Here is a 55038-nt window from a genome sequence, read left to right on the forward strand (position 1 = left end):
GGGCAAGCCCCCGGGCCCCCGAAACCGCGCTTCGCGCGGTTGTCCTCAATCGCCGGACGGGCTGAAATTCAGCCCGTCCGGCGATTGAGGACGAGCGGCGGAGCCGCGACAAGGGGGTCTGGGGCGGAGCCCCAGGAGACGGGGAGAGGGCGGGACCGGGGCACCTACAGCTTCCGCAGCGACAACCGCTGGACCTTGTGGTCCGGGCCCTTGCGGAGGATCAGGTTGGAGCGGCCCCGCGTGGGGGCCACATTTTCGAGCAGGTTCGGCTTGTTGATCGTGCGCCAGTTTCGGCGTGCGAACGCCAGCGCTTCTTCTTCGGACACGTCCGTGTAGCGGCGGAAGAAGGAGTCCGGGTCCTTGAAGGCCGTCGCACGCAGCTTCTTGAAGCGCTCGTAGTACCAGCGCTCGATGTCATCGGCCCGCGCATCCACGTAGATGCTGAAGTCGAAGAAGTCCGCGAGCCCCACCCGCGTACGGCCGTCCTCGCCCGGCAGCGCCGGCTGGAGGACGTTGAGGCCCTCGATGATCAGGATGTCCGGGCGGTGCACGGTGAGCCGTTCGCCCGGCACGATGTCGTAGATCAAGTGGGAGTAGACGGGCGCGGACACCTCCTCCTTGCCCGCCTTCACGTCGGCGACGAAGCGCGTCAGGGCCCGCCGGTCGTAGGACTCGGGGAACCCCTTCCGGGACATCAGGCCGCGCCGGTGCAGCTCGGCGTTGGGCAGCAGGAAGCCGTCCGTCGTGACGAGCTCCACGCGAGGGTGCTCGGGCCAGCGGGCCAGCAGCGCCCGCAGCAGCCGGGCCGTGGTCGACTTGCCGACCGCGACGCTGCCCGCGACGCCTATGACGAAGGGCGTGCCGCGCTGCGTCCCCTTCTCGCCGAGGAAGGTGTTGAGCGCGCCCCGCAGCTGCCCGGTGGCGCCGACGTAGAGGTTCAGCAGCCGGGAGAGCGGCAGATAGACGTCCCGGACCTCGTCCAGGTCGATGACGTCGCCGAGCCCGCGCAGCCTCTCGACCTCCTCGGCGGTCAGCGGCAGCGGGGTGTTCTCGCGCAGGGCGCTCCACTCCGTGCGGGTGAGGTCCACGAAGGGGGACGAGTCGCCCGGGCGGCGTCGCTGCTGCGGCTGCTGCGGCTGCTCTCTGGTCGTCGGCACGCGCCCCATTGTGCGTGGGTGACGCATGGAGGTCACTGTGGGGTGTGGGGTTCGGGTGTTACCCGGGGTTTCAGGGGGTGGCGGGCGGGGGCACGTACGGGGGAATGCCGGGGTGAAGTTCTCGCGCGGAGCCTGTACCTACTCGCGGGTCAGGAATACGGTCCGAGCCCCGGCCCGGCCCGCACCATGCGAGGGACCCCGTGTTCGTACTCCTTCTCGTCCTCCGGCTCGCCCGGAAGTCCGTCCGGCGCCTCTTCCGCCGCCGCGGTGCGCGCGCGGTGCCCGTCGCGGACGAGGCGTTCGCCGACCGGGTGCGCGTCGAGCTCGGCGACGAGCTGCCGGACGAGGACCTGGGGCAGGATCTCGGCGACTGCCTCGACCAGTACCACCTGGGCAGCAAGCCGCGCTGCGAGGAGGTCGAGTACCTCGAGCTCGTCCAGGACGCGATCGACCGGATCGAGCGCGGGCACTGATGATCCACCCGTACGCTGCACTGCATGTGCGGAATCGTTGGGTACGTGGGAGGGCAGTCCGCCCTCGAAGTCGTGTTGGCGGGGCTGCGGCGGCTGGAGTACCGCGGCTATGACTCGGCCGGCGTAGCGGTGCTGGCCGACGGCGGGCTGGCGGCCGCCAAGAAGGCGGGCAAGCTCGCCAACCTCGAGAAGGAGCTCGCGAGCCGGCCGCTGCCGTCCGGCCAGACCGGTATCGGCCACACCCGCTGGGCCACCCACGGCGGCCCCACCGACGTCAACGCCCATCCGCACCTGGACAACGCGGGGCGCGTGGCCGTCGTCCACAACGGGATCATCGAGAACTTCGCCGCGCTGCGGGCCGAGCTCGCCGAGCGCGGCCACGACCTCGGCTCCGAGACCGACACCGAGGTCGTCTCGCACCTCCTCGCCGAGACCTTCTCCTCCTGCGGCGACCTGGCCGAGGCCATGCGCCAGGTCTGCCGCCGTCTCGAGGGCGCCTTCACCCTGGTCGCGGTGCACGCGGACGACCCGGACGTGGTCGTCGGCGCCCGCCGCAACTCCCCGCTCGTGGTGGGCGTCGGCGTGGGCGAGTCCTTCCTCGCCTCCGACGTCGCCGCCTTCATCGACCACACCCGCGAGGCCGTCGAGCTCGGCCAGGACCAGGTCGTCGAGCTGCGCCGGGACGGCGTGACCGTCACGGACTTCGACGGCGCCCCCGCGGAGGTACGGGCGTACCACGTGGACTGGGACGCCTCCGCCGCCGAGAAGGGCGGCTACGACTACTTCATGCTCAAGGAGATCGCCGAGCAGCCGAGGGCCGTGGCCGACACCCTGCTGGGCCGCATCGACGGCGCGGGCGACCTGTCGCTGGACGAGGTCCGCATCCCCGCGTCCGTGCTGCGGGAGGTCGACAAGGTGGTGATCGTGGCGTGCGGGACGGCGTACCACGCCGGGATGATCGCCAAGCTGGCGATCGAGCACTGGACCCGCATCCCGTGCGAGACGGAGCTCGCGAGCGAGTTCCGTTACCGCGATCCGATCCTGGATCCGCGCACGCTGGTGATCGCCATCTCGCAGTCCGGCGAGACCATGGACACGCTGATGGCGCTGCGGCACGCGCGCGAGCAGGGTGCGAAGGTGCTGGCCATCTGCAACACCAACGGCTCGACCATCCCGCGGGAGTCGGACGCCGTGCTCTACACCCACGCCGGGCCCGAGGTCGCGGTCGCCTCGACGAAGGCGTTCCTGACCCAGCTGGTGGCCTGCTACCTGGTGGCCCTCTACCTGGGCCAGGTGCGCGGCACCAAGTGGGGCGACGAGATCCGGTCCGTGATCCGCGAACTGTCCGAGATCGCCACGCAGGTCGACGAGGTCCTCGAGACCATGGAGCCGGTGCGCGAGCTCGCCCGTTCCCTGGCGGACAAGAACACGGTCCTCTTCCTCGGCCGCCACGTCGGCTATCCCGTCGCCCTGGAGGGCGCGCTCAAGCTCAAGGAGCTCGCCTATATGCACGCCGAGGGCTTCGCCGCCGGCGAGCTCAAGCACGGCCCGATCGCGTTGATCGACAAGGACCTGCCGGTCGTCGTGGTCGTCCCGTCGCCGCGCGGGCGGTCGGTGCTCCACGACAAGATCGTCTCCAATATCCAGGAGATCAGGGCCCGCGGTGCGCGCACGATCGTGATCGCGGAGCGCGGTGACGAGGCGGTGCGCCCGTACGCCGACCACCTGGTCGAGATCCCCGTGACCCCGGTGCTGCTGCAGCCGCTGGTCGCGACCGTCCCGCTCCAGGTCTTCGCCTGTGAGCTGGCGACGGCCCGGGGCAACGAGGTCGACCAGCCGCGCAACCTGGCGAAGTCGGTGACGGTCGAATGATCGTGGGCGTGGGCATCGACGTCGCCGAGATCGACCGCTTCGAGGCGGCGCTCAAGCGCACCCCGGGGATGGCCGAACGGCTCTTCCTGGAGCGGGAGTTGTACCTGCCGAGCGGTGAGCGCCGGGGCATCGCCTCGCTCGCGGCCCGCTTCGCGGCGAAGGAGGCCCTGGCCAAGGCGCTGGGCGCCCCGCCGGGCCTGCTGTGGACGGACGCCGAGGTGAGCACGCTGGACAGTGGCCAGCCCCAGCTCACGGTGACGGGCACGGTCGCCGCCCGGGCCGAGGCGCTGGGCGTACGGTCGTGGCACGTCTCGCTGAGCCATGACGCCGGTGTGGCCTCGGCGGTGGTGGTCGCCGAGGCGTGACGCCTATCAAGCGTCGAGGGATATCGCGTGCTTGGCGCGCTCGACCGATTCCTCGGACGCGGGGCCGCCGGGGTTCTCGGTGGCGAGCGCCTGGTTGAGTTCGGCGAACGGGCGCAGCCGCGCTTCGTACGCGGCGAGCGCCGCCTCGTGGTCGCCTCCGGCCCGGCCGAGGGCGTCCGCGAGGACGTACGCACCCACGAGCGCCATGCTCGTGCCCTGCCCCGACAGCGGCGAGCCGCAGTAGCCCGCGTCCCCGAGCAGGGTGACCCTGCCGTGCGACCAACGCTCCATGCGGGTCTGGGCCATGACGTCGAAGTGGAAGTCGGGTGCCTCCCGCAGGGCCTTGACGAGCGGCCCGGCCTGCCAGCCGAAGGCCTCGATGCGCTCGGCGATGAGCTGCCTGTGCTGCTCGGTGTCGCGGTGGTCGTACGCGAGCGGGCCCGACGCGAAGCCGAACGAGACCCTCAACTCGGTGTTGTCACGTGCCGTGTAGATGCCGTAGCCCGCGTCTGCCTCGTGGATCCACACCTGCCACTCGTCCAGCCCGAGGAAGTTGTCCGCGGTGAAGACCGCCAGCTGGATGCCCATGTGGTGGACGAACCGTTCCTCCGGCCCGAACGCCAGCCCGCGCACGGCCGAGTGCAGGCCGTCGGCGCCCACGACCAGGTCGAAGGTGCGGGGCGCGGCGTGTGTGAAGCGGACGTGTGCGCCGTGCTCGTCCTGCTCGATCCCGGTGATGCTGTCGCCGAAGAGGTACTCGACGTCGTCGCGGGTGTGCGTGTACAGCAGGTGTACGAGGTCCTCGCGCAGGATCTCCACGTCCTCGCTGTCGAGCCGGCCGCTGCTGAGCGCGTACTCGGTGCTGCGGCTGATCTCCTTGCCGTCGCGGTCGAGCATCGACATGCCCCGCATCCGGGTGCGCCGTGCGCGTACCTCCTCCAACAGCCCCATCCGCGCCATGACTTCGAGCGCGACGCCACGGATGTCGACCGCGTGCCCGCCGGGGCGCAGGGCGCGGGAGCGCTCGACCACGGTGGGCGCGAAGCCGCGCTCGTGCAACAGGCGGGCCAGGGCGGGGCCGGCGATGCCGGCGCCGGAGACGAGAACGGTCTTCCGCGCCATGGGGTCCATGGGGGGCTCCTTGTCTGTACGGTGTACGCGCTGTTCGAGCACTGAATGTACGGCGTACGGAACACCCCGCCAACTGCCCTTTCTTTGTTCCTGTACTAGGTCAGACGACCCCTGGACAGCGTTCGCCCTGCTGGCTAATGTCCTAGTACAGCCAGCGCGAGGAGACGACTGTGACCCCTCTCACCGATCCGCCCTACCTCCGGATCGCCGCGGACCTGCGGCGGCGCATCGCGGCCGGTGAACTCGCCGTCGGCGAACGGGTTCCCTCGACACGGCAGCTCGCCCGGGAGTGGCGCGTCGCCCTCGCCACGGCCGCGAAGGCCCTGACCGCGCTGCAACAGGAGGGGCTCGTCCGGGCCCGGCCGCGGGTGGGCAACGTGGTCGCCGAGCCGGAGCCGCCCCGGCGCCGGACGCCCGTCGCCGCGGCGCCCGAACGGGAGCTGACCCGGGAGCGCGTCGTACGGGCCGCGATCGAGATCGCCGACGCGGAAGGCCTCGCGGCCCTGTCCATGCGCGGTGTGGCGACCAGGCTCGGGGTCGCCACGATGTCCCCGTACCGCCATGTGAACGGCAAGGACGAGCTCGTCCTGCTCATGGCCGACACGGTGTACGGCGAGGTGTCGTACCCCACGGCGAACCCCCCGGCCGGCTGGCGCCCCCGCGTCGAACTGTGCCTGCGCACCCTTTGGTCTCTCTACCGCAGGCACCCGTGGCTGGCCCATGTCGGCTCGCTCACCCGGCCGTTGATGCTGCCGAACCTGATGGACCACGCCGAGTGGCTGCTGGACGCCTTCGACGAGGCGGGCCTCGACCCCATCACCGCGCTCACCCTGCACGCGCTGCTCTACTGTCACGTCCAGGGCATAGCGGTCCACCTGGAGCGCGAGACCCAGGCCGAGGCATCCACCGGCCTGACGGAGGACCAGTGGATGGACAAGCAGGCGGCGGCCTTCGAGGCGATGACGGTCTCGAAGCGGTATCCGGCGTTCGCGAAGGTCATGGCAGCCGTGGACGTGGTCGGCGGCTACGACATGCGCCTCGACGAGCTCTTCGAGTTCGGCCTGAGCCCGCTGCTGGACGGCATCGGGAACTTGATCGACCGGCATGCGGCCCGTGCGTGAAGATGCCCTCATGACAACACAGCACACGCACATCTCTGCCCCTGAGGGCGTCGCCCCCGGCAACGGCTACGCCCACGTGGTCTCCGGCACGGGCCGCATGGTGGCGATATCCGGCCAGGTCGCGCTCGACGAGCACGGCAACGTCGTCGGCGAGGGCGACCCGGCGGCGCAGGCCCGCCAGGTCTTCGAGAACCTGCGGCGCTGCCTCGCGGCGGCCGGTGCGGGCTTCGGCGACGTCATCAAGCTGACCTACTTCGTGACGGACGTCGCCCACCTGCCCGCGATCCGCGCGGCGCGCGACGAGCATGTCGACACGGAGCGCCCGCCCGCGAGCTCGGCGGTTCAGGTGTCGGCCCTCTTCCGGCCCGAACTGCTGCTGGAGGTCGAGGCGTTCGCGCTGGTCTAGGGCTCTGTGCGGTACGTGATGTGCTGAACGCCCTTGCCCTGCACGGGGCCGTTGAACGTGTTGTTCCGGAAGGTGACGTGGTCACCGGCTCCGTTCTCCCCGAGGATGTCCCGGAGGGCTTCCGCCGCCTCGGGATGTGCCGCCAGCAGCCGACGGAAGCGCGAACGCCACTCCGCTTCCACGTCGGCCGCGAAGTCGCCGTCCGGGGCGAGGAGTTCGGCCCGGGATTCCTCCAGCTCGCCGGCGACCTCTTCCGCCCGCTTGCCGAATGCCCCGGCGACCTTCTTGCTGATCCGCTTCCAGCCGTCGGTGACCAGTACGGACACCAGCGTGGTGGCCGCCGTCGCGGCGAGCGTCGTGAGTTCCGCGTCCATGATTCCTCGATTCCTCAGTCTCGTGTCGCCAAGTACCGCTGCATCTCCGCGTGCCGGAACTGGTAGACGGCCCCGACCCGTCGTAGCACTCCCCGCTTCTCGTGCGCGTCGGCGAGGAAGGCGATGATCCCGAACGGCACGCCGCGGCGTACGCGCAGATAGCCGCGGGTGATCAGGAACGGCAGCCAGGTGGACTCGTAGCACCAGATGAGGGCGCCCAGGCCGATCCCCGTCGTCAGCGCGCTGGTGAGTGCCCTGGAGATGATTTTCGCGAGCGTCATCTTCTCGCCCAGCGGTCCCGCGCCCAGCACGGTCACCGCCCCGACGACGAGCCCGGTGACGAGTACGACCACCGCAAGGGTCTTCAGGCCGACGCCGCGCTGCCGTTCGAGCAGAGTCCCCGCCTTGGTCTCCGCCTCCACATCGGCCTTCCGGCTGATGATCCCGGACCAGGCGAGGGATGAACACCCCGCTATCAGGCCGAAGGCGATCCCTATCCGGAGGCCTCGGACGGCTTCTGCCCCGACCCCTGCGGCCAGGGCCCGGGGCAGTGCTTTTCCAAGGCCCTCCCGGGTCACACGGATCCCGGCGATGGGGGCCAGCCGGCTGCGCAGGTCGTCTCCGGCCATCATGGCCCCGATACTGCCGCCGATCAGCGCTCCCAGAGCGAAGCCGGCGAGAAAGCCGAGCCACAGCGGAAAGTGGAAGACCAAGGCCACGAATACCGAGTTGACACCCATCACGGCTCCGGAAACGGCTCCCTGCGCCGTGCCGAGCAGGGCGCGAAGCGGCCTTTCCGGCATGGTGAGTTGCCACCAGACGATGTCGGAGCTGCCGCCGAAGTGGGTCTCCTGGTTCTGCGCGAGATAGACGAGGGCCTTCTCCGCCCGGACCCGGTTCCTCTCCTGGCCGCGATAGACGGCGGGGAGGAAGGCTTTGAAGAGTTGCCGGGTGATGTCGGGAGCGGTGAGGCCGCACAACTCGGCCGGGTCGGGAGGTGTTCCCCGGCCGTTGTAGATGGTGTGGGCGAGGCTGACGGCCAGCGGGGTCCGCAGGGCGCGGTTCACGGGGGACTTCCTCTCCAGGGCGCCGAAGACCGGTGCCCAGCGGGCGGCACCGGCCTCGCCGCCGGCGCCGCGCCGCAGGTAGTCCCGTACGTCCTGGGTCCTCAGCGGGCACAGCACGATGCCCGCGGCGCCGCGCAGTTTCACCGTGTGCCCCGGTGCCTGGTTGACGGCCTCGCGGTACTCCTCGGTGCGGCAGGAGAGCACGAGTTGCTCGTCCGCACGCAACGCGTCGTTGATCCCCTTGAGGGCGTGCTTCCGGGCGGGCCGGGGTATCTCGTCGAGCCCGTCGAGCACCGGGAGGATCCTGTGCCGGTCGAGCAGCACGCGGACGCGCTCGGTGCGTTGGTCGTCCGTGGGGCCGCCGTCCCGGCGGAGGTCGAGGACGATGCGGGTGAGCAGCCAGCTGCGCAGGTCCTGGGCCCGGGGGTCCCAGGAGGAGACGGAGACCAGGACGGGGACCGGCCGGCCGGGGACGTGGCGGGCGACGAGGTCGAGGACGAGACGGACGAGCAGCATGCTCTTGCCCGTCCCCGGCCTGCCGAGGACGACCAGGCGGCCGGTGGGTACGCGCTCGGTCAGTACCTCGGTGATCTGCCCTCCGGAGCCCGCGAGTTCGGCGGGCCCGGACGCCCACGCCGATCTGGGCGCCACGGGGCCGCCCGGGCGGTCGGCGGCGTCACGTTCCAGATAGGCCCATTCCTCGGTGAGCCGGGTGTCCGCCGTGACCCAGGAGACGGGCAGCGGCTGGGGGTCGTAGAGGCTGCGGATCTCCGCCTCGGCCTCCCACTGCCGCCGGACTTCGTCCGCCAGCCACTCGGCCGCGTCCTCCACAGGCGTTGCCGCGGTCTTGACGACATGGGTGGGATAGCTGATGTTCTGAGTGCCGCCGCCGGCCTGCACCGGTGCGTTGAACGTATTGCCGCGAAAGGCCGGCCCATCGGTCAATGTGCTTCTCCAAGGCGGGCGTTCGGTATGGAGGAGACGCATCGTACGGACGGCGGGTGTGTGCGGTCCGGTGATTGCAGATTTCGGGGGAGGGCCCGTGCACCCGGTCAAGGAGCGTGTCGCAGCGGTGTTCGGCCGCGGGCAGGGAAGCGGCTATCTGCTGACGCGGAACCTGGTGCTGACCGCCGGGCATCTGGCGGTCGACAGGGAGTTCTGTGACGTCGTCGTGCCCGGCGGGGTCGGCCGGGTGAGCTGCCGGGTGGTGTGGGCGCGGGAGGGCGCGGGCTGCGACGCGGCGCTGCTGGCCGCCGAGCGGAGCCTGATCCCGGAGGGGGTGGACCTCGAATCGGAGCCGGTCGTCTGGGGGTTCGCCACCGAGCTACGGGCCTGGCCCGGGGCCCAGGCCATCGGCTTCCCGCAGGTGCAGCGGGCGGACGACGGCGAACTCGACAGCGAGCACGTGGTGGGCACCTTCAAGCCCGGCAGCGGGCTGCTCACCGGGCGCAGCGCGCTGGACGTCGAGCACGGCGCCCCGGCGGCGCTCGCGGACGGCGGATCGCCCTGGGCCGGGATGTCCGGTGCCGCCGTCTTCGTGGACGACGCGCTCGTCGGGGTGGTGTGCGCCGATCCGTTCGGCTGGGGGCACGCACGGCTGACCGTCGTGCCGACGGTGGTGCTGCTCTCGGCGCCCGGGGCCAAGGACGCGTTCGGGCTGGTGAGTTACTGGCGCAGGACCCGCACGCTGGTACCGCCGGAGGAGAGCGAGGCCGAACGGTTCGAGCGGAAGCTGCGCGACTTCCTCGTCAAGAAGGCCGATGCGCTGACGATCGTCGGCCTCACCCTCGCCGATGCCGGGGCGGAGCGGTGGCCGCTCGACACGGCGTACCTGAGCCTCGAGCTGACCGGTGACGGCGGACCGGTGCCGCCCGAGCCGCAGCGTGCGGAGGAGGCGCTGTCGGGGCGGAGACGCGTCCTGCTGCGCGGTGTCGCGGGTTCGGGCAAGACCACGCTGCTTCAGTGGCTCGCCACCCTCACCGCCCGGGACGTACTGCCGCCGGAACTCGGCCACTTGCGGGGCTGCGTACCGCTGACCCTCTCTCTGCGGACGCTTGTCCGCGACGGCCGTCTCCCCGGCCCGGAGGAGTTCCTGCGCGCGGCCGCCCGTCCCCTCGAGAAGGCGCCCGACGGATGGGTCACCGATCGGCTCGACGAAGGGAGGGTGCTGCTGCTCGTCGACGGCGTCGACGAGGTTCCCGAGGCCGACCGGCGGCGCACCCTGGCCTGGCTCAAGGAGCTGCTGGCCGCCTTCCCGGAGGCGCGGTACGTGGTCACGACCCGGCCGTCCGCCGTGCGCGAGGGCTGGCTGGCGGATCTCGGCTTCGCCGAGCTGGAGTTGCTGCCGATGAGCCGGAGCGATGTGGGGGCGTTCATCGCCCGGTGGCACGAGGCCGCTGGGGCGGCTGATGAGCTGTGCGACGCGTTGACCCGCGCGGTCGTCGCCAAACCGGACCTCGGCCGGCTGGCCACCAACCCCCTGATGTGCGCCTTGATCTGCGCCCTCAACCGTGACCGGAACGGATACCTCCCCAACGGGCGCATGGAGCTGTACAACTCCGCGCTCGAGCTGATGCTCGTACGCCGGGACCGCGAGCGCGAGGTCCCGGTCCTGCTGGAGAAGACACAGCAGACAGCCCTGCTGCAGAAGATCGCCTACTGGCTGATCCGCAACGGCCGTTCGGAGATCGACTGGCACAAGGCGGTGGAGATCCTCGAGCGGGCACTCCCGGCCATGCCGGCCGTCGCCGCGCGCGGGAGCACGGAGGCGATCCTGGAGTCCCTGGTGCTGCGCAGTGGGCTGCTGCGCAAGCCGACCGACGACACGCTGGACTTCATCCACCGCACCTTCCAGGACTATCTCGGCGCACAGGCCGCCGTCGACGACTGGGACCTCGACCTGCTGGTCAACCACGCCCACGACGATCAGTGGGAGGACGTACTGCGCATGGCCGTCGGCCACGCCCCGCCGCGGGCCCGGGCGGAGTTGCTGGGCAAGCTGCTGGAGCGGGGTGACCGCGAGAAGCGCCACCGGTGGCGGCTGCACCTGCTGGCGGCGGCCTGCCTGGAGCACGCGACCGAGCTGGATCCGGCGGTGCGGGTCCGTGTCGAGGAGGCGGCGTTCGCGCTCGTACCGCCCGGCGACACGGAGTCCGCGAAGGCGCTGGCGGAGGTGGGGCCGGTCGTCCTCGACCTGCTGCCGGGGCCGGAGCGGCTCACGAACGAGCAGGCGCACGCGGTGGTCGTCGCGGCGACGACAGTCGCCGACGACCGGGCGATCCCACTGCTCGCCCAGTACGCGGAGCACCCGTCGCGGCTCGTACGGGCTCAACTGGCGTGGTCCTGGGACAGGTTCGATACAGAAGAGTACGCGGACGCGGTGATCGGCCGGCTCACGTACGACGACGGGCTCGCGTTCCTCGCGAAGTCCGGCGCGCATCTGGCGGAGCTCAAGCGGCTGGGCGGGCGGCCCGAGGTGTGGTGCCGGGGGCACCTGACCGGCGAGGAGCTGGCGCAGGTCGCCACGCCGGCCCTGAGGGACCTGTCCATCCAGGACCACGGCGGCGTCGTCGACCTGCGCGTCTTCGCGGCCTGCCCGCCGCTGCGCACGCTCCGGCTCAGGAACAGCGACAGCGTGGCGCACTTGGAATCGCTCAACGGCGAGGCCCTGGAGAAGCTCCGGCTGGAGCTGGCCAGGGAGCCGCACGGTCTGGCCGCGCTGGCCCTCATGTGGCGGCTGCGCTACCTGAGCCTGAAGTGGTCATGGACGGACCTGGCCGAACTGCCGGTGCTGCCACCGAGGTTGGAGGAGCTGGTGCTGGGCGGGGGGCCGTCCGTGCTGAAGATGCCGGTACTCCACGGCCACCCCGCGCTCCGGACGCTGACCTTCGACGCCTGGAAGGCCCAGCGCAACGAGCTGCCCCTGGCCACGCTGCCGCGGCTCACCACCCTTGAGGTGACGCGCGAGGACCTGCGCCTCCTGGAACTCGCGGAGCCCCTGCCCCGGGTCTCCCACTTGATCCTGCGCCGCCCGACCCGCCTCGCCGGGCTGACCTATCTGCCGGAGGTCTACCCGCACCTCGAACTGCTCTCGATCCACTCCCCGTCCCCGTCCTCCGAGCCGCTGGACCTGGCGCCGCTGCGGGCGATGGGCCGCCTGCTCATGGTCGAGATCGAGCACTCCGGCCCGGTCCTGGGCGCCGAACGCCTTCCGGCGGGTACGGAACTCGTCCACTACCAGCCGGGGCTGTGAATCTAGCCCGCCTTGATTTGAACATCTAGGGGGCTAGATTGCTGGAGTGTGACGCCTTCGATGAAGCGCCGGGTCCTGGAGCGCAAACTCCGGGCCGCTGGCTGCGCCAAGAAGACTCCCGACAAAGGCCCGCACAGCAAATGGGTCCGCCCGTGCGAGAAGCACATGGTTCCGATCCCTGGACATGCCCATGTCTCGCCGGGAGTCATCGATGATGCAATAGCGAAGCTCGAGTGCTTGCCGGAAGGGTGGACGAAATGACCCGCACGACATACGAGGCCGTCGCCAAGCGTTGGAAGCGCGGCTGGGAGCTTCATATCGAAGGCGTCGGTGTCACTCAGTCCGGGACGCTGCTCGACGCTGAGGCGATGGTGCGTGACTACGTTGCCCTGCTGCTCGATATTCCAGCCGACTCTTTCGGTGTCACCGTGACGCCGGAGATCGGGGCCGGGGTGGACGGCGAACTCGTCGAGCTCCGCGACGCCGATCAGAAAGCGCAGGCCGCGCAGGAGCGTGCGGCCGCGCAGCGGCGGAGAGTGGCGCAGAGCCTGGATGCGTTGGGGCTGTCAGGGCGCGAGATCGCCGCTGTACTCAAAGTGAGCCCGCAGCGGGTCTCTCAACTCCTCGGGAAGGGCAGGCCTGGCCGTTCGCGCTTCGGCGGGGTCGCTTCCTGACCACCAGGCAGTTCCGTACACCCGCACCTTCACCCCGCCACCACATCCCGCCACACCGCCCCCAGCTCCTCCGCCACCCCCATCGCCGTGATCGGCCCCGTGCCGAGGTGCCGGGCCGCGAGGCCGTGCAGGTACGCGCCGGCCGAGGCGGCGTCGCGGGCCGGGAGGCCTGAAGCGAGCAGTGCGCCCGCGAGGCCGCTGAGGACGTCGCCGCTGCCGGCGGTGGCGAGCCAGCTCGTGCCCGTGGGGTTGACGCGGACGGTGCGGCGGTGGCCGGAGGCGATCAGGGTGGTGGAGCCCTTGAGGAGGGCCGTGACGCCGTAGCGCTCGGCGAGGGAGCGGACGGAGGCGAGGCGGGCGGCCTCGACCTCGTCCCGGGCGAGGCCCAGCAGGGCGGCGGCCTCGCCGGCGTGGGGGGTGAGGACGGTCTCGGCGGTGCGGGCGCGTACGGCCTCGGGGGTGAGCAGGCGCAGTCCGTCCGCGTCGACGAGGACCGGGACGTCCGAGGCGAGGACGTCGTCGAGGGCCCGGCGGGCCTCGGGGCCGTCGCCCAGGCCGGGGCCGACGACCCAGGCCTGGACGCGCCCGGCCTTCTCCGGGGAGTCCGCGGTGACCAGGGCCTCCGGGAAGCGGGCGATCACGGCGTCGGCCGCCGGGCCCGCGTAGCGGACCGCGCCCGCGCCGCCGCGCAGGGCGCCCGCCACGGCCATCACGGCCGCGCCCGGGTAGCGGGCCGAACCGGCCGCGATGCCGACGACACCGCGCCGGTACTTGTCGCTCTCCGCCGACGGGCGGGGGAGGAGGGCGGCGACGTCGGCGTGCTGGAGGGCCTCCACGTCCGGCTCGCCGGGCAGCCGGAGCCCGATGTCCACCAGGCGCAGGGCGCCCGCGTGTTCGCGGGCGGGGTCGATGAGCAGGCCGGGCTTGTACGCGCCGAACGTCACCGTCGCGGTGGCGCGCACCGCGTCGCCGGGGACCTCGCCCGTGTCGGCGTCGACGCCGCTCGGCAGGTCGACGGCGACGACCAGGGCGCCCTCGGCGGCCCGTACCGCGGGCAGCGCCTCCGCCCGCAGGCCGCCCTTGCCGCCGATGCCGACGATGCCGTCCAGGACGAGGTCGGCGCGTTCGACGGCCCGTACGCCCCCGGCCGCGTCGGTCACCCGGCCCCCGGCGGCGCGCAGGGCGCGCAGCCCGGCGCCGTGCGCGCGCTCGGGGTGGAGCAGGACGGCGGTCACGCCCGCACCGCGGCGGGCGAGCCGGACACCGGCATAGAGCGCGTCGCCGCCGTTGTCGCCGCTGCCGACGAGCAGGGCGACCCGCGCGCCGTACACGCGGCCGAGCAGGTCCGCGCAGGCGGCGGCGAGGCCGGCCGCGGCGCGCTGCATCAGCGCGCCCTCGGGGAGTTCGGCCATGAGCGCACGCTCCGCGGCCCGTACGGTCTCGACGCTGTAGCCGGTTCTCATAGGGCCAGTCTCCCCACGGGCCAGTCCTGCCCGCACCCCTGTCCTCAGTGGCCTGAGACACTGGCTGGGATGAGTGAGACACCGATGCGCGCCCGTGCCCTGGTCGACCTGGCCGCCCTGCGGGCCAACGTACGTGCCCTGCGGGCCCGCGCCCCCAGGGCGCGGCTCATGGCCGTGGTGAAGGCCGACGGGTACGGGCACGGCGCGCTGCGCTGCGCCCGGGCCGCCCGGCAGGCCGGTGCGGAGTGGATCGGCACGGCCACCCCGCAGGAGGCGCTCGCGCTGCGCGCCGCGGGGGACACGGGCCGGGTGATGTGCTGGCTGTGGACGCCGGGCGGGCCGTGGCGGGAGGCCGTCGAGGCGGACATCGACGTCTCGGCCAGCGCGCTGTGGGCGCTGGAGGAAGTGACGGAAGCGGCCAGGGCCGCCGGGCGCACCGCCCGCGTCCAGCTGAAGATCGACACCGGGCTGGGCCGCAGCGGCTGCCAGCCCGCCGACTGGGAGCAGCTGCTCGCCGCCGCCCGGGAGGCGGAGGAGAACGGCACCGTGCGCGTCACCGGCATCTGGTCGCACTTCGCGTGCGCGGACGAGCCGGGACACCCCTCGATCCAGGCCCAGCTGACCGCGTTCCGCGAGGCGCTGGCGCAGGCGGAGCGGTACGGCATCCGGCCCGAGGTCCGGCACATCGCCAACTCCCCGGCGACCCTGACGCTGCCCGAGAGCCACTTCGACCTGGTGCGCACCGGCGTGGCCGTCTACGGCATATCCCCGAGCCCGGAGCTCGGCACCCCCGCCGAGCTCGGGCTGCGGCCCGTGATGACGCTGTCCGCCTCGCTGGCCTCGGTGAAGCGGGTGCCGGGCGGGCACGGCGTCTCGTACGGGCACCGCTACCACACGCCCGGCGAGACGACGCTCGCGCTCGTCCCCGTCGGCTACGCGGACGGCATCCCGCGCGCCGCCTCCGGCACCGGGCCGGTGCTGATCGGCGGCAAGTGGCGGACGGTCGCGGGCCGGGTCGCGATGGACCAGTTCGTCGTGGACCTGGGCGGCGACACGGCCGAGGCCGGCGACGAGGCGGTGCTTTTCGGCCCCGGCGACAACGGCGAACCGACCGCCGAGGACTGGGCAAGAGCGACCGGAACCATCGCCTACGAAGTGGTGACACGCATCACCGCGCGGGTACCTCGCGTCTACGTTGGTGAAGACCACGAAGAGGGCGAGGACACGGGGGAATGACATGACCGAGGGTGACAGCTCCGGCAGGGTCACGGGCACCGTCGGATGGGTGCGGGGCGCGGGCCTCGCGAGCGCCGCGGTGGGCGCCCTCATCACCGGTGCGGCGGCGGGCGTCGCCGTCGAACGGCTGACGGTGGGGCGCGGCATACGCCGCAAGGCACGGCTGGCACTGGACACCGCGGGCCCGTACGGCACCTTGCGCGGCACCCCGGGGACGGCGGTCGCGGAGGACGGGACCGAGCTGTACTACGAGATCGAAGAGGCCGATTCAAGCCAGCGCACAAGGCGCTTCGGGCGGCGTTCCGCACCACCTGTGACGGTTGTTTTCAGCCATGGCTACTGTCTGAACCAGGACGCCTTCCACTTCCAGCGCGACGCCCTGCGCGGCGTCGTGCGCACCGTCTTCTGGGACCAGCGCAGCCACGGCCGTTCCGAGCACGCCAGGAGCGGCCCCGTCTCCATCGACCAGCTGGGCCGCGACCTCAAGGCGGTCATCGACGCCGCCGCGCCCGAGGGCCCGCTGGTGCTGGTGGGGCACTCGATGGGCGGCATGACCCAGATGGCGCTGGCGGCGCAGTACCCCTGGCTGATCGCGGAGCGCGTCGTCGCCGCGGCCTTCATCGCCACCTCGTCCGGCCGGATGACCGAGGCCACCTTCGGCCTGCCGGCGGCGGGGATGAACGTGGTGCGGCGGGCGGTGCTGCCGGGTGCGTTCCGGCTGATGACCGACCGGACCGAGCTGATCGAGAAGGGGCGGCGGGTCACCGCCGACCTCCTCGCCGGGATCTACCGGCGCTATTCGTTCGGCTCCAAGGACGTGGACCCGGGGGTGGCGCGGTTCGCCGAGCGGCTGCTGGACGCGACGCCGGTCGACGTCGTCGCCGAGTTCGGCCCGGCCTTCTTCGAGCACGACAAGACCGAGGCGCTCAGTGCCTTCCGGGAGATGCCCGTGCTCGTCCTCGGCGCCGAGAAGGACCTGATCACACCGGCCTCCCACAGCGAGGCCATCGGCGCGGCCCTGCCGGACGCCGAGCTGCTGATCGTCCCCGGCGCGGGCCACCTGGTGCTGCTCGAACGGCCCGCCACGGTCGAGGACCGGCTGTTCACCCTGCTGTCCGCCGCCGGTGCGGGCGGGGCGCTCCAGGACCGGGCCGCCGGGGCGCAGGGCGGCGGCTGAGGCCCGTACCGCCCCGTACCATCGGGCGGTATGAACGCCCCTTCCTCCGCCTCCGCCTCCGCGTCCGACTCTGCCTCCGCTTCCGCCGAGCTGACTGTCAAGACGTCCGAGGACATGCGGGAACTGGGCCGCAGACTGGCGCCGCTGCTGTGCGCCGGTGACCTCGTGCTCCTGTCCGGCGAGCTCGGCGCGGGCAAGACGACGCTGACGCGCGGCCTGGGGGAGGGGCTCGGGGTCCGGGGCGCGGTGACCTCGCCGACGTTCGTGATAGCGCGCGTGCACCCGTCCCTCGGCTCCGGCCCCGCGCTGGTCCACGTCGACGCCTACCGGCTGTCGGGCGGGCTGGACGAGATGGAGGACCTGGACCTCGACGTCTCGCTGCCGGAGTCGGTGACCGTCGTGGAGTGGGGCGACGGCAAGGTCGAGGAGCTGTCGGAGGAGCGGCTCCGGGTCGTCATCGAGCGCGCGGTGGGCGCGGACGCTGCGGTTACGGCCGCCGAGGACGCGTCCGCGGACGACGTCCGCGTCGTGACCGTGACCGGCATGGGCCCGCGCTGGGCGGGCGTGGACCTGTCGCCTCTCGGTTAACCGACAGGATGTCGGGAAGATGTTGCGCGCGTACGTCCGGGCGTGGTCACATGGAGGACAGAGACACGGTTAGGTCTACCTAACCTTGCCCACCTGCCCCAGGAGGCACTCATGTCGGCACCAGAACCCGCTGCCGCCGTGGACCACCGCTCCGAGGAGCGGACCCCCTCGATGCGCGACCTCCTCGCGGCCTGCGCCGCCGCCGACGCGATCTCCACGCCGCCGCCCGCTCCGCGCGAGGCGGAGGACGACCGTTCTCCCGAGCCGGAAGACGAGCGCCGCGCGGCCTGAGCAGCGGCTGAGACAGGCACTCCGAATTAGCCCATCCGAGTGACCGCGTACTGACGTCCTACTACGGGACGACGATCACCTTCGTGCCGCTCACCGCGAAGACCCACATCGCCTGCCCGTCCGCGGGGGTCTCGCGGACCGCACCCGTCTTCTTCGTGGACGCCGGGTCCGGCATCGACCCGTCCACCGCCGCGCTGAAGCCGAAGACCACCCCGGCCGCGTCCCGGCCGAACCGCACCACGTGCTCGATCGGCACCCCGTCCGAACCAGTACCGGTCGCGCTGCGCGTGGTCACCGAGTACGTGCCGGTCGCCGGGTTCACCGAGCTCGGCGTGACCCCGAAGAACCGCGTGGCCTTGCCGTCCGCGCCGACCAGCCACACCCGCTTCCCGCTCAGCGAGTAGACGACCCGCTTCCCGCTCCCCGAGCCCTGCGGCAGCGCGGTCTTCGCCTTGGCCGCTTCCTGGGCCTTGTCCTTGTCCTTGTCCTGCCCCGAGGCGGGCGCGGAGGCAGCGGCCTTCGGCTTGGCGACGGGCTTGTCGGGTGCGGCAGATGCCTGGTAGGCGAGGAAACCGACTGCGGCCAGGGCTCCCGCGGTGAGCCCGGCCACAATGATCCCGGAGCTGCTGCGTGCCACGCTGCGCACCCTTTCGTCCTGCGTAAGTGCCGGTACGTGCCGGTACGGCCAAGCGGCGTACGGCTGTGCGGCTGACCGTAGCACCCGGACGCGCTCCTGCCGCGCTCCCCGAGATGCCCCCGCAGGCGGCGAACGCGCGCACCGGGCGCCCCATGCCGCGCCGTAGGCTTGTCACTGTGCTGCTGCTCGCTCTTGATACCGCAACCCCTGCCGTCACCGTCGCCCTGCACGACGGGGAATCCGTCGTCGCCGAGTCGCACCAGGTGGACGCACGGCGGCACGGCGAGCTGCTGCTGCCCGCCGTCGACCGGGTCCTCGCCGAAACGGGGCACAAGCTCGCCGAGGTGACCGGCATCGTCGTGGGCGTCGGCCCCGGCCCGTACACCGGCCTGCGCGTCGGCATCGTGACGGCCGCGACGTTCGCCGCCGCGCTGGACGTCCCCGTGCACGGCCTGTGCTCGCTCGACGGCCTCGCCTACGCCGCCGGCCAGGCCGGGCTCACCGGCGAGTTCGTGGTCGCCACGGACGCCCGCCGCAAGGAGGTCTACTGGGCCCGGTACGCGGATCCGCGAACCCGCGTCACCGAGCCCGCCGTCGACCGTCCCGCCGACCTCACCGAGCCGCTGGCCGGACTGACGGCCGTCGGCGCCGGCGCGGTCCTCTACGCCGACGCCTTCTCGGACGTACGGGCCGACATGCCCCAGCACCAGTCGGCGGGCGCCCTGGCCTCCCTCGCCGCCGAGAAGCTGCGCACGGGCGGCGAGTTCCTCCCCGACCGGCCGCTGTACCTGCGCCGCCCGGACGCCCAGGTGCCGGCCAACTACAAGGTGGTCACCCCGAAGTGAGCGCGGAAAGCGCGGAAAAGGTCCGCATCCGCGAGATGCGCTGGTGGGACATCCCGCCCGTGCTGGAGCTGGAGCGCGCGCTTTTCCCGGACGATGCCTGGTCCAAGGGCCTCTTCTGGTCCGAGCTCGCCCACGCCCGCGGCCCGAACGCCAACCGGCGCTACGTGGTGGCCGTGGACGACACCGACCGCGTCGTCGGCTACGCCGGGCTCGCCGCCATCGACGGCACCGGCGACGTCCAGACCATCGCCGTCGCCTTCGAGCACTGGAGCACGGGCCTCGGCTCCCGGCTCCTGGGCGAGCTGCTGTCCGCGGCGACCGCCTTCGAGTGCCGCGAGGTGCTGCTCGAGGTGCGCGTCGACAACACCCGCGCCCAACGCCTGTACGAGCGCTTCGGCTTCGAGCCCGTCGGCATCCGCCGCGGCTACTACCAGCCCGGCAATGTGGACGCGCTCGTCATGCGCCTGACCGACCCGACTTCTTCCGCAACGCAAGGAATGCCCCATGGCTCGCAAGGCTGACGAACCTCTCGTCCTCGGCATCGAGACGTCGTGCGACGAGACCGGCGTCGGCATCGTCCGCGGACACACGCTGCTCGCCGACGCGGTCGCCTCCAGCGTCGACGAGCACGCCCGCTTCGGCGGCGTCGTCCCCGAGGTCGCCTCCCGCGCCCACCTCGAGGCCATGGTCCCGACCATCCAGCGCGCCCTGAAGGACGCCGGCGTCGCCGCCTCCGACCTCGACGGCATCGCCGTCACCGCCGGCCCCGGCCTCGCGGGCGCCCTGCTCGTCGGCGTCTCGGCGGCGAAGGCCTACGCGTACGCCCTGGGCAAGCCGCTGTACGGCGTGAACCACCTCGCCTCGCACATCTGCGTCGACCAGCTCGAGCACGGCGCCCTGCCCGAGCCGACCATGGCCCTCCTGGTCTCCGGCGGCCACTCCTCCCTCCTCCTGGCCCCCGACATCACCTCCGACGTCCGCCCGCTGGGCTCGACCATCGACGACGCGGCGGGCGAGGCGTTCGACAAGATCGCCCGTGTCCTCAACCTCGGCTTCCCGGGCGGCCCGGTCATCGACCGCTACGCACGCGAGGGCGACCCCGACGCCATCCGCTTCCCCCGTGGCCTCACCGGTCCCCGTGACCCCCGCTACGACTTCTCCTTCTCCGGCCTCAAGACCGCCGTCGCCCGCTGGATCGAGGCCAAGCGCGCGGCGGGCGAGGACGTACCGGTCGCCGATGTCGCCGCCTCCTTCCAGGAGGCGGTCGTGGACGTCCTCACCCGCAAGGCCGTCCGCGCCTGCAAGGATCACGGCGTCGACCACCTGATGATCGGCGGCGGCGTCGCCGCCAACACCCGCCTGCGCGCGATGGCCCAGCGCCGCTGCGAGGACGCGGGCATAACCCTGCGCGTCCCGCGCCCGAAGCTCTGCACGGACAACGGCGCGATGGTCGCGGCGCTCGGTGCGGAGATGGTCGCCCGCGGACGGTCGGCGTCGTCGTGGGACCTGTCGGCGGACTCGTCGCTCCCGGTCACGCACACGCACGTGCCGGGCGAGGACCACGGCCACGGCCACTCCCATGACCACTCCCACGACCACTTCCACGAGCTGAGCAAGGACAACCTGTACTCGTGACGAACGGGGACGGGCAGGCCGGTGGGCCCGCCCGTCCCCGTTCCATCAGGGAAGCTTCGGCATGCCGGTCGGCTTGCCGCCCTCCAGGCTCTTGGCGAGGGTGTCCTCCTTGCCCGAGGCCCAGGCAACCGTCACGGACTTCCCGTCGAACTTCTTGATGGCGCCCTTGGTGTGCTCCGTGTCGGCACTGTCAAGGCACTTGAGTGACAGTGTCACCGGCTGGGCGCTGTAGTCCACGGTCCCCGAGCACGCGGTCTTCGCGGACACGGACGCCCGGTCGTCGTGCACGGCAAGGACGACCAGACTCTGGTCCGTCAGCTTGCCGGCCGCCCAACCGCCGTTGAGATCCCCGGACTTGATCCCGGAGCCACCCTTGTCCGCGGCGGGAGCGTCGCTCGCTGCCGTCGCGCCGTCCGCCTTCTTCCCGCCGTCGTCGCCGCTCTTGCCGCAACCGGTCATCAGCACAGCGGCGACCAGCGCCGCCCCCGTGAACTGTGCTGCTTTACGCACGTACTTCTCCTCTGCGATGGAAATTGGACATGACAACCTATCGCAGGGGAGACGTACACCGTGATCAGGTCACCTTGACGGTGACGACCGACGAGTAGGTCTTGCCGTGAGCCACTCTCAGCTGCTCGGTTCCCTTGTTGTTGAGCTTGACCTTGGTGCTGTACTTGCCGTGCTTGACGGTGGTACTGGCGTGCAGCCCGGTCCACTTGTTGCCCTTCTTGTGCTGGACCGTGAGCTTGCTGCCGTCCTTGATGTTCATGACCTTGCCGCTGAGCGTGACCGTTCCCTTGTGCTTGACGGTCTTCGCGCTCGCGGAGACGGTGATCGACTCCTTCTTGGGAGCGGGCTTCTTGTACGCCGCGGCGACAATCCCGTTGGCGTCCGAGGACGCCGCCGCGGCCACCGCCGTACCGGCGCCACCGGCCAGCAGCGCGGTGGCACATGCAGCTGCGATTGCCGCAGCACGCAGGCGGTGCGAATTCGGCAGGGCATTCACGGGGCTTCACCTCACAAATCGCCTTATGGGCGGGCTTATTGCCAGTGAACGCCTTGCGGGTGGCCGGGGTCAATGGGGGTTGCGGATGGTGCGCGTGCGATCACTGAGGAGATGCGTGGCGGCGATGGCGGGCCCGGCCCCCGATCCCAGGAGGCCTGTTGAAAAGCGAACCGGGTACCGGTTTCCTCACAAAAACGGCCGTCGGCCGCGAGGAAACCGGTACCCGATTGACGACTCCGAGCGGGTGCTGCGGGGCGCGATGTTGACCAATTCGCTTGTCTAGCAGATGTGTCCACGCTTTACGGCACGTTTGCGATGGATCGTTGTCGCCCCCTAACGTCCCGACCTGGCGGTCCTGCTGAGCGGGGCCGTCCGAAGGTCTGCCGCGGACATGAAAGGAATCGCATGACCCGTGACACCACCGACCGTTCCCTGATCCTCGTCGAGGAGTTCGAGGAGCTGGCGGGCTCGGCGCCCGAGAACGTGCGCCTGGAATTCATCAACGGAAAGATCGAGGTGAAGCCGACGCCGGACGGGGATCACGGGGAGATCGTCAGGTGGCTCCAGAAGCAGTGCATGCAGCACGTTCCCGATGCGTGGCTGTATCCGGAGCAAGGGCTGAAGGTCGAGCAGTATCGCAAAGGGAGGGCGCGTCCTGATGGCTCCCTCGCTCCCGAGCGGTACTGCGCCGGCAAGGGCGAGTGGGCCGAAGCCGACGGCGTGCTGATGGCGGTCGAGGTGACGTCGCACGACGCCGACACGAACCGGCGCGACCGCGTCGAGAAGCCCGCCGGTTACGCCGCGGTCGGCATCCCGGTCTACCTCCTGGTCGGCCGTGACCGCCACATGGTCACCGTCTACTCCGAGCCCAGGAACGGCGAGTACCTGAGCTCGGTGTCCCGGCCGTTCGGCGAGACGGTCACGCTTCCCGAGCCGGTCGGATTCGCCCTGGACACTGACGAGTTGAAGGACATCGCGAGCTGACGCGGGGCTTCGCCCCGACCGCTACCACTCCACCGAGCCCGCGACCTGCCGGGTCGTGACGTTGAAGCGGTTGAAGAGGTTGGTGATCCCGATCCACAGCACCAGCGCGGCGAGTTGCTGCTCGTTGTAGTGCTTGGCGACCTCGTTCCAGACGTCGTCCGGCACCGGGTCGGTACGGTCGGCCAGCCGCGTGGCGCACTCGGCGAGGGCGAGGGCGGCGCGCTCGGCGTCGGTGAAGTACGGGGCGTCGCGCCACGTCGCCACCGCGTGCAGTCGCTCGTCGGTCTCGCCCGCCTTCTTGGCGTGCAGCGCACCGCCGACCGCGCAGAAGCTGCACCCGTTGATCTGGCTCGCCCGCAGGTGGACCAGCTCGAGCGTCGACTCCGGGACGCCGCCCTTCCTGGCGGTGTTCATCAGGGTGTAGATGGCCGGCAGGGCTTCGGGGAGGAGCTGGGCGGGGTTCTGCATACGTGCCTGCATGGCGTCGTTCTCCTTCGTTCGTTCTCGTCGTTCACAGCTATGACGGAACGCGACCGGAGAATGTGACAGGCCGATGCCGGTGTGAGCGGGGTCACTCCCGCAGCGTCGCCCGCAGCGTCAACGCCCCCGGCACCGCCGCGAATGCCTCCCGCATCCGGGAGGCGAGCTCCTCGCGGTCCGGTGCGCCCGGTGTCGCCGTCCATGCGGCGAGTGCGCAGTGGAAGCCCGCGACCAGGAGGTCCACGGCCAGCCGGGGCCGCAGGTCGCCGTCCTCGTCCTCGCCGAGAGCCAGGCGGTGGTGCAGGACACCGAGCGCCTCGCGCGTGACCTCCTCGCAGAAGTGCAGGCCGTGTGCCTTCATCGAGGGTGTCCGCTCGGTGAGTTGGTAGTTGAGGCGAGCCCGCTGCGGCCACCCCTCGGCGGTCATCTGCTCCAGGGCGGCGAACAGTGACCGCTGGAGCAGCTCCAGCAGCGGGTCGTCCTCCGGGTCGCGGGTTCGGAGGTCGTCGGTGAAGGCCAGCCACAGGTCCTGGAGGGGCGCGCTCGCCACGTCCTCCTTGCTGCTGAACGTGCGGAAGAAGGTCCGCTTGGAGACCTCCACCGTCTCGCAGAGCTCGTCCAGCGTCACCTTGTCGAAGCCGCGCTCGGTGAACAGCCGCAGCGCCGAGTCGATCAGCGCCTGCCGGGTGCGCTGCTTCTTGCGTTCGCGCAGCGGGAGCCGGGTGTCGGGGTCGTGCGGGGGCAGCGCGGTGCTCATGCCGGGAGCGTACCAGGGCGCGAATGCCACTTGCAGGCTTGCGCCACTCAGTGGCATAACTGTGCGGTCGGCCCTCGACCCAGGCCCTCGACCCAGGCCCTCGACTCAGGCTCTCGACTCAGGCTCTCGACCCACCGAAAGGCGTACCGATATGCGCGCCCTGCTCGTCGACCCCGCCCAGCCCGCCGGGCTCCGCCTCGGCCAGGCCCCCGATCCCATACCGGCCCCGCACCAGGCGCTGGTCCGGGTCACCGCGATATCGCTCAACTACGGCGAGGTGCGCTTCGGCATCCCCGGCGCGGCAGAAGGCGCGGTCCTCGGCTGGGACGCCGCCGGGTACGTCGAGCGCGCCGCCGCCAACGGCTCGGGTCCGGCGGCCGGTACGCCCGTGGTCACCCTCGGCGCGGGCGGCGCCTGGGCCGAACTGCGCGCTGTGGACACGAACTTGATCGGCATCGCGCCGGAGGGCGCGGACCTCGGCGCGATCAGTACGGTGCCGGTCGCGGGCGCGACCGCACTGCGGGCCCTGCACCGGGTCGGGCCTCTCCTCGGGCGCCGCATCCTCGTCACCGGTGCGACGGGCGGTGTCGGCCGGTACGCTGTTCAACTCGCCCGGATGGGCGGGGCGCACGTCATCGCGTCGACGGGCGATCCCGCCGCGCACGGGGACAGCCTGCGTGCGCTGGGGGCGCATGAGGTGGTCGCCGCGCCGGGCGAGGTCGGCGAGCCGGTGCACGGGGTGCTGGACATGGTGGGAGGGCCCCAACTAGTCGAGGCGCACGGCCTCTTGGCGCCATCCGGCACCCTGGTCGCTGTGGGCCACTCTTCGGGCGAGGGTGAGAGCTTCCCGTACGGTGCCCTGTTCGCGGACCCCGAGCGGCACGACCGCTCCGTCGTCACGTTCATGCTGTTGGCGGTAGGTGATGTGGCGCCGGACCTGACCTGGCTGGCATCCCGGGTCGCATCCGGTGAGCTGGACGTGCAGGTCTCGTGGCGGGGTGGATGGGAGCGCGTGGGGGAGGCGGTGGAGCTGCTGCTGGGGCGGCGCCTGCACGGCAAGGCGGTGCTCGAGGTGGGGTGAGACGCCTTCCCAAGGTGACGTGATCACGCCAAGCTGTCCTCCCGTGAGCGGGCCGCGTCCAGGCCCGCCCCTCGTAGGGAGGAGCGCGCATGATGCCCCATCGGCACAGACGCAGACGGCGGTTGATGGCCTGCGCCGCCATAGCCGTTGCGTTCGGGCTGGCCGGTACGCAGTCGTACGCGGCGTCGGGGCCTGTGGCACCCAAGCCCAGGCCCTGGCACGCACGGCACCAGGCCGACATCGGCCGCCAGCACAGCAGGCTGATCCACTCCGGCCACGGGCGGAACACGCTCGCGCCGGGCAAGAGCGGCGGTGACACCGACGAGGCCGAGAACTCGGCCGAGGCCACCGCCCAGTTCACCGAGGCCCGCACCGCCCCCGGCGTGATCGCGCCCGGCGCCTACGGGGCCGCGTGGCGGCAGCTGCAGTCCATGCCGCGTACGGGCGGCGCCTGGGACCACGTCACCAAGCGGCCGTACGACTCCGACGACCCCCGCTACCGGGACATCAACTCCAACTCCAGCGGCGGCGCCGGCTACGTCACCGGCCGTATCACCGGCCTCGCCGCCGATGACCAGGGCTACGTCTACGCGGGCGGTGCCAACGGAGGCGTGTTCCGGTCGCGTACGGGCGGCGGGCACTGGCAGCCGATCGCCGACAAGCTGCCGTCGCTGTCCACGGGCACCCTCGCCCTCGACCGCGGCAACCGGCTCTGGTACGCCACCGGCGAGTCCAACACGGGGGCAACGGCCTTCGTGGGGACCGGTGTCTACGTGCTGAAGGATCCCCGGCACGGTACGTTCCGGCCTGCGGACCGGGTCGGCGGGCCGGAGCTGGAGAGCACGGTGATCCATGCGCTGCGGTTCGCCGGCGACACGGTCTGGGCGGCCACCAGCCGCGGCGTGTGGACGCACTCCACGACCGACCTGTCCGGGCCGTGGAAGCTGGAGTTCGCGCCCAACCCGGCCTACCTGCCGGGCGGTTTGTCCGCCTCGGACCGCAGCGCCCCGTACAAGAACATCGCCAACGACATCGCGGTCGACCCGAAGGACCCCGGCAAGGTCCTGCTCGCGGTCGGCTGGCGGAACGGCGACGGCTACAACGGCCTGTACGAGAAGCGCGACGGGAGCTGGCAGCGCGCCTCGGGGCTCGGCGATCTGCCGACCGACGCCGCGAACGTCGGCAACGTGACCTTCGCGGCCGCGGCCGACGGTTCCCGCCTCTACGCCGTCGACCAGTCCCCGGCACAGATGGCGAGCAATCCGGACAGCGGGCTGAAGGGCGTCTACGTCTCCAAGTCCGGCTCGCCGTCCGGGCCGTGGACGCAGATCGCCGACTACAACAAGCTCAAGGCATCCGGCTCGGCCCTGCAGACCGGGGGCTATATGCCGGGCATCCAGGCCTGGTACAACCAGTTCCTCCAGGTCGACCCGGCCGACCCCGACCATGTCTACCTGGGGCTGGAGGAGGTCTTCGAGACCAAGAACGGCGGTACGAGCTGGCTCACCCCCGGCCCGTACTGGAACTTCCCGTTCCCGTGCTGGAGCGTCGACCCGGCGAAGCGCACCGGTGACTGCTTCCCGACCACCCACTCCGACCAGCACGCGGTCGCGATCGGCAGCATGCACGGCAAGCCGTGGGTGTACGTGGGCAACGACGGCGGCGTCTACCGGCGCCCGCTGACCGGCGCGGTCGACTCCGGCGGGCACGCCAAGGACTGGCAGTCGCTGGCCGACGGGACGATCGACACGCTGCAGTACTACTCGGTCGGCGTCGGCCGGGACCGTACGTACGGCGGGGTCGCCGTCACCGGCGGGCTGCAGGACAACGGCCAGTCGATGCTGCGCGGCCGTGACCGGGTCATGGGCTCCAACTTCGGCGGCGACGGCGCCGACACGATCACTGACCCGGCCAATGGCTGCAACATCGCGCAGGAATACGTCTATTTGGACATGTGGGTGACCCAGGACTGCGGCGTGAACAACGGCGCCTGGTCCGCCGACCCGGCCAAGGCGACCGAGTACGAGGTCGCGCCGCCCGACAAGGACCTCGGCGGTGCCGGTGCGCGCTTCATCGCCCCGCTGGCCTCCGACGCGAAGAACACCAACACCTGGATCGCCGGCGGGCGCCATGTGTGGGTGCAGAACAAGGGCTTCGCGATCCGCAGCGGTGCGGAGTGGAAGAGCGCGTACGACCTGGGCGAGGGGCATGTGGCCACCGCGGTGGCGGCATCGGGCGGCACGGTCTACGCCGGCTGGTGCGGCCCGTGCGACAGCCAGGGCTTCACCCGCGGCATCGCGGTCGGCAACGCGGACGGTACGGGCTGGCACCAGCTCAACCTGCCGGTGGAGGGGGCCCTCCCCAACCGCTACATCTCCGGCTTCGACGTCGACCCGGCCGACGCGCAGCATGTGTTCGTGGCCGTCAACGGCTTCTCGCGGAAGTGGACCGAGGGCCCGGGCGCGGGCGTTGGCCATGTCTTCGAGTCGCGGAACGGCGGTGCGGAGTGGACCGACATCTCGGCGAACCTGCCGGACGTTCCGGCCAACTCGGTCACGCTGCTGCCGGGTGGCGGTGGGTTGGTGCTGGGCACCGACCTTGCCGTCTTCCACCGGGCTGCCGGGTCCACGCAGTGGAAGGTGGTCGGGCGTGATCTGCCGAGTACTGCGGTGCTGGAACTGAGACTCGGCCCGGACCGGCGGCTGTATGCGGCCACGCATGGGCGGGGCATCTGGTCGTTCGACGTGCGGCGTCTTCTCGGGTAAGGGTGATCAACGGTGGTCGGTGTGTGCTTGGTTGAGCGCACACCGCCATGTGCATGTCTCGTAACTGTGCTGGGCGGGAAGCCGCGTGGGCTGGTGCTGTCTGGATGTGCCGTGATCGTATGTGCCGAGAGGCGGCGCCTGTTCGTGAGCAGCCGGAGTCCGCCTGAGGTGCTGTCCTGGTGCAGGCCTTGGTCCGGCCCGCACCAGGGCATCGCGGCCAGATCTACCTGAAGGCCACGGAGCGGAACTTCACGCTCGGGCCGGCATCACCCGTCTTTGCCGCGATGACGAACTTCTTGCCTGCGCAGCTGGACTGCTCATAGACGTTGGCTTTCTTATCCGTGCTGTTGTGCGGCGAGTGCACGGGATGGTCCTCTGTCGCTTCATCGATGTCGTAGCAGTCGTGGGTCGCAGGATTGTGGATCTTCCCCCGGTGTTCCTTGCCGTCCGAGCCGACGTAGGTGTAGAGGAAGTCACCCGTGGCGGCCTCGGCGGAGCCGGGGCAGGTCAGGAGCAGCATCAGGGAACAGGCGGCGGCCGAGACGATGGCACGCAGGCGCATCAGGTCGTCCTCACGTGGAAGGGAGTTGCTCAGTCGTCCCCGCACTGCCCAGCGTGAACCCCGGGTAAGCGTCGCCTCACCCGGTCCAGGATGACGAAACGTTTATCCCTGCCTCGTTCGGAGTAGCCCCGGCAAAAGGCATCGCCCGCCCCCGCGGCCGTGACACGGGCCGGGAGAGGGCGGGCGACGCTGTCCGCACGGGTCGGCTACAGAGTGTCCGTCACGTTGGTGACGGTCACCACGACGCCCGCGACGGCGTTCTGGGCCGTGGCAACAGCAGAGGAGACGGCGGTCGAAGCGGTGCCGTCGTCGGGAGCGGCGATGGCAGGAGTGGTGAGGACGCCGAGGAGCGCGGCGGCTCCCAGGAGCGCGGCGGTGATGCGACGCATGGCGATATGCCTTTCAGCGATGGGGAGTTGGCCCGACTCGGTGATCGATTCGAGTCCTCCCCCGACTGCCCAAGCCGATGGCCGGACATGCACCACTCACTCAAACGAGCAGCCAGGAAACCGGCCCCCGGCGACCGGGAGGCGCGAGCACGCGCTACTGGCCGAGCTGCCGGCGGAGCCGGGCCTCCGCGGCCGGGTCGCAGAGGACGGCTCGGTGCGTCGCGGGCCGGATCGCGCTGCACGGGCAGTCCCACTCGAGGCCGCCGCCGGGCGGGCGCAGCTGCACCAATGAGTCCATGCAGTCCATGACTTGGCCGATTCGGTTGGTGCGCGTGTCGATCACGAATGACCCGCGGGGTGGAAGTTCGCTGTTCACGGTGACCAGCGTTGCGGTGAGTGGTTACGCTCGGTAGTAGCGGTTTGGGTACGGGCGGGGCCGGTACCTGGGAGAAGGGGACGCGATGGCAGAGGCGGAGCCACCGGTCGCGTGGCGGTACTGCGGTCAGCAGATCAAGCTGTGGCGGGAGCGGGCGGGGGTGTCGCGCGCGGAGCTCGCGAAGGAAGCCGCGTACGACTATGAGTACGTGAAGTCCATGGAGTTGGGGCGGCGGCGCCCTACGTTGCGGTTGCTGCGCGTCGCGGATCAGATGTGCGGGGCCGCTGGGGTGCTCGTTGCGGGGCACGAGCATCTGAAGCCGGAGCGGTTCGTTTCGTACTCCCAGGATTTCATGCAACATGAGGAGGAGGCTGTTGCAATCAGTAATTACCAACCGCAGTTGTTTCCTGGCCTGTTGCAGACCGAGGAGACGATGCGGCTGCTGTTCTCCGGTCACTGGCCGCCACTGGATGATGAGGTGATCGAAACTCGCGTTGCTGCCAGGCTTGCCCGTCAAGTCATGCTGGACAAGCCGACCAAGGTGTTCAACTTCGTGATCGCAGAGGCCGTGTTGCGGAACCCGCTGGGAAGCCTTGAGGCGCACAAGCGGCAGTTGATGCACATGGTCTCGGCGAGCGAGCGGCGAAACGTGACCATTCAGGTCATGCCCGCTAAGAGCGGTGTGCACCCCGGACTGAACGGGTCGTTCGTCCTTCTGGAGATGCCCGAACACGACTCCCTGGCCTACGAGGAAGGGCAGCAGTCGGGCGTGCTCTACGGCGAGACGGACAAGGTTCGGCTCGTGGCCCATCGCTATGTCATGGTCGCTCAACGGTCGTTCAGCGCAGACGAGTCCGTGCGTTTCATCAGAAAGCTGGCGGAGGAACTGTGAGTACGCAACTGGCCTGGCGCAAGTCCACCTACAGCAACACCGAAGGCGGCGAGTGTGTTGAAGTGAGCTCCGGGCGCCGGGGCGTACGGGTCCGGGACTCGAAGCGCATACCCGGCCCCCAACTCGCCTTCCCTGCCGCCGCCTGGGCGGCGTTCATCTCCTCCGCCGCCGAAGTCTGAGCTCCGGGCTCCGAGCCCTCCCTCTAAGGAATGGTGGGTTGATAAACCCACCCACCCACCCAATCCCCGCGCATACCACACGAGTTCACTTCGCGTGATCAGCTTGCAACGGCACGTCGTCGCCCTCTAGCGTGCCCACCAAAAGCAAGCGACCCCGGTCGGTGCTCGCAACACCAAAAACCGGGGTCTGACCACCAAGATCGAAAGGCCGATCTCATGGCTGTTCAGCACGATACCGCTCCCACCCACCCCATGGCCAAGCCCGGCTACGGCAAGCGCAGCGCGCCCGACCAGGACCCGCGTCGCGCGGGCCACTTCGCGCACCTCAAGTCCCGCGAGGCGCTGATCGCCGCGTTCATCGACCGCCTCCCCGAGGGCGCAGCGATGGACGCCAAGTCGCTGGCGGCCCAGCTCCCCGAATACGGCCAGGCGGCGTGCCGTACGGCCCTCAACCGGCTCTCGGAGGCCGGTCACCTGCGCCGCGTCACCGAGCACCTCAAGAGCGAGGACGGCGCCTGGCATTGGGTGACGCGCTCGTACTTCTCCCGCACCGCACGGGACGACGATTGGTGGGGCGCCCTGCTCGCAGGCGGCGCCCCGCAGACCCCGCCCACACGCCCCCATCCGCGCGGTCACGCGTACCGCACGCTCGCGGCAGTCGGCCGTACCGACCCCCGCATGGCGCTGTCGGCGGCCGACTGCAAGGAACTCGAGGCGCTCGCCGCCGAATGGCTCGCGCGGGGTGCGGAACCAGCGGACGTCGTACGGGCGTTGACTGCGGGCCTGCCGCCCGAGGTCAACCACCCGCGTGGCTTCGCGCGCCGTCGCCTCACCGAGCGGATGCCACCGGAGGCGGAGGTCCTGCCGGAGCCGCCACTCCGGATCATGGAGTGCACGGTATGCCGTACGCCCGGCCGGGCAGACGCGCTCCCGGGCGGGATCTGCCGTACGTGCCGCGAGGGGGCGCCGCCGCGCGAACCGTACGCCCTCCCGGCGGCCGAGGTCCGTGCCCGGGTCGACGTATTGCGGGCGATCAACCGCGAGTGCGAACGGGTCGGGCGGCGCGTGGGGTGACGGTGATGTGACCCGCTCGAAAAGCGGAGGCTGAAGCCGGTGGATACCCTGGTTGAGGAGGGTTCATGGGCCGAAGTCGTCGCAGAGCGTCATCCGAATCCGACACCCACGAGTTGCTGACCGCGCTCGGTCAACTGGCCGATCAGGCGCTGGAGAAGAGCGAGCAGCATCGGTCGAGGGTGGATCTCGCCATGGCTCTGCAGCGGGACATGCTGCCGTCCGTGCTGCCGGAGGCGCCGGGGCTGCGGGCCGCGGCCCGGTACGCGCCCGCTCGCGCCGGGCTCGACATCGGTGGCGACTGGTACGACGGATTCCGGATGGCCGGCGGGGCGCTGGGCTTCGCCATCGGCGATGTCCAGGGGCACGACGTGGAGGCGGCGGCCTTCATGGGCCAGGTCCGTATCGCCATACGTGCCGTAGCCACCATTGCCGACGACCCCGGAGAGGTACTGAGCCGCGCGAACGACCTGGTGCTCTCCATGGAACGAGAGCTCTTCGCCACCTGCACCCTCCTCCGGTTCGACCCGGTCACCCGGGAGCTGTCCGACGCCCGTGCCGGTCACGTACCGGTGATCTGGGCGACGGCCGACGGCCGATGGGGTGTCTGCGACGAGACCTGCGGCATGCCGCTCGGGGTGGCGCCGGACGAGGAGTATCCGGTGAGCAGGCGGCGGCTGACCGGCGATCCCGGGGTCCTGGTGCTGCTGACCGACGGGGTGGTCGAGGGGCCGTCGTACCCGATGGAGGCCGGGCTCGAGGAGGTGGCGCGGCTGGTGCGCGACGGTGTCCGCAGCGAGCCCGACGAACTGGCCGCCAGGGTGATCGAGGTGGCCGACCTCACCGGTCACACGGACGACGCCGCGGTCCTCGTCCTGCGCCATGAGGTGCCCGCCGACGTGGCTGAGTGAGACAGACGGTCCTGCCGCCGCGTGTCACCGCCGGTCCCGGCTCGGGAAGGCTGTCTGATGCTGCCGTGGTGCGCATTAAACGCATTAAACGCATTGACGAACCCCGGCGTCTCGCGATCGCGGGCGCGTGGATCCTGGTGACGGCCGCCGTCTACTTCGGCACCGGCAAGCTCTCCCAGCTGGCGACGGTGACGTCGGTGGCGGGCGAGCCGGTCGGGCCCATGTGGCCGCCGCTCGGCATCGTGCTGGCCGCGATGTTCGTCGTGGGGCCGGAGATCTGGCCGGGGATCACGCTGGGTTCCGTGTGCATCACCCTGTCGAACGCGCCGTTTCAGCTCGCCGACATCGGGGTCTTCGCGGGCAACACCCTCGCCCCGGTCGGCGCCTATCTGATGCTGCGGCGCGTGGGGTTCCGGCCCGAGCTGGACCGGCTGAAGGACGCGCTGGCGCTGGTCTTCCTCGGCGCGCTCGCCGGGACGCTGATGGGCGGGGTGGTGGCGATCGGTTCGCTGACGGCTTCCGGGGCACTGCCCACGAGCGAGATCGGGACCGCCTGGGCGGTCTGGTGGACGGGGGATGTGATGGGCGTACTCGTGGTCACGCCGGTACTGCTGCTCCTCTGCCGGGTCCGGCTGCCCTGGGAGGTCCCTCCGCTGCGCCGCAGCGTGGAGGCGATCATGCCCGTGGTCGCCACCGTCGCCACGACGGCGGCGGTCACCAGAACCGAGCTCCACCTGCTGTTCCTCGTCTTCCCCCCGCTGATCTGGGCCGCGCTGCGGTTCCGGCTCGCAGGAGCGGCACCCTGCGCCCTGCTGGTCTCCCTGATCGCCACGCTCGCCGTCGCCGAGGGCGCCACGCCGTTCGCCGGCCGTGGCGGCCTGTTCGCCACGATGTTCACGATCCAGGCCTTCAACGGAACAGTCGCGCTGACAGCCCTGTTGCTGGCCACGCTGTTCACCGAACGGGACGACACGCAACGCAAGCTCCGGGAGACCTGCACGGCCCTGGCCGAGGTCGTCGCCCGCCTGGACCCGGGGAGGGGGGCGGCCGGCAGTTGACCCCAGGCGGTGTCCGCTCCGGATATGTACTCTGTTTACGCAGAGCGTTTACTTTCAACATGGAGGTAGCGATGAGCCTGACCACGATCGATCTTGACGACGAGGCGCTGGCCGAAGCGATGCGCGTGTCCGGGATAAGGACCAAGAAGGAAGCGGTGAACACCGCCCTGAGGGAGTTCACCGAACGCCACCGCCGCATCGCGGCTCTGGAGCGGTACGCAGGGCTCGCGGAGACGTGGGACTACGAGTCCTGGGAGCGCCGTCACTCGGCAGAGAAGAGCGGCGGCGACCGGTGATCATTCGGTATGTCATCGACTCGTCCGCGCTCTGGCGCCTTCAGCGTGACAAGCAACTGCGTACGGCCTGGACCGAAGTGATCGGCAATGGGGCAGTGGGTTCCTGCCAACCGCAGCGGACCGAGTTCAAGAGCTCGGCGCGTGACCGCGGTGAGTATGACGCGATGACCGAGATGTTCGCAGAGCTCTACGCGGATGTGCCTGTGCCCAAGAGTGCCTGGCAGTGGGTGGAGGCTGCCCAGTACCGGCTTACGCAGGCAGGCGAGCATCGCGGTCTGTCCGTTGTCGACCTGCTGGTTGCGTCCGTCGCGGCGCATCACGGTCTGACAGTGCTGCACGACGACAACGACTTCGCGACGGTGGCGCGGAACGCGCAGGACGTGCACGAACGGAGCGTCCACAACCTGCCCGGCTGACGGGCCGCACAACCGCCCGGTAATCGCGTTCACTTGACGTTGGCGCTGCGTCGACTTCAGCGTCCGAGGAACCCGGCGAGGAGGCCGGTGACCTGCTCCGGGGCCTCCAGGGGGGCGTGGTGGGCGACTCCGGGCAGGATTTCCAGACCGGCGCCCGGGATCAACTCCGCCATCTCGACGGACAGTTCGACCGGCATGGCCCGGTCCGTCTCGCCGGCCAGGATCAGGGTGGGGGCCTCGATGGCGGGCAGCAGGTGGCGGATGTCGGGGCGGTGCAATACCGCCGCGTCCAGGGCGAGTTGCATGGCGGCCGGGTCGTGGCCGGTCATCACCCGGAGTTCGGCCTCGGCCGCGGCGGGGTCGGCCGCGCGCCAGCGCGGGTCGGTGGCGTCCTGCTGGAGGCCGGCGAACAGCGCGTGGTGTTCCTCGGCCGAAGCCGAAGGGGAGCCGAGGAGGGCACGGCGCCGCCGCCACAGGTCCAGTCGCTCCCGGGGCTCGGGGCGGGCGGAGGTGCCCAGCAGGGCCAGGCGCCGTACCAGCTCGGGGTGTTGGGCGGCGAGGCGCATGGCGACCATGCCGCCCTGGGACTGGCCGACGACCGTCACCGGGCCCCAGCGCTTCTCGCGGATGAGCAGGGCGAGGTCGTCGGTGATGCCGTCCAGGGTCCAGCCGTCGGCGGGCCAGGTGCTCGCGCCGTGGCCGGGCATGTCCAGGACGATGCAGCGGTGCGTACGGCTCAGGGCGCGGACCTGGGCGGCGAACATCGAGCGATCGGCGAACAGGCCGTGCAGGAACACCGCCACCGGTCCGCTTCCGGTGTCGTCGTAGCCGTAGACGGTGTCGTTCACGCGCACGGTGTGGCCGGCATGCGGGGCGGCGTCGGGCCGGAACGCGGCCTCCAGGGCGAGGGAGTCCTCGAAGATCTGGTAGCGGGCGATCTTTCCGTCGCGAAGGGTGAAACGGATGGCGTAGTCGCCCTCGACGACCCGGCCGGTGGGGCGTGCCAGGAAGCGGAAGCGCCCGCATACGAGGGCCTCGTCGCCGAGGCCGTGCGCGGTCAGGGTCTCCCCGTCGAGCGGTTCGAAGGCGGCGGGGAAGCCTGCCATCCACTGCCGGATCCGGTCCCGGCCCTGCCGCAGGCCGGTGGTCGGGACGCAGGGGGCGCCGTCGACGTGCCAGATCACGTCGTCGGTCAGCATGTCCAGCGCGGCTTCGACGTCCCCTCGGCCGAAGGCCTCCAGGTAGGACAGGGCCACATCGGTGGCGGGGGTGGTGATCGGTGCGGCGGGGGTCATGAGGAGACCTTCCTGATCGATCGGCAGGCGTGTTGGCAGGTGCCTAGATATCTATCAAGAGCCCTGATAGTCGTCAAGGCTCTATAGTTCCCCCATGGACCCTGACTTCGACTTCGCGCCGAAACAGCGGCTGTTGACCGCGATCAAGAACGCCGAGCACGCCACGCAGTCGGCCAAGGAGGCCGCGGTGCGTGCGGCGGGCATGACGATGACGCAGTACAACGTGATGGTCCTGCTGGCCGAGACGCCCGGTATCACCAGTGCCGAACTGGCCCGTCGATGTTTCGTCAGCCCTCAGGCGATGAACGAGAGCGTCGCCAAGCTGGAGAAGGCCGGCTGGATCGAGCGCACCCCGCATCCGACCCACCGGCACGTACGCGAAACCCGGATCACGGCTGCCGGTCAGGCGCTGCTCGGTCAGGCGGACGAGCGGGTGCTGGAGCTCGAGCGCCGGCTGCGCGACAGCATTCCGCAGGAGCAGCAGCAACAACTCAGGGCGCTGCTGGCTTCCATCGAGGGGCTTGCGAGGGAGTTCGACTCCTTGCCGTGAGCGGCACGCCCTGCCCCGGGCTGTTGTGTACCCACACCCCCGTGATGGGTCGTACGAGGCCCGGGTGTTGCAGAGGCGTGCCGACTGCAGTAACTCTGCGGTGGTACGGCGCCGTTGGTCGAGGGGTTTCCCGTTGTCGACGACGCACGGAAACAGGGAAACCGGCGGCGACCAGGGGTGATGCGGTACGCGTCCGGTGTGGCCGGTAGTGCTCTTGGTCCGGCCGGTTCTCGATGCGACAGTGCGAGCCATGCACGAGGACGACAACAGCGCGCAGGCTGCCGCGGAGTTGCGCCGGTTGCGGCAGGAGCGGGGCATGTCGCTGACGGCTCTGGCGCGTGAGGTGTTCTACAGCAAGGGGCATCTGAGCAAGGTCGAGAACGGTGACAAGCCACTCACGGCCGCTCTGGCGCGTGCGTGTGACGAAGTTCTGGACACCGACGGTCTGTTGGAGAAGACGCTCACGGGGCCGACGGCGGGGGATGTCTGCCCGTACCGGGGTCTGGCGGCGTACGGGCCGGACGACGCCCGGTGGTTCTTCGGCCGGTCCCAGGCGACCGCTGCCCTGCTGTCGAAGGCGGCGGAACATGTGGAGGGGGTCGGTCCGCTGCTGGTGGTGGCCCGTTCGGGGGCGGGGAAGTCGTCCCTGCTGCGGGCGGGTCTGATACCGGCCCTTGCCCGTGGTGTACTCCCCGCCGAGGGGACCGGCCGGTGGCCGGTGGTGCTGATGACGCCGGGCGAGCATCCGGTGGAACAGCTGCTGGCCGCAGTGGCCGAGGCGACGGGGCGTACGGAGCTCTCCGTGGAAAGCCTGGCCGATTCCGATTCCGACGCCGTGCCGGAGGTGGTCGTGATCGTCGACCAGTTCGAGGAAACCTTCACGCTCTGCCAGGACGATCGCGAACGCCGTTGCTTCATCGAGGCGTTGACCGCCCTGGCGGAACGTCCGGCGAAGCTGGTCGTCCTGGGGCTGCGCGCCGACTTCTACGGCCAGTGCCTCACCCACCCCGAGCTGCTGGCCGCTCTGGAGCACGGGCATGTGCTGCTGGGGCCGATGAGCGAGCCGGAACTGCGCGAGGCCATCACCGGCCCCGCCAAGGAAGCGGGCCTGGAGGTGGAGCCGGGGCTGGTGGAGCTGCTGCTGCGCGACGCCTCGCCCGGGGTTCTGCCGCTCCTCTCCCACGCGTTGCTGGCCACGTGGCAGCACCGCGAGGGCAACGTCCTGACCGTCGCCGGTTACCAGTTGACCGGCGGGATCTCCGGAGCGGTGGGCGCCACCGCGGAGCGCGCGTACACCACGTTGCCGCCCGAACGGCGGACCGTGGCACGTCAGCTGCTGCTCCAGCTCGTGCACGTCAACGACGTCGGGGAGACCGGCCACCGCATGGAACGCGGCAGGCTGTTGGGGCGGGCCCCCGACCCGGAAACCGCCGTCGCGGTGCTCGACGTGTTCGTCCGGGCCCGGCTGCTGACGCTGGACGCCGATCATGTGGAACTCGCCCACGAAGCGCTGCTGCGTGCCTGGTCGAGGCTGCGCGAGTGGATCGACGAGGACCGCGCGGGCCTGCGTACCCGGCAGTCGCTGCTGGAGGCCGCCGAGGCGTGGGAGCGCGAGGACCGCGACGCGAGCCTGCTCCACCGGGGTACGCGCCTGGCTATCGCCCGCGAGTGGGCCGCCGAACCCGCGCACCGCGCCTCGCTCGGGCCGGTGGCCCAGGCCTTCCTCGACGCAGGCGCGGACCATGAGGCCGCCGAGCAGGAGCGGGAACGGCGCCGGACCAGGCGGCTGCGCCAGATGGTCGGCGGACTCGCGTTTCTGCTGGTGCTTGCACTGGTCGCGGGCGGTGTCGCGTACCAGCAATTCCGGAACGCCCGCGAGCAACGCAGCATCGTCGCCTCTCGCGAACTCGCCGCGCGGGCTACGGTGTTGCTGGACGAGAATCCCAAGGACGCGATGGCGCTTGCGCTGAGCAGCTACGACCAATATCCCACGATGGAGGCCCGCAGCGTTCTGCTCAACGCCTACGGCGGGTATCAAACCGATTCGGATGTTGCTGGCGCCGTGAATGGGGTGGACTTCAGTGCCGGAGGGCACATTCCGGTCGTTGTCGGTCGGGACCGAGCGCTGGTGGATGTCGTCAGGAGAGGAGGGACTGTTTCGGACGACGGCCGCTTTTTGGCTGTCGTCGACAAGGGGCGGCGCGTCATCGAGCTTTGCGATGCGGCAACGAAGCGCGTCTTCAGGGAACTGGGGCACCGTGGAGAGGCGGCCCACCCGTTGTCCTTTTCTGTCGACGGCCGCACTTTGTTGACGGGAGACGGTGTGACCGTCCGCCTGTGGGACGTGGCCTCGGGAAACGAGATTGCGGCCGTCCCCGGCTATTCCGCAGTGTTCTCCCCCGACGGTCGTGCCCTCGCCGTCTCCGACAAGCAGCACAGGTTCAGGATCTGGACTGCCGACGGGCGCCGGATCCTTTCCACGCTGCGCGGGGACGACAAGTCCCCGCTGCCGGTGCGCATGGCGTTCTCCCCTGACGGCCGCACACTGGCCATCGCCGTTCTCAACGCGCGTTTCGTCCGGCTTTGGGACACGGTCTCGGACCGGACTGCCGATGTCCTCTACGGGGCGTCTGCGGATCTGCACACGAAGCTGGGCTTTTCGCCGGACGGGTGGCTGCTCGCCGTCACCCGGGGCGACGGCACCATGCTGCTGTGGGACATCCGCACTCACCGCACGGTCCTCGAACTGGTCAGCCCCGCCAGGCCTCCATGGCCCCAGCAGCCGGTGATGGCCCTGGGGTTCGGCCACGACACCCACACCTTGGCAGCTGTCTACGCCCAGGGGCTCTTCAGGCTCTGGGACCTCGACGTGGACCGGGTCGTGACGCGCCTCTGTGCGCTCAGCCGTTCCCGGCCCCGCGAGTGGCCCGACAGGATCCGTGCCACGTGCCACCGGATGGGGCGGTAATTAGGACGCGTGGTGTCCCGCATCACGCCTAGCCTCGGAGACGTCGTCACAAGACAGGCACGAGGAGTAGTGAGGGCAGCCCCATGGCCGCAATTGTTCTGGTTCCCGGATTCTGGCTCGGCGCGTGGGCGTGGGAGGACGTGACGCGGGAGCTGCGGGCGGCGGGACATGACGTGCATCCCGTGACGCTGACCGGGCTGGCCGACCGGGCCGCCGAGGGGACGCCGGAGACGGATGCGCAGACGCACATCGACGACATCGTCCGCGTCATCGAGGACAATGGCCTGCGGGACGTGGTGCTCGTCGGGCACAGCGGCGGCGTCCTGCCGGTCTCCGGCGCCGCGGACCGGATCCCGGAGCGGATCGCGCGGATCGTGTACGTGGACGCGGGCCCGCTGCCCAGCGGCATGGCCGTGATCGACTTCAACGCGCCGCAGACGCAGCAGGAATGGCGCCGGAGGGTCGCGGACGAGGGCGAGGGCTGGCGGCTGCCGGTGCTCGCGGGGATCGACGTGGAGGCCGGGGACATCGCGGAGCTGACGCCCGAACACATCGCGCGCATGCGCGAGTTCGGCTCGCCCCAGCCGTTCGCGACCGCGACCACTTCGCTGGACCGCCCGGACCCGCTGCCGGACACGCCCTGCTCCGTGATCGCGTCGACGTTCACCCCGGAGCAGGTACGGGCGCTCGCCGGGAGCGGCAACCCTGCCTTCGCGCCGATGGCCGCGATGGATCTGCGCCACCTGCCCACCGGACACTGGCCGATGTTCTCGCGCCCGCGCGAACTGGCGGCCGTGCTGGACGAGATCGCGTCTTGACCTCAACCAAACTTCAGGTGTGAGCCTGAGGCCATGACAAACGCCCTCCTGTCCCTTCCGCCCCTTCCTCTTGACGAGATCGCCGAGAAAACCGCCGCCGGGGCGACGATCGTCGGCATCGGGGAGTCCACGCGCTTCGCCCGCGAGACCTTCGACGTACAGGACCAGCTCTTCCGCCGCCTGGTCCGGCACCACGGCTTCCGGGCGCTGGCCGTACAGGACAGCGCCAACGCCGCGGCGGAACTCGACCGTTACGTGCACACCGGCGAGGGATCGGCCGAGTCCGCCCTCGCCGGCGCCTGGCGCCCGTGGCGCACCGCCGAGATGGCGGCGACGCTGGAGTGGATCCGGGAGTTCAACCGGGACCACCCGGGCGACCCGGTCCGTATCTTCGGCGTGAAGCCCGCACAGGCACGGCCCGAGGACTACGACGCCGTACTTGACCACGTCCGTACGACGGCCCCGGAGCGGTCGGCGGACCTCGCCTCCCACCTGGACCCGATCCGCACCGCCCACCGCGTCGACGAGCACGTACAGCGCGCCCAAGGGACGCACCCGGGACGCCCGTTCGCCGACCACGCCCGCGACGCGCTCGCCCTGCTCCGCTCCCTGCCCGGCACGGACGAGAGCATCCTGGCGCGGATGCGCCTGATCGCGGACTTCCACGAACACAGCGTCGCCGGACGGAACAACTACGCGGGCGAGGCCGCGATGTGGGCCGGCGCCATCAGTGACCACCAGCGCCGGACCGGGCTGCGCGTCGTCTACTGGGACGGCATCGCCCACACGTCGGCGGCCCCGGCCACCCTGGGCATGGCACCCGAGCGCGGACCGCAGCCCAGCGTCGGCAGCGTCCTGCGCGAACGCCACGGGACGGAGTACGTATCCGTCGCGATCGGCTTCCACCACGGAGACCTCGGCGTCACCGTCGTCCCGGAACCGGCCGCCGACCTGATCGACGCGAAGCTCGGCGAGACGGACCTGCCCGCCCACTGGCTGGACCTGCGCCACGACCCCGTACGCCGCCACTGGGACGGCCCGGCCAAGGCCCGCGTCATCAGCGGCGTCTACGACCCGGCCCACGACGCCGCGGAGCACATGACCGTCGGCTCCCTCGCGGATGCGTTCGACGTGCTCATCCACATCCGGCAGGCGTCGGCGGTGAGTTGGCTGTCGTGAGGGTTGGGTCAGGGGAGCAGGGGTGAGGTGTCGAGCGGCGGGTAGGGCGCGGGAAGCGGCAGCTTGTGGCCGAGTTCCACCTCGGCCTTGGTGGTGTAGCGGGCCTTGGTCGGAACGGGATCGGAGAAGGCGTAGACCTTGCCCTCCCGACGGTGCACCAGGATGTAAACGGGAACACCGGCGGCAGCGTACGTGCGGCACTTGGGGCCCGTGTCCGTCTCGTGGTTGGTGGACGTGACCTCTCCCACCAGTGCGAGGAGCTCCATGGAGTACCAGCCCCTGTGGGCCCTGCGATATGCCTCGTCCAGATCGGTGGGCTTGCGACGGAGGACGTAGAAGTCGGGGACAACCAGGTCGCGCGTCTCATCGACGCCCTTCGCCATGACGCCCCTGCGAAACCCGTTGCCGATGCCGACCCGCTGGAATCCCGCCATGCGCAGTTGTACGGACAGGTCGTAGGCACCGTGATTGTGGTTGTCGTTCGGCTGTGGCGGCACGATGACCGTCCCCTCGACGTACTCGGGTCGAATCGGCACCTCGGATGCCTCTTCGAACGCGATCAGCAGATCGATGGGGTCCTGCAGCTCGCTCACCGGAGCGGTGATGGGATCGGCGGCCATCGCTGTCCTCCCTTGTCGCTGTTGCCAGGCTACGCCCGGGCCGGGTGCCCCAGCAGCATCGTCGGCGCCCCTGCCACCCGCGTAAGGACGATCACACAAGAGTTCACCCCTTCGAGTTTGAGCTTCTTCCGCAGCTCCTCCGGCTCCACCGCCGAGCCGCGCTTCTTGATGACGGCCACGCCGATCCCGCGTTCGCGGACGATCGCCCTGAGCTTCTTGAGGTTGAACGGCAGCACGTCCGTGATCTCGTACGCCGCCGCGTACGGCGTGGGGCGCAGCTCGTCGCTCGTGATGTACGCGATCGTCTCGTCGATCAGCCCGCCGTCGAGCTCGTCGGCGACCTCCGCGACCAGGTGGGCGCGGATGACCGCGCCGTCGGGCTCGTAGAGGTAGCGGCCCACGGGACGTACGTCCGGGTCCGGCAGGCCGCGGGCGGTGAGGGCGGCGCCGTCGGGGAGGAGGGTGGCGCGGTGGGTGCCCGGGTCGGTGCCGAACCAGAGGACGGCCTCCTTCACGTCGCCGCCGTCCGAGATCCACTCCGCCTCGGCGTCCTTGGGGATCGCCTCGTGCGGCACGCCGGGTGCGATCTTGAGGGCGGCGTGCGGGGCCGTACGGGCCGCCTCGATCGCCCAGGACAGGGGAGGGGAGTACGCCTCGGGGTCGAAGATCCGGCCGCGTCCGCCGCGCCGTGCCGGGTCGACGAACACCGCGTCGTACCCCGCGGTGTCGACCTCCGTCACATCCGCGCACCGCACCTCGATCAGGTCGGCCAGGCCCAGCGCGGCGGCGTTGGCCCGTACGACCTCGCAGGTCAGCGGGTCGCGGTCGACGGCCAGGACCTCGACGCCGGCCCGCGCGAGGGCGATCGCGTCGCCGCCGATGCCGCAGCACAGGTCCGCGAGCCGCCGCACGCCGAGCGCCGCGAAGCGGCGGGCGCGGTGGGCGGCGACGGAGGCGCGGGTGGCCTGCTCCACGCCGTGGGGGGTGAAGAACATCCGGTACGCGTCCTGCGCGCCGAACTTCGCCACCGCGCGCTGCCGCAGCCGCGCCTGCCCGAGCGCGGCGGACACCAGCTCCGCGGGGTGCTCCCGGCGCAGCCGGGTCGCGGTGGCGAGCTCCTGCGCGGGGTCGTGGTCGCGGAGCTTGTCGAGGAGGCTGCGGCCCTCGTCGGTGAGGAGGGCGGTGAAGGCGGTGAGGTCGTTCGGTGCGGACACCGGCTCATTCTCGCCGAGAAGCGGCCAAGTGGCTGCTTCCGGTGCTGCTCCCGGTTTGGGACGCACCCGCGTCATGGCACCCAGTGAAACGTGGAGAGAATCGGTCGGGTGACTCTGCCCCGTATAGCCAAAGCGGCCCCCGTCTGCGCCGCAGCGCTCCTCCTCGCCGGCCTGCTCGCCGGGTGCTCGGACTCGTCGAAGCCGGAGAAGCCGGAGAAGAGCGCCGCCCCGGCCACGACGGGCGGCAGCAGCAGCGCCAGTGCCACCCCCGTAGACGCCGACGCGTACCGCCGGTGGGGGCTGGACAAGCCGCTAGCCGCACCGCCCAAGCCGCCCGCGACGCGGCTGACGCAGAAGAAGGCCAAGGGGGGCACGCCGCAGATCGTGACGCGGGTACCGACCAAGGACAAGATCGTCTTCGTGACCTTCGACGACGGGGCCGAGAAGGACCCCGAGTTCGTGAAGATGGCCAAGGACCTGAAGCTGCCCTTCACGATGTTCCTGACGGACAGCATCGCCCGCGCCGGCCGGGGCTACGGCTACTTCGAGCAGTTGCGCGCCCTCGGCAACGGCATCGAGAACCACACCCTCACCCACCCCAACCTGCGCACGCTCTCGCCGGAGGCGCAGAACCGCGAGATCTGCGGGCAGCAGGAGCAGCTGGCGAAGCGGCTCGGCAAGCGGCCGGAGCTGTTCCGCCCGCCGTACGGCAACTACAACGACGCGACGCTGGCCGCGGCGGGCGGCTGCGGGGTGAAGGCGGTCGTGCTGTGGGGGGCGACGATGCAGATCAAGGACATGCGCTACGCCGAGAGCGACGGGCTGCGGCCCGGCGACATCGTGCTCGCGCACTTCCGGGGACCGCAGCAGCTCAAGGGGGAGTCGATGACCGGGATGGTCACCAACATGCTGCGCAGCATCCAGCGGCAGGGCTTCACGGTGGCCCGCCTCGAGGACTACGTCTGATCGGCGGATGGCCCGGCGCGCACGGCATGAATTGGCACTCCGCTTGACCGAGTGCTAAGCGCGTCATAGTCTCGGCTGCGTTGGCACTCTCCACCACTGAGTGCCAAACACAGCGACGGGCAGGTCCGGCACCCGCGACGACGGATCCACCTGGTCGCCACCTCAGACAGTTAACCCCGTGAGATCTCCGAAGGGGGAGGTCGGATCGTGACGACCACCAGCTCCAAGGTTGCCATCAAGCCGCTCGAGGACCGCATTGTGGTCCAGCCGCTCGACGCCGAGCAGACCACGGCCTCTGGCCTGGTCATCCCGGACACCGCGAAGGAGAAGCCCCAGGAGGGTGCTGTTCTCGCCGTGGGCCCGGGCCGCTTCGAGAACGGCGAGCGCCTGCCGCTCGACGTCAAGGTCGGCGACGTCGTGCTCTACAGCAAGTACGGCGGCACCGAGGTGAAGTACAACGGCGACGAGTACCTCGTCCTCTCGGCTCGCGACGTCCTCGCGATCATCGAGAAGTAGTTCACCCGAGCTTTCGAGACTTCGAAGCTTTGCGCTGCGCCCCTGGTTCCCGCGTTCAACGACCGGGCGCCCGGGGCGCAGTTCGTTTGTAGAGATTACGGCGAAGGACACATAAACCCATGGCCAAGACCCTGAAGTTCGACGAGGACGCCCGTCGCGCCCTCGAGCGCGGCGTCAACAAGCTCGCCGACACCGTGAAGGTGACGATCGGCCCCAAGGGCCGCAACGTCGTCATCGACAAGAAGTTCGGCGCCCCCACGATCACCAACGACGGCGTGACCATCGCCCGTGAGGTCGAGCTCGAGGACGCGTACGAGAACCTGGGCGCCCAGCTCGTCAAGGAGGTGGCGACCAAGACCAACGACATCGCGGGTGACGGCACCACCACCGCCACCGTGCTGGCCCAGGCCCTGGTCCGCGAGGGTCTGCGCAACGTCGCCGCCGGTGCCTCCCCGGCCGCCCTGAAGAAGGGCATCGACGCCGCCGTCAAGGCCGTCTCCGACGAGCTGCTCGCCACCTCCCGCCCGATCGCCGACAAGGCCGACATCGCCGCCGTGGCCGCGCTGTCCGCCCAGGACAAGCAGGTCGGCGAGCTGATCGCCGAGGCGATGGACAAGGTCGGCAAGGACGGCGTCATCACCGTCGAGGAGTCCAACACCTTCGGTCTGGAGCTGGACTTCACCGAGGGCATGGCCTTCGACAAGGGCTACCTCTCGCCGTACATGGTCACCGACCAGGAGCGTATGGAGGCCGTCCTCGACGACCCGTACATCCTGATCCACCAGGGCAAGATCTCCGCCATCCAGGACCTTCTCCCGCTGCTGGAGAAGATCATCCAGGCCGGTGCCTCCAAGCCGCTGCTGATCATCGCCGAGGACGTCGAGGGCGAGGCCCTGTCCACCCTCGTCGTCAACAAGATCCGCGGCACCTTCAACGCCGTGGCCGTCAAGGCCCCGGGCTTCGGCGACCGCCGCAAGGCGATGCTGGGCGACATGGCCACCCTCACCGGTGCCACCGTCATCGCCGAGGAGGTCGGCCTCAAGCTCGACCAGGCCGGTCTGGACGTGCTGGGCACCGCCCGCCGCGTGACGATCACCAAGGACGACACCACCGTCGTCGACGGTGGCGGCAACTCCGCGGACGTCCAGGGCCGCGTCGCCCAGATCAAGGCCGAGATCGAGTCCACGGACTCCGACTGGGACCGCGAGAAGCTCCAGGAGCGCCTCGCCAAGCTGGCCGGCGGCGTGTGCGTCATCCGCGTCGGCGCGGCCACCGAGGTCGAGCTCAAGGAGAAGAAGCACCGTCTGGAGGACGCCATCTCCGCGACCCGCGCCGCGGTCGAGGAGGGCATCGTCTCCGGTGGTGGCTCCGCCCTGGTCCACGCCGTCAAGGTCCTCGAGGACGGCCTGGGCAAGGACGGCGACGAGGCCACCGGTGTCGCCGTCGTCCGCCGCGCCGCCGTCGAGCCGCTGCGCTGGATCGCGGAGAACGCGGGCCTCGAGGGCTACGTCATCACCGCGAAGGTCGCCGAGCTGGAGAAGGGCAACGGCTTCAACGCCGCCACCGGCGAGTACGGCGACCTGGTGAAGGCCGGCGTCATCGACCCGGTCAAGGTCACCCGCTCCGCCCTGGAGAACGCCGCCTCCATCGCCTCCCTGCTGCTCACGACCGAGACCCTGGTCGTCGAGAAGAAGGAAGAGGAGAAGGCCGAGGCCGCCGGCCACGGTCACGGCCACGCCCACTGAGCGTGACGCACTGATGCGCTGATGCGCTGACGCGTGAAGGAGGCCCGGCACCCACGAGGGTGCCGGGCCTCCGGCGTCGGTCGGGGCCGTACGGGCGTCAGTTGGGGCCGTACTTGCGGCCCGTCGTGGACGACACCCGGGACAGCGCACTGCGCGGCACGAGCTTCGACAGACCCGTCAGCGCCTTGTAGCGCGGGTCCGGAACGGACAGCGACTTGCCCCGCGCCAGGTCCTTCAGCGCCGCGTCCACCAGCCGGTCCGCGTCCAGCCACAGCCAGCCCGGGATGTTGTCCGTCCCCATGCCGGCCCGCTGGTGGAACTCCGTACGGACGAAACCGGGGCACAGCGCCATCAGCCGCACCCCGCTGCCCGCCATGTCCCGCGCCACGCCCTGGGTGAACTGCACGACCCACGCCTTGCTCGCCCCGTAGGTGCCGCGCGGCACGAACGCGGCCACGGACGCGACGTTGACCACCCCGCCGCGCCGCCGCTCGCGCATCCCGCGGGTGGCCGCCGTGGTCAGCCGCAGCACGGCCTCGCAGTGCACCTTGAGCATGGTCAGCTCGTCCTGGACGGAAACCTCCAGGAAGCGGCCCTTGTTGCCGAACCCCGCGTTGTTGACCAGCAGATCCACCGGGTGCTTCCGGTCCGAGAGCCGGGCCTCGACCGCCTCGATGCCCTCCTCCGTCGAGAGGTCGGCGCGCAGGACCTCCGCCTCCACCCGGTGACGGTCGTGGAGTTCGGTCGCCTGCTCGTGCAACCGCTTCTCGTCGCGGGCCACGAGGACGAGATTGTGCCCTTCGGCCGCCAGCCGCCGTGCGAAGGCCGCACCGATGCCGGCCGTCGCCCCCGTGATCAGTGAAGTCGTCATGCGGGAACGTTAGTGCCCCGAGGACGTCCCGTCGCCGCCGCCCGCGGCATGCTGACGGGCCGAATACGCCAGCGCCTTGTCCCGGAGCGCGGGGTGCTGCGCGTCCCCCGCCGCCAGAACGCGTGGCAGCAGCGCCCGTTCGGTCGTCTCGGCGCGGAAGGCGAAGGAGACGGACACCTCGTGCGCGGGCCGGTGCACGACTGTGACGGGATCACCCGCACGGACTTCTCCGGGTACGAGGACACGCAAGTACGCGCCGGGGGCGGCGACTTGGGTGAACCGCTTGATCCAGCCCTTCTCGCCGAGCCAGTCGGCGAACGTCCGGCACGGGATGCGGGCCGACGTGACCTCGAGCAGCAGTTCCTCGCCGATCCGCCAGCGCTCGCCGATCCGTGCGCCGCTCACGTCCACACCGCTGGTGGTGAGGTTCTCGCCGAAGACCCCGCACGGCAGCGCACGCCCGAGCTCGCGCTCCCAGAAGTCGAGGTCCTCGCGCGCGAACGCGTACACCGCCTGGTCGTTCCCGCCGTGGTGCTTCCACGAGACCACCGTGTCACCGGCCACGCCGCTGCCCGCCGTGCCCTTGGGCCCGGGCGCGGCCACCGCGACCGGACCGTCGACGGGGCGCTTGTCGATGCCGGTGACGAGACCGCCCGCGAACCCGCCCGGGCGGTCGCCCGCTGTCTCTCCCCGGCCTGCGTTCACGGATAGCACGTGCATGACAGCAGGGTAGACAGCCGCGCCCGAGGCGTCGAGCTGAAAGCGTCGAGCGACAATTTCCCGGCCCCTCCAAGACAGGCTTATGCTCGAGACATGATCGAGGCACGTCATCTGAGGGTGCTGCGCGCGGTGGCCGCCACCGGCTCGTTCTCCGCTGCGGCCCGTGAGCTGGGCTGCACCCAGCCCGCGGTCAGCCAGCAGATGAAGGCCCTGGAGCAGTCGACGGGCACGCCGCTGCTCATCCGCACCGGCCGCGAGATGCGGCTGACCGAGGCCGGCGACGCCCTCGTACGGCACGCCGCGGGCATCCTCGCCGGGCTCACCGCCGCCGAGGAGGAGATCGCCGCGATCGCCGGGCTGCGCGCGGGCCGGGTGCGGCTCGTGTCCTTCCCCAGCGGCAGCTCGACCCTCGTGCCCACCGCCCTCGCGGAGATGCGGGCTGCCCACCCCGGCACCCGGGTCTCCCTGGTCGAGGCGGAGCCGCCGCGCTCGGTGGAGATGCTGCGCTCCGGCGACTGCGAGATCACCCTGGCCTTCCGCTACCCCGAGGTGCGCGGCGCCGACCCGGCCGCCGACGCCGAGTGGGAGGACCTGGTCGTCCGCCCGCTGCTGACCGACCGGCTCATCGGCGTGGTCCCGGAGAGCCACCGGCTGGCCGGCGCGGAGCGGATCGGCATCGACGAGCTGGCGCGCGAGCCGTGGATCGCGGGCTGCCCCCGCTGCCGGCGGCATCTGGTGGAGGTGTGCGAGAGCGCGGGCTTCACCCCGCGCATCGACTTCGCGACGGACGACTACCCGGCGGTGTTCGGGCTGGTGGGCGCCGGTCTCGGGGTCGCCGTGATGCCCGAGCTGGCGCTGGAGTCCGTACGCACCGAGGGCGTGCGGATCGTGCCGGTGGAGCCCGTCGTGCAGCGCGAGATCGTGGCCCTGACCCTGCCGGACCTGGCACGGGTGCCGGCGGTCGGGGCGATGCTGGACCGGCTGGTGCCGACCGCGCGCCGCTGAGCGGCCGTCTCCGGCGACCGGTGAAACGTTTCTGTAGCGGGCGTCCCGGGGGGTTCTAGGCGCTGAGGGGGCTCGTCGTGGTGATGGACCGGTGCCGTGCCCGTCCCATCAGCTCCTCGCGCTCGTCCTCGGTGAGCCCGCCCCACACGCCGTACGGCTCGCGCACAGCGAGCGCGTGCGCCGCGCACTCGGCGCGTACGGGGCAGCGCATGCACACCTCTTTCGCCGAGGCCTCACGAGCGCTCCGGGCCGCGCCGCGCTCGCCCTCGGGGTGGAAGAAGAGGGAGCTGTCGACTCCGCGGCACGCCGCGAGCAGCTGCCAGTCCCACAGGTCGGCGTTGGGACCGGGGAGGCGGGAGAAATCTGCCATTGCTTGTCCCCTTCGATGCAAACCCCTATGTGAGCAGATGAAAATATGACTCTTTGTCGAATCTAGCCACACTCGCTCATAAATGGGAAGAAGAAGGGGCCCAAGCGGGCAAATGGTGCACGGTTCGAACGATGACGCGAGCGCCCCCCGTGCGCCCTGCTCGGTGTCGGCCCCCTCACGTAGAGTGCCGAACATGGCCGACCGAGCCCGTAACTCTTTCGGGTGACCGTCGTTGAGAGGGCAGAGGCGGTTGGCGAATTCGGTGGTCGGGCAGGTGTCCGAGTCAGTCCGCTCTTGTGGTTGTTTCGCCAATCGCACAGGTGACGATCAGTACCAGCCTGGAGGCTCAAGGTGACGCACATCAGCTGCGGAGGACGGCCATGACATCCGTCCTCGTCTGTGACGACTCCCCGCTTGCCCGAGAGGCGCTCCGTCGCGCGGTGGCGACCGTGCCCGGCGTCGAGCGCGTGACGACGGCGGCCAACGGCGAGGAAGTCCTCCGCCGCTGGGGCGCCGACCGCTCGGACCTCATCCTGATGGACGTGCGCATGCCAGGCCTGGGCGGTGTGGAGACCGTCCGCCGGCTGCTCTCCGCCGACCCCGGCGCCCGCATCATCATGCTCACGGTGGCCGAGGACCTGGACGGGGTCGCGCTCGCGGTCGCCGCCGGGGCGCGGGGCTACCTCCACAAGGACGCCTCGCGGGCCGAGCTGCGGGCCACCGTGACCCAGGCGCTCGCCGACCCGACCTGGCGGCTAGCCCCGCGGCGGCTGCGGTCCGCCGAGATGGGGGCGGCGCCCACGCTCACCGCGCGGGAGATCCAGGTTCTCGAGGGCATGAGCCACGGGCGGTCCAACGCCGAGATCGGCCGGGAGCTCTTCCTCTCCGAGGACACCGTCAAGACGCACGCGCGGCGGCTGTTCAAGAAGCTGGGTGCTTCGGACCGGGCGCATGCGGTCGCGCTCGGATTCCGCTGGGGCCTGGTCCGCTAGGCGCCGTGACGTGCGGCGCCGTGGGGGAGTGACGCACCCCGCCTGCCCTGGGGCGGGCGGGGCGGACGTCTGTGGTTCCCCGGCCCGCTGCACGTTTCCCGCGCGCTGCCGCATCCTTGAGCTATGGACTTCCTCGGGGACGGCTCGCTCGGGCGTGATGGGAGGGCGCGGGAGATGACGGTCGGCGCACCCGCTCAAGACGTGACAGTGCACAACCGCGGACACGATGCCGCGAACGGTCCGGAGCCAAGGCACCATGGACCGATGCGCAACAACGACGAGGCGAGGTCCGCCGTGCCCGCGGCCGGGGAGATCGGCACCCTCGTCGTACGTGCCGTCGAGGGCGACCGGCAGGCCACGCACGACCTTCTCGCCCTGGTGCACCCTCTCGCGCTGCGCTACTGCCGCACCCGGCTGTCGCGACTGCCGGGCGACGCCCGTCACTTCGTGGACGACCTCGCCCAGGAGGTCTGCCTCGCGGTGCTGTGCGCCCTGCCGCGCTACCGCGACACCGGGCGGCCCTTCGAGGCCTTCGTCGTGGCCATCGCCGCGCACAAGGTCGCCGATCTCCAGCGCGCCGCCATGCGCCACCCCGGCAGCACGGCCGTGCCCTCCGACGAGATGCCGGAGCAGCCCGACGACTCCCTCGGCCCGGAGGAGCGGGCGCTGCTGAGCAGCGACGCGGAGTGGGCCAAGAAGCTCCTCGCCAACCTCCCCGAGAACCAGCGCGAGTTGGTCCTGCTGCGGGTCGCCGTGGGGCTCACGGCCGAGGAGACCGGGCAGATGCTGGGCATGTCGCCCGGCGCGGTGCGCGTCGCCCAGCACCGGGCGCTCAGCAGGCTCCGGGCGCTCGCCGAGCAGTGAGGAAGGGGGCTTTCCGTAGGAAGCTCCAAGTGATGCGGGACTCAGCGCTCGTGGAATGGGCCACCTGCTGAGGCCCGTTAGCATGGGAGTCCTCGCTGAGGCAAGGGGCTCCCCGGGGTGTCGCTCCGGGTGGAATACCGCATTTGGGAAGGTGTCATGACTGGCAACATCGACGGAATGCCCGAGAAGTTCGCGATGCTCGGTCTGACATACGACGACGTCCTGCTGCTGCCCGGTGCTTCCGAGGTGCTGCCGAACGCCGTCGACACCTCCTCCCGGGTCTCGCGCAACGTCAGGGTGAACATTCCCCTGCTGTCCGCCGCCATGGACAAGGTCACCGAGGCGCGCATGGCGATCGCCATGGCCCGCCAGGGCGGCGCCGGTGTGCTCCACCGCAACCTCTCCATCGAGGACCAGGCCAACCAGGTCGACCTCGTCAAGCGCTCCGAGTCCGGCATGGTCTCCGACCCGATCACGGTCCGCCCCGACGCCACCCTGGCCGAGGCGGACGCGCTGTGCGCGAAGTTCCGCATCAGCGGTGTGCCGGTGACCGACGCCGCGGGCAAGCTGCTCGGCATCGTCACCAACCGCGACATGGCCTTCGAGCTCGACCGCAGCCGTGCGGTGCGCGAGATCATGACCCCGATGCCGCTGGTCACCGGCAAGGTCGGGATCTCCGGCGAGGCCGCCATGGAGCTGCTGCGCCGCCACAAGATCGAGAAGCTGCCGCTGGTCGACGACGCGGGCGTGCTCAAGGGCCTGATCACGGTCAAGGACTTCGTCAAGGCCGAGCAGTACCCGAACGCCGCGAAGGACTCCGAGGGCCGGCTGATCGTCGGTGCGGCGGTGGGCGTCGGCGCCGAGGCGTTCGACCGCGCCCAGGCGATGGTCGAGGCCGGTGCGGACTTCCTCGTCGTCGACAGCGCCCACGGCCACAGCCGGGGCATCCTCGACATGATCGCCAAGATCAAGTCCAACATCAACGTCGATGTCGTCGGCGGCAACGTCGCCACCCGTGACGGCGCCCAGGCGCTGATCGACGCGGGCGTGGACGGCGTCAAGGTCGGTGTCGGCCCCGGCTCGATCTGCACCACCCGCGTCGTCGCGGGCATCGGCGTGCCGCAGGTCACCGCGATCTACGAGGCCGCCCAGGCCTGCCACGCGGCGGGCGTGCCGCTGATCGGCGACGGCGGTCTGCAGTACTCCGGCGACATCGCCAAGGCGATCGCGGCCGGTGCGGACACGGTGATGCTCGGCTCGCTGCTCGCGGGCTGCGAGGAGTCGCCGGGCGAGATGGTCTTCATCAACGGCAAGCAGTTCAAGTCGTACCGCGGCATGGGCTCGCTGGGTGCGATGCAGTCGCGCGGCCAGGCGAAGTCCTTCTCGAAGGACCGCTACTTCCAGGACAACGTCCTCTCCGAGGACAAGCTCGTGCCCGAGGGCATCGAGGGCCAGGTGCCCTACCGCGGCCCGCTGGCCTCGGTCGCGCACCAGCTCATCGGCGGTCTGCGGGCCTCCATGGGCTATGTGGGATCCGCCAATGTGCAGGAGCTCAAGGACAAGGGCCGCTTTGTACGGATCACCACCGCGGGCCTGAAGGAGAGCCACCCGCACGACATCCAGATGACGGTGGAAGCGCCGAACTACAACCGGCGGTAAGCAGTACGCGTTCCAGGAAGCCCGCGACCGTCAGGCCGCGGGCTTCGCCGCGTCGGTGATACTGGAACGGCAGACGTGAAAAGAAGGGCCACAACGTGACTGAGATCGAGATCGGGCGGGGCAAGCGCGGCCGCCGGGCGTACGCGTTCGACGACATCGCCGTCGTCCCGAGCCGCCGTACCCGCGACCCCAAGGAGGTCTCGATCGCCTGGCAGATCGATGCCTACCGCTTCGAGCTGCCTTTCCTGGCCGCGCCGATGGACTCGGTCGTCTCGCCCGAGACGGCCATCCGCATCGGTGAGCTGGGCGGTCTGGGTGTGCTGAACCTCGAGGGCCTGTGGACCCGGTACGAGGACCCGGAGCCCCTGCTCGCGGAGATCGCCGAGCTGGACGAGCGCACCGCGACCAAGCGCCTGCAGGAGATCTACTCCGCGCCGATCAAGGAAGAGCTGATCGGGCAGCGCATCAAGGAGGTCCGCGACTCCGGTGTCGTGACCGCCGCCGCGCTCTCGCCGCAGCGCACCGCGCAGTTCTCGAAGGCCGTCGTCGACGCGGGCGTGGACATCTTCGTCATCCGCGGCACGACCGTCTCCGCCGAGCACGTCTCGAGCGCCGCCGAGCCGCTGAACCTCAAGCAGTTCATCTACGAGCTCGACGTGCCGGTCATCGTCGGCGGCTGCGCCACGTACACCGCCGCCCTGCACCTGATGCGCACGGGTGCGGCCGGTGTGCTCGTCGGCTTCGGCGGCGGTGCGGCCCACACCACCCGCAATGTGCTCGGCATCCAGGTGCCGATGGCGACCGCGGTCGCCGATGTGGCGGCGGCCCGCCGGGACTACATGGACGAGTCCGGCGGCCGGTACGTCCACGTGATCGCCGACGGCGGCGTGGGCTGGTCCGGCGACCTGCCCAAGGCCATCGCCTGCGGTGCGGACGCCGTGATGATGGGCTCCCCGCTCGCCCGTGCCACGGACGCGCCGGGCCGGGGCCACCACTGGGGCATGGAGGCCGTCCACGAGGACGTGCCGCGCGGCAAGCGCATGAACCTCGGTGTGGTCGGCTCGACCGAGGAGGTCCTGCTCGGTCCCTCGCACACGCCGGACGGGTCGATGAACTTCTTCGGCGCGCTGCGCCGGGCGATGGCCACCACGGGCTACAGCGACCTGAAGGAGTTCCAGCGCGTCGAGGTGACGGTCGCGCCGTCCTCGCACGACAAGCGCTGACACAGCGTCGGTGAAAGGGCTCGGCCGTGAAACGGCCGGGCCCTTCGCATGTCCCCGTTCGTCAACTCCGTATAAACGTTCGGCGATAGGGAATACTGGCGACTTATGGCGCAAAGTAAGTCGTTCAGCGGCAGGGACATGGGCATCGACCTCGGCACCGCGAACACGCTGGTGTATGTGCGCGGGAAGGGAGTGGTGCTCAACGAGCCCTCGGTCGTGGCCGTCAACGCTGATGACGGCAGTGTCCTCTCGGTCGGTTCCGAGGCCAAGGAGACGATCGGCCGTACGCCCTCGAACATCGTGGCCGTCCGGCCGCTGCGCGACGGCGTCATCGCCGACTTCGAGATAGCCGAGCGGATGATGCGGCACTTCATCAAGAAGGTCACGGGCAACCGTGTCTTCTCCCGGCCGCGCGTGGTGGTGTGCGTGCCGTCGGGCATCACGGGCGTCGAGCGCCGCGCGGTCATCGAGGCGGCGTCCCAGGCCGGGGCCCGGGCGGTGCACCTGGTCGAGGAGCCGATGGCGGCGGCGATCGGCGCGGGCCTGCCGGTCAGCGAGCCGACCGGCTGCATGGTCGTCGACATCGGCGGCGGCACCACCGAGGTCGCGGTGACCTCGCTGGGCGGCATCGTCACCGCCCGCTCGGTGCGCACCGCGGGCGATGCGATGGACACGGCGATCATCTCCTACGTGAAGAAGAACTACGCCCTCGCGATCGGCGAACGCACCGCGGAGGACATCAAGTTGAGCATCGGCTCGGCGGCTCCGGTGGCGGCCTGGTCGGCGAGCGCGGGCTCCGAGGAGACGCAGGGGCTGCTGCCGGCCGACCGGATCACCATCCGGGGCCGCGACCAGGTCAGCGGGCTGCCCAAGACGCTGGAGCTGACGGCCGACGAGATCCGGCACGCGCTGGCGGAGCCGGTGGACGCGATTGTGATGGCCGTACGCCAGACCCTGGACGAGACCCCGCCGGAGCTGTCGGGCGACATCATGGACCGCGGCATCGTGCTCACCGGCGGCGGGGCGCTGCTGCGGGGGCTGGACGTGCGGCTGAGCCGGGAGCTCGACATCCCGGTGCTGGTCGCCGACGATCCCCTGGACTGCGTGGCGGTCGGCACCGGCCGCTGCGTCGAGGACTTCGCCTCGCTCAAGACCCTGCTGGACGCCCAGCCCCGGCTGCCGATGAGCGGGCGGCTGTAGTCACAGCGGTCAAAGCCGGTGCGCCGCGCCGGCGGGGCTCGCGCCCCGGGTGTCCAGCAGCAGCTGGGCCTTGACCGCGAGCCCTTGCAGGTCGTACGTGCGGTGGTGCTGGAGAAGGACCGTCAGGTCGGCGGCGGCCGCGGCCTCGTAGAGGCTGTCGGCCCGCGGCACCGGCTGGCCGAGGACGCGCCACAGCTGGGCGTACGGGTCGTGGTAGCTGAGCTGGGCGCCCAGTTCGATCAGCCGGGAGGCGATCTCGCGGGCGGGGGAGCCCTC

General features: G+C 70.8%; 57 protein-coding genes (1 of these 57 running past the window's edge). 37 read left to right on the forward strand and 20 right to left on the reverse strand.

Going from position 1 to position 55038, the window contains the following annotated elements; all coding sequences use genetic code 11:
- Positions 1–164: 164 nt before the first annotated feature.
- A complete protein-coding gene (gene coaA / locus ACV530_RS04800) occupies positions 165–1166 on the reverse strand; it encodes a type I pantothenate kinase (protein ID WP_494331155.1) in 1002 nt (333 codons plus the stop codon).
- A gap of 191 nt (positions 1167–1357) precedes the next feature.
- Between coaA and ACV530_RS04805 the strand changes: the two genes are divergently transcribed.
- From ACV530_RS04805 to ACV530_RS04815, 3 genes are read left to right on the forward strand one after another with little or no spacing between them, the layout of a single operon-like run.
- On the forward strand, positions 1358–1630 hold the full coding sequence (locus tag ACV530_RS04805; RefSeq protein WP_494330954.1) for a hypothetical protein: 273 nt from the start codon (positions 1358–1360) through the stop codon (positions 1628–1630).
- 24 nt (positions 1631–1654) lie between these two features.
- Complete coding sequence (gene glmS, locus ACV530_RS04810) at positions 1655–3502, forward strand: glutamine--fructose-6-phosphate transaminase (isomerizing) (protein WP_494330955.1); 1848 nt, start codon at positions 1655–1657, stop codon at positions 3500–3502.
- Positions 3499–3867, forward strand: a complete 369-nt coding sequence (locus ACV530_RS04815) for a holo-ACP synthase (protein ID WP_494330956.1) — start codon at positions 3499–3501, stop codon at positions 3865–3867. The genes glmS and ACV530_RS04815 overlap by 4 nt, the downstream gene beginning before the upstream one ends.
- A 6-nt stretch (positions 3868–3873) precedes the next feature.
- Here ACV530_RS04815 and ACV530_RS04820 read toward each other — a convergent pair whose 3' ends face one another.
- Positions 3874–4998: an FAD-dependent monooxygenase gene (locus ACV530_RS04820; protein ID WP_494330957.1), complete on the reverse strand. Its 1125-nt coding sequence runs from the start codon at positions 4996–4998 to the stop codon at positions 3874–3876.
- Positions 4999–5168: 170 nt separating this feature from the next.
- Here ACV530_RS04820 and ACV530_RS04825 point away from each other — a divergent pair, with 170 nt between their 5' ends.
- Positions 5169–6119 carry a TetR/AcrR family transcriptional regulator C-terminal domain-containing protein gene (locus ACV530_RS04825; RefSeq protein ID WP_494330958.1) on the forward strand — a complete coding sequence of 317 codons (951 nt, stop codon included), beginning with the start codon at positions 5169–5171 and terminating at the stop codon, positions 6117–6119.
- A 10-nt stretch (positions 6120–6129) separates the two neighbouring features.
- Positions 6130–6525, forward strand: coding sequence for a RidA family protein (locus ACV530_RS04830; protein ID WP_494330959.1), 396 nt, complete (start codon positions 6130–6132; stop codon positions 6523–6525).
- Here ACV530_RS04830 and ACV530_RS04835 read toward each other — a convergent pair.
- Both ACV530_RS04835 and ACV530_RS04840 read right to left on the reverse strand, forming a co-directional pair.
- Positions 6522–6899, reverse strand: a complete 378-nt coding sequence (locus tag ACV530_RS04835; RefSeq protein ID WP_494330960.1) for a hypothetical protein — start codon at positions 6897–6899, stop codon at positions 6522–6524. The two genes, ACV530_RS04830 and ACV530_RS04835, sit on opposite strands and share 4 nt — an antisense overlap.
- Before the next feature lie 14 nt (positions 6900–6913).
- Positions 6914–8911, reverse strand: coding sequence for an NACHT domain-containing protein (locus ACV530_RS04840; RefSeq protein ID WP_494330961.1), 1998 nt, complete (start codon positions 8909–8911; stop codon positions 6914–6916).
- 97 nt (positions 8912–9008) lie between these two features.
- Here ACV530_RS04840 and ACV530_RS04845 point away from each other — a divergent pair, with 97 nt between their 5' ends.
- Entirely contained in the window at positions 9009–12218 is a 3210-nt protein-coding gene (locus ACV530_RS04845; protein WP_494330962.1) for an NACHT domain-containing protein, read from the forward strand.
- A 257-nt stretch (positions 12219–12475) separates the two neighbouring features.
- A complete protein-coding gene (locus ACV530_RS04850; RefSeq protein WP_494330963.1) occupies positions 12476–12892 on the forward strand; it encodes a hypothetical protein in 417 nt (138 codons plus the stop codon).
- A 29-nt stretch (positions 12893–12921) separates the two neighbouring features.
- Here the strand turns inward: ACV530_RS04850 and ACV530_RS04855 are convergent, their stop codons facing one another.
- On the reverse strand, positions 12922–14355 hold the full coding sequence (locus ACV530_RS04855) for an NAD(P)H-hydrate dehydratase (RefSeq protein WP_494330964.1): 1434 nt from the start codon (positions 14353–14355) through the stop codon (positions 12922–12924).
- 69 nt (positions 14356–14424) lie between these two features.
- Here ACV530_RS04855 and alr point away from each other — a divergent pair, with 69 nt between their 5' ends.
- The 4 genes from alr (at position 14425) to ACV530_RS04875 (ending at position 17647) form a co-directional block, all read left to right on the forward strand.
- A complete protein-coding gene (gene alr, locus ACV530_RS04860; protein ID WP_494330965.1) occupies positions 14425–15591 on the forward strand; it encodes an alanine racemase in 1167 nt (388 codons plus the stop codon).
- Between the two features lies 1 nt (position 15592).
- Entirely contained in the window at positions 15593–16768 is a 1176-nt protein-coding gene (locus ACV530_RS04865; RefSeq protein WP_494330966.1) for an alpha/beta fold hydrolase, read from the forward strand.
- Positions 16769–16798: 30 nt separating this feature from the next.
- Positions 16799–17356 (forward strand): tRNA (adenosine(37)-N6)-threonylcarbamoyltransferase complex ATPase subunit type 1 TsaE, encoded by a 558-nt coding sequence (tsaE, locus tag ACV530_RS04870; protein WP_494330967.1) that lies wholly within the window; start codon positions 16799–16801, stop codon positions 17354–17356.
- A gap of 111 nt (positions 17357–17467) precedes the next feature.
- Positions 17468–17647 (forward strand): hypothetical protein, encoded by a 180-nt coding sequence (locus ACV530_RS04875; RefSeq protein ID WP_494330968.1) that lies wholly within the window; start codon positions 17468–17470, stop codon positions 17645–17647.
- A 61-nt stretch (positions 17648–17708) separates the two neighbouring features.
- Here ACV530_RS04875 and ACV530_RS04880 read toward each other — a convergent pair whose 3' ends face one another.
- Positions 17709–18284: a hypothetical protein gene (locus ACV530_RS04880; protein ID WP_494330969.1), complete on the reverse strand. Its 576-nt coding sequence runs from the start codon at positions 18282–18284 to the stop codon at positions 17709–17711.
- 176 nt (positions 18285–18460) lie between these two features.
- Between ACV530_RS04880 and tsaB the strand changes: the two genes are divergently transcribed.
- From tsaB to tsaD, 3 genes are read left to right on the forward strand one after another with little or no spacing between them, the layout of a single operon-like run.
- Positions 18461–19129 (forward strand): tRNA (adenosine(37)-N6)-threonylcarbamoyltransferase complex dimerization subunit type 1 TsaB, encoded by a 669-nt coding sequence (gene tsaB / locus ACV530_RS04885; protein WP_494331156.1) that lies wholly within the window; start codon positions 18461–18463, stop codon positions 19127–19129.
- Positions 19130–19164: 35 nt separating this feature from the next.
- Complete coding sequence (gene rimI, locus ACV530_RS04890) at positions 19165–19650, forward strand: ribosomal protein S18-alanine N-acetyltransferase (RefSeq protein ID WP_494331157.1); 486 nt, start codon at positions 19165–19167, stop codon at positions 19648–19650.
- The gene (gene tsaD / locus ACV530_RS04895; protein ID WP_494330970.1) at positions 19634–20764 is read left to right on the forward strand and encodes a tRNA (adenosine(37)-N6)-threonylcarbamoyltransferase complex transferase subunit TsaD; all 1131 of its coding nucleotides are present in this window, start codon (positions 19634–19636) and stop codon (positions 20762–20764) included. The genes rimI and tsaD overlap by 17 nt, the downstream gene beginning before the upstream one ends.
- A gap of 45 nt (positions 20765–20809) precedes the next feature.
- On the opposite strand, the gene ACV530_RS04900 is transcribed toward tsaD, so the two are convergent.
- Both ACV530_RS04900 and ACV530_RS04905 read right to left on the reverse strand, forming a co-directional pair.
- Entirely contained in the window at positions 20810–21274 is a 465-nt protein-coding gene (locus ACV530_RS04900) for a hypothetical protein (protein WP_494330971.1), read from the reverse strand.
- 64 nt (positions 21275–21338) lie between these two features.
- A complete protein-coding gene (locus ACV530_RS04905; protein WP_494330972.1) occupies positions 21339–21770 on the reverse strand; it encodes a hypothetical protein in 432 nt (143 codons plus the stop codon).
- A gap of 405 nt (positions 21771–22175) precedes the next feature.
- Between ACV530_RS04905 and ACV530_RS04910 the strand changes: the two genes are divergently transcribed.
- A complete protein-coding gene (locus tag ACV530_RS04910; protein ID WP_494330973.1) occupies positions 22176–22754 on the forward strand; it encodes a Uma2 family endonuclease in 579 nt (192 codons plus the stop codon).
- A 21-nt stretch (positions 22755–22775) separates the two neighbouring features.
- Here ACV530_RS04910 and ACV530_RS04915 read toward each other — a convergent pair whose 3' ends face one another.
- Together ACV530_RS04915 and ACV530_RS04920 are read right to left on the reverse strand one after the other, a co-directional pair.
- Entirely contained in the window at positions 22776–23234 is a 459-nt protein-coding gene (locus tag ACV530_RS04915) for a carboxymuconolactone decarboxylase family protein (RefSeq protein WP_494330974.1), read from the reverse strand.
- A gap of 91 nt (positions 23235–23325) precedes the next feature.
- Positions 23326–23991, reverse strand: a complete 666-nt coding sequence (locus tag ACV530_RS04920) for a TetR/AcrR family transcriptional regulator (RefSeq protein WP_494330975.1) — start codon at positions 23989–23991, stop codon at positions 23326–23328.
- Positions 23992–24142: 151 nt separating this feature from the next.
- Here ACV530_RS04920 and ACV530_RS04925 point away from each other — a divergent pair, with 151 nt between their 5' ends.
- Positions 24143–25072, forward strand: coding sequence for a zinc-binding dehydrogenase (locus ACV530_RS04925; RefSeq protein WP_494330976.1), 930 nt, complete (start codon positions 24143–24145; stop codon positions 25070–25072).
- 89 nt (positions 25073–25161) lie between these two features.
- Complete coding sequence (locus ACV530_RS04930; protein WP_494330977.1) at positions 25162–27837, forward strand: glycosyl hydrolase; 2676 nt, start codon at positions 25162–25164, stop codon at positions 27835–27837.
- A gap of 223 nt (positions 27838–28060) precedes the next feature.
- Here the strand turns inward: ACV530_RS04930 and ACV530_RS04935 are convergent, their stop codons facing one another.
- The 3 genes from ACV530_RS04935 to ACV530_RS04945 all read right to left on the reverse strand — a co-directional run bounded on the left by ACV530_RS04935 (position 28061) and on the right by ACV530_RS04945 (position 29086).
- Positions 28061–28399: a hypothetical protein gene (locus ACV530_RS04935; RefSeq protein ID WP_494330978.1), complete on the reverse strand. Its 339-nt coding sequence runs from the start codon at positions 28397–28399 to the stop codon at positions 28061–28063.
- A 206-nt stretch (positions 28400–28605) separates the two neighbouring features.
- On the reverse strand, positions 28606–28788 hold the full coding sequence (locus ACV530_RS04940) for a hypothetical protein (RefSeq protein WP_494330979.1): 183 nt from the start codon (positions 28786–28788) through the stop codon (positions 28606–28608).
- A gap of 154 nt (positions 28789–28942) precedes the next feature.
- The gene (locus tag ACV530_RS04945) at positions 28943–29086 is read right to left on the reverse strand and encodes a hypothetical protein (RefSeq protein ID WP_494330980.1); all 144 of its coding nucleotides are present in this window, start codon (positions 29084–29086) and stop codon (positions 28943–28945) included.
- 163 nt (positions 29087–29249) lie between these two features.
- Here ACV530_RS04945 and ACV530_RS04950 point away from each other — a divergent pair, with 163 nt between their 5' ends.
- The 7 genes from ACV530_RS04950 (at position 29250) to ACV530_RS04980 (ending at position 33987) form a co-directional block, all read left to right on the forward strand.
- Positions 29250–30056, forward strand: coding sequence for a DUF5753 domain-containing protein (locus tag ACV530_RS04950; RefSeq protein WP_494330981.1), 807 nt, complete (start codon positions 29250–29252; stop codon positions 30054–30056).
- Positions 30053–30235, forward strand: a complete 183-nt coding sequence (locus tag ACV530_RS04955) for a DUF397 domain-containing protein (protein ID WP_494330982.1) — start codon at positions 30053–30055, stop codon at positions 30233–30235. The genes ACV530_RS04950 and ACV530_RS04955 overlap by 4 nt, the downstream gene beginning before the upstream one ends.
- Positions 30236–30451: 216 nt before the next feature.
- Positions 30452–31309, forward strand: a complete 858-nt coding sequence (locus tag ACV530_RS04960) for a hypothetical protein (protein ID WP_494330983.1) — start codon at positions 30452–30454, stop codon at positions 31307–31309.
- A 65-nt stretch (positions 31310–31374) separates the two neighbouring features.
- On the forward strand, positions 31375–32217 hold the full coding sequence (locus tag ACV530_RS04965; RefSeq protein ID WP_494330984.1) for a PP2C family protein-serine/threonine phosphatase: 843 nt from the start codon (positions 31375–31377) through the stop codon (positions 32215–32217).
- 68 nt (positions 32218–32285) lie between these two features.
- On the forward strand, positions 32286–33275 hold the full coding sequence (locus tag ACV530_RS04970) for an MASE1 domain-containing protein (protein WP_494330985.1): 990 nt from the start codon (positions 32286–32288) through the stop codon (positions 33273–33275).
- Between the two features lie 71 nt (positions 33276–33346).
- Positions 33347–33571 (forward strand): type II toxin-antitoxin system VapB family antitoxin, encoded by a 225-nt coding sequence (locus ACV530_RS04975; RefSeq protein ID WP_494330986.1) that lies wholly within the window; start codon positions 33347–33349, stop codon positions 33569–33571.
- Positions 33571–33987, forward strand: coding sequence for a PIN domain-containing protein (locus ACV530_RS04980; RefSeq protein ID WP_494331158.1), 417 nt, complete (start codon positions 33571–33573; stop codon positions 33985–33987). The genes ACV530_RS04975 and ACV530_RS04980 overlap by 1 nt, the downstream gene beginning before the upstream one ends.
- Positions 33988–34043: 56 nt before the next feature.
- Here ACV530_RS04980 and ACV530_RS04985 read toward each other — a convergent pair whose 3' ends face one another.
- Positions 34044–35282, reverse strand: a complete 1239-nt coding sequence (locus ACV530_RS04985; RefSeq protein WP_494330987.1) for an alpha/beta fold hydrolase — start codon at positions 35280–35282, stop codon at positions 34044–34046.
- 94 nt (positions 35283–35376) lie between these two features.
- Between ACV530_RS04985 and ACV530_RS04990 the strand changes: the two genes are divergently transcribed.
- From ACV530_RS04990 to ACV530_RS05005, 4 genes are all read left to right on the forward strand, one after another.
- Positions 35377–35832 (forward strand): MarR family winged helix-turn-helix transcriptional regulator, encoded by a 456-nt coding sequence (locus ACV530_RS04990; protein WP_494330988.1) that lies wholly within the window; start codon positions 35377–35379, stop codon positions 35830–35832.
- A gap of 250 nt (positions 35833–36082) precedes the next feature.
- Complete coding sequence (locus ACV530_RS04995) at positions 36083–38800, forward strand: nSTAND1 domain-containing NTPase (RefSeq protein WP_494330989.1); 2718 nt, start codon at positions 36083–36085, stop codon at positions 38798–38800.
- A gap of 83 nt (positions 38801–38883) precedes the next feature.
- On the forward strand, positions 38884–39618 hold the full coding sequence (locus ACV530_RS05000; protein ID WP_494330990.1) for an alpha/beta fold hydrolase: 735 nt from the start codon (positions 38884–38886) through the stop codon (positions 39616–39618).
- Positions 39619–39651: 33 nt separating this feature from the next.
- A complete protein-coding gene (locus tag ACV530_RS05005) occupies positions 39652–40797 on the forward strand; it encodes an erythromycin esterase family protein (RefSeq protein ID WP_494330991.1) in 1146 nt (381 codons plus the stop codon).
- A gap of 8 nt (positions 40798–40805) precedes the next feature.
- On the opposite strand, the gene ACV530_RS05010 is transcribed toward ACV530_RS05005, so the two are convergent.
- Together ACV530_RS05010 and ACV530_RS05015 are read right to left on the reverse strand one after the other, a co-directional pair.
- The gene (locus ACV530_RS05010; RefSeq protein ID WP_494330992.1) at positions 40806–41417 is read right to left on the reverse strand and encodes a Uma2 family endonuclease; all 612 of its coding nucleotides are present in this window, start codon (positions 41415–41417) and stop codon (positions 40806–40808) included.
- A gap of 29 nt (positions 41418–41446) precedes the next feature.
- Positions 41447–42706: a class I SAM-dependent methyltransferase gene (locus ACV530_RS05015; RefSeq protein ID WP_494330993.1), complete on the reverse strand. Its 1260-nt coding sequence runs from the start codon at positions 42704–42706 to the stop codon at positions 41447–41449.
- Positions 42707–42739: 33 nt separating this feature from the next.
- On the opposite strand from ACV530_RS05015, the gene ACV530_RS05020 reads away from it, so the two are divergent.
- From ACV530_RS05020 to groL, 3 genes are all read left to right on the forward strand, one after another.
- Positions 42740–43597, forward strand: coding sequence for a polysaccharide deacetylase family protein (locus ACV530_RS05020; protein ID WP_494330994.1), 858 nt, complete (start codon positions 42740–42742; stop codon positions 43595–43597).
- Between the two features lie 207 nt (positions 43598–43804).
- Positions 43805–44113 (forward strand): co-chaperone GroES, encoded by a 309-nt coding sequence (gene groES / locus ACV530_RS05025; protein WP_066995800.1) that lies wholly within the window; start codon positions 43805–43807, stop codon positions 44111–44113.
- Between the two features lie 119 nt (positions 44114–44232).
- The gene (gene groL, locus ACV530_RS05030) at positions 44233–45858 is read left to right on the forward strand and encodes a chaperonin GroEL (protein WP_494330995.1); all 1626 of its coding nucleotides are present in this window, start codon (positions 44233–44235) and stop codon (positions 45856–45858) included.
- A gap of 97 nt (positions 45859–45955) precedes the next feature.
- On the opposite strand, the gene ACV530_RS05035 is transcribed toward groL, so the two are convergent.
- Positions 45956–46729 (reverse strand): SDR family NAD(P)-dependent oxidoreductase, encoded by a 774-nt coding sequence (locus tag ACV530_RS05035; RefSeq protein ID WP_494330996.1) that lies wholly within the window; start codon positions 46727–46729, stop codon positions 45956–45958.
- Positions 46730–46738: 9 nt separating this feature from the next.
- Positions 46739–47449, reverse strand: coding sequence for an MOSC domain-containing protein (locus ACV530_RS05040; protein WP_494330997.1), 711 nt, complete (start codon positions 47447–47449; stop codon positions 46739–46741).
- Between the two features lie 93 nt (positions 47450–47542).
- On the opposite strand from ACV530_RS05040, the gene ACV530_RS05045 reads away from it, so the two are divergent.
- Positions 47543–48454, forward strand: coding sequence for a LysR family transcriptional regulator (locus ACV530_RS05045; protein WP_494330998.1), 912 nt, complete (start codon positions 47543–47545; stop codon positions 48452–48454).
- Positions 48455–48509: 55 nt separating this feature from the next.
- On the opposite strand, the gene ACV530_RS05050 is transcribed toward ACV530_RS05045, so the two are convergent.
- The gene (locus tag ACV530_RS05050) at positions 48510–48824 is read right to left on the reverse strand and encodes a WhiB family transcriptional regulator (protein WP_494330999.1); all 315 of its coding nucleotides are present in this window, start codon (positions 48822–48824) and stop codon (positions 48510–48512) included.
- Positions 48825–49204: 380 nt separating this feature from the next.
- Here ACV530_RS05050 and ACV530_RS05055 point away from each other — a divergent pair, with 380 nt between their 5' ends.
- The 5 genes from ACV530_RS05055 to ACV530_RS05075 all read left to right on the forward strand — a co-directional run bounded on the left by ACV530_RS05055 (position 49205) and on the right by ACV530_RS05075 (position 54762).
- Complete coding sequence (locus ACV530_RS05055) at positions 49205–49816, forward strand: response regulator transcription factor (protein ID WP_003948568.1); 612 nt, start codon at positions 49205–49207, stop codon at positions 49814–49816.
- Between the two features lie 264 nt (positions 49817–50080).
- A complete protein-coding gene (locus ACV530_RS05060; protein WP_494331000.1) occupies positions 50081–50680 on the forward strand; it encodes a sigma-70 family RNA polymerase sigma factor in 600 nt (199 codons plus the stop codon).
- 156 nt (positions 50681–50836) lie between these two features.
- The gene (gene guaB, locus ACV530_RS05065; RefSeq protein WP_494331001.1) at positions 50837–52339 is read left to right on the forward strand and encodes an IMP dehydrogenase; all 1503 of its coding nucleotides are present in this window, start codon (positions 50837–50839) and stop codon (positions 52337–52339) included.
- Positions 52340–52434: 95 nt separating this feature from the next.
- On the forward strand, positions 52435–53562 hold the full coding sequence (locus ACV530_RS05070) for a GuaB3 family IMP dehydrogenase-related protein (RefSeq protein WP_494331002.1): 1128 nt from the start codon (positions 52435–52437) through the stop codon (positions 53560–53562).
- 105 nt (positions 53563–53667) lie between these two features.
- The gene (locus ACV530_RS05075; RefSeq protein WP_494331003.1) at positions 53668–54762 is read left to right on the forward strand and encodes a rod shape-determining protein; all 1095 of its coding nucleotides are present in this window, start codon (positions 53668–53670) and stop codon (positions 54760–54762) included.
- Positions 54763–54771: 9 nt separating this feature from the next.
- Here ACV530_RS05075 and ACV530_RS05080 read toward each other — a convergent pair whose 3' ends face one another.
- On the reverse strand, positions 54772–55038 hold the final stretch of the coding sequence (locus tag ACV530_RS05080; protein ID WP_494331004.1) for a nucleotide sugar dehydrogenase. 1005 nt of this gene lie beyond the right edge of the window; the window shows 267 of its 1272 coding nt (coding positions 1006–1272); the start codon falls outside the window, past its right edge; it ends in the stop codon at positions 54772–54774.

The sequence above is a fragment of the Streptomyces sp. SX-6 genome (genome assembly GCF_059089585.1).

What these genes read in the sequence shown, in the direction of transcription:
- coaA (WP_494331155.1), bottom strand. Translation starts at nt 1,166, where the DNA reads ATGGGGCGCGTGCCGACGACCAGAGAGCAGCCGCAGCAGCCGCAGCAG.
- glmS (WP_494330955.1), top strand. Translation starts at nt 1,655, where the DNA reads ATGTGCGGAATCGTTGGGTACGTGGGAGGGCAGTCCGCCCTCGAAGTC.
- ACV530_RS04815 (WP_494330956.1), top strand. Translation starts at nt 3,499, where the DNA reads ATGATCGTGGGCGTGGGCATCGACGTCGCCGAGATCGACCGCTTCGAG.
- ACV530_RS04820 (WP_494330957.1), bottom strand. Translation starts at nt 4,998, where the DNA reads ATGGACCCCATGGCGCGGAAGACCGTTCTCGTCTCCGGCGCCGGCATC.
- ACV530_RS04830 (WP_494330959.1), top strand. Translation starts at nt 6,130, where the DNA reads ATGACAACACAGCACACGCACATCTCTGCCCCTGAGGGCGTCGCCCCC.
- ACV530_RS04835 (WP_494330960.1), bottom strand. Translation starts at nt 6,899, where the DNA reads ATGGACGCGGAACTCACGACGCTCGCCGCGACGGCGGCCACCACGCTG.
- ACV530_RS04850 (WP_494330963.1), top strand. Translation starts at nt 12,476, where the DNA reads ATGACCCGCACGACATACGAGGCCGTCGCCAAGCGTTGGAAGCGCGGC.
- ACV530_RS04855 (WP_494330964.1), bottom strand. Translation starts at nt 14,355, where the DNA reads ATGAGAACCGGCTACAGCGTCGAGACCGTACGGGCCGCGGAGCGTGCG.
- alr (WP_494330965.1), top strand. Translation starts at nt 14,425, where the DNA reads ATGAGTGAGACACCGATGCGCGCCCGTGCCCTGGTCGACCTGGCCGCC.
- ACV530_RS04865 (WP_494330966.1), top strand. Translation starts at nt 15,593, where the DNA reads ATGACCGAGGGTGACAGCTCCGGCAGGGTCACGGGCACCGTCGGATGG.
- tsaE (WP_494330967.1), top strand. Translation starts at nt 16,799, where the DNA reads ATGAACGCCCCTTCCTCCGCCTCCGCCTCCGCGTCCGACTCTGCCTCC.
- ACV530_RS04875 (WP_494330968.1), top strand. Translation starts at nt 17,468, where the DNA reads ATGTCGGCACCAGAACCCGCTGCCGCCGTGGACCACCGCTCCGAGGAG.
- rimI (WP_494331157.1), top strand. Translation starts at nt 19,165, where the DNA reads ATGCGCTGGTGGGACATCCCGCCCGTGCTGGAGCTGGAGCGCGCGCTT.
- tsaD (WP_494330970.1), top strand. Translation starts at nt 19,634, where the DNA reads ATGGCTCGCAAGGCTGACGAACCTCTCGTCCTCGGCATCGAGACGTCG.
- ACV530_RS04910 (WP_494330973.1), top strand. Translation starts at nt 22,176, where the DNA reads ATGACCCGTGACACCACCGACCGTTCCCTGATCCTCGTCGAGGAGTTC.
- ACV530_RS04915 (WP_494330974.1), bottom strand. Translation starts at nt 23,234, where the DNA reads ATGCAGGCACGTATGCAGAACCCCGCCCAGCTCCTCCCCGAAGCCCTG.
- ACV530_RS04920 (WP_494330975.1), bottom strand. Translation starts at nt 23,991, where the DNA reads ATGAGCACCGCGCTGCCCCCGCACGACCCCGACACCCGGCTCCCGCTG.
- ACV530_RS04925 (WP_494330976.1), top strand. Translation starts at nt 24,143, where the DNA reads ATGCGCGCCCTGCTCGTCGACCCCGCCCAGCCCGCCGGGCTCCGCCTC.
- ACV530_RS04930 (WP_494330977.1), top strand. Translation starts at nt 25,162, where the DNA reads ATGATGCCCCATCGGCACAGACGCAGACGGCGGTTGATGGCCTGCGCC.
- ACV530_RS04935 (WP_494330978.1), bottom strand. Translation starts at nt 28,399, where the DNA reads ATGCGCCTGCGTGCCATCGTCTCGGCCGCCGCCTGTTCCCTGATGCTG.
- ACV530_RS04940 (WP_494330979.1), bottom strand. Translation starts at nt 28,788, where the DNA reads ATGCGTCGCATCACCGCCGCGCTCCTGGGAGCCGCCGCGCTCCTCGGC.
- ACV530_RS04945 (WP_494330980.1), bottom strand. Translation starts at nt 29,086, where the DNA reads ATGGACTCATTGGTGCAGCTGCGCCCGCCCGGCGGCGGCCTCGAGTGG.
- ACV530_RS04950 (WP_494330981.1), top strand. Translation starts at nt 29,250, where the DNA reads ATGGCAGAGGCGGAGCCACCGGTCGCGTGGCGGTACTGCGGTCAGCAG.
- ACV530_RS04960 (WP_494330983.1), top strand. Translation starts at nt 30,452, where the DNA reads ATGGCTGTTCAGCACGATACCGCTCCCACCCACCCCATGGCCAAGCCC.
- ACV530_RS04965 (WP_494330984.1), top strand. Translation starts at nt 31,375, where the DNA reads ATGGGCCGAAGTCGTCGCAGAGCGTCATCCGAATCCGACACCCACGAG.
- ACV530_RS04975 (WP_494330986.1), top strand. Translation starts at nt 33,347, where the DNA reads ATGAGCCTGACCACGATCGATCTTGACGACGAGGCGCTGGCCGAAGCG.
- ACV530_RS04985 (WP_494330987.1), bottom strand. Translation starts at nt 35,282, where the DNA reads ATGACCCCCGCCGCACCGATCACCACCCCCGCCACCGATGTGGCCCTG.
- ACV530_RS04990 (WP_494330988.1), top strand. Translation starts at nt 35,377, where the DNA reads ATGGACCCTGACTTCGACTTCGCGCCGAAACAGCGGCTGTTGACCGCG.
- ACV530_RS04995 (WP_494330989.1), top strand. Translation starts at nt 36,083, where the DNA reads ATGCACGAGGACGACAACAGCGCGCAGGCTGCCGCGGAGTTGCGCCGG.
- ACV530_RS05000 (WP_494330990.1), top strand. Translation starts at nt 38,884, where the DNA reads ATGGCCGCAATTGTTCTGGTTCCCGGATTCTGGCTCGGCGCGTGGGCG.
- ACV530_RS05005 (WP_494330991.1), top strand. Translation starts at nt 39,652, where the DNA reads ATGACAAACGCCCTCCTGTCCCTTCCGCCCCTTCCTCTTGACGAGATC.
- ACV530_RS05010 (WP_494330992.1), bottom strand. Translation starts at nt 41,417, where the DNA reads ATGGCCGCCGATCCCATCACCGCTCCGGTGAGCGAGCTGCAGGACCCC.
- ACV530_RS05015 (WP_494330993.1), bottom strand. Translation starts at nt 42,706, where the DNA reads ATGACGCGGGTGCGTCCCAAACCGGGAGCAGCACCGGAAGCAGCCACT.
- groL (WP_494330995.1), top strand. Translation starts at nt 44,233, where the DNA reads ATGGCCAAGACCCTGAAGTTCGACGAGGACGCCCGTCGCGCCCTCGAG.
- ACV530_RS05035 (WP_494330996.1), bottom strand. Translation starts at nt 46,729, where the DNA reads ATGACGACTTCACTGATCACGGGGGCGACGGCCGGCATCGGTGCGGCC.
- ACV530_RS05040 (WP_494330997.1), bottom strand. Translation starts at nt 47,449, where the DNA reads ATGCACGTGCTATCCGTGAACGCAGGCCGGGGAGAGACAGCGGGCGAC.
- ACV530_RS05045 (WP_494330998.1), top strand. Translation starts at nt 47,543, where the DNA reads ATGATCGAGGCACGTCATCTGAGGGTGCTGCGCGCGGTGGCCGCCACC.
- ACV530_RS05050 (WP_494330999.1), bottom strand. Translation starts at nt 48,824, where the DNA reads ATGGCAGATTTCTCCCGCCTCCCCGGTCCCAACGCCGACCTGTGGGAC.
- ACV530_RS05055 (WP_003948568.1), top strand. Translation starts at nt 49,205, where the DNA reads ATGACATCCGTCCTCGTCTGTGACGACTCCCCGCTTGCCCGAGAGGCG.
- ACV530_RS05060 (WP_494331000.1), top strand. Translation starts at nt 50,081, where the DNA reads ATGCGCAACAACGACGAGGCGAGGTCCGCCGTGCCCGCGGCCGGGGAG.
- guaB (WP_494331001.1), top strand. Translation starts at nt 50,837, where the DNA reads ATGACTGGCAACATCGACGGAATGCCCGAGAAGTTCGCGATGCTCGGT.
- ACV530_RS05075 (WP_494331003.1), top strand. Translation starts at nt 53,668, where the DNA reads ATGGCGCAAAGTAAGTCGTTCAGCGGCAGGGACATGGGCATCGACCTC.